41 protein-coding genes, 1 tRNA gene and 1 pseudogene are annotated in these 53,422 nt (G+C 41.2%); 6 read left to right on the plus strand and 37 right to left on the minus strand.

Annotated elements, in window-relative coordinates; genetic code table 11:
- The 3 genes from ACESNQ_RS07950 to rpoB form a co-directional block, all read right to left on the minus strand.
- The coding region (locus ACESNQ_RS07950) for a CshA/CshB family fibrillar adhesin-related protein (RefSeq protein WP_373076009.1) at positions 1 to 4,223 on the minus strand (4,223 nt) is incomplete at its 3' end.
- Positions 4,224 to 4,485: 262 nt separating this feature from the next.
- A complete protein-coding gene (gene rpoC, locus ACESNQ_RS07955; protein ID WP_373076011.1) occupies positions 4,486 to 8,136 on the minus strand; it encodes a DNA-directed RNA polymerase subunit beta' in 3,651 nt (1,216 codons plus the stop codon).
- Positions 8,137 to 8,168: 32 nt separating this feature from the next.
- Positions 8,169 to 11,771 (minus strand): DNA-directed RNA polymerase subunit beta, encoded by a 3,603-nt coding sequence (gene rpoB / locus ACESNQ_RS07960; protein ID WP_373076013.1) that lies wholly within the window; start codon positions 11,769 to 11,771, stop codon positions 8,169 to 8,171.
- Between the two features lie 567 nt (positions 11,772 to 12,338).
- Here rpoB and ACESNQ_RS07965 point away from each other — a divergent pair.
- From ACESNQ_RS07965 to ACESNQ_RS07975, 3 genes and pseudogenes are all read left to right on the plus strand, one after another.
- The gene (locus tag ACESNQ_RS07965; protein ID WP_368910663.1) at positions 12,339 to 12,644 is read left to right on the plus strand and encodes a rhodanese-like domain-containing protein; all 306 of its coding nucleotides are present in this window, start codon (positions 12,339 to 12,341) and stop codon (positions 12,642 to 12,644) included.
- Positions 12,645 to 12,736: 92 nt separating this feature from the next.
- Positions 12,737 to 13,520: pseudogene (locus ACESNQ_RS07970) on the plus strand (oxidoreductase dimerization domain-containing protein); the annotation flags it as partial.
- The gene (locus ACESNQ_RS07975) at positions 13,510 to 13,806 is read left to right on the plus strand and encodes a rhodanese-like domain-containing protein (RefSeq protein ID WP_368910664.1); all 297 of its coding nucleotides are present in this window, start codon (positions 13,510 to 13,512) and stop codon (positions 13,804 to 13,806) included. The pseudogene ACESNQ_RS07970 and the gene ACESNQ_RS07975, both read left to right, overlap by 11 nt.
- Positions 13,807 to 13,897: 91 nt before the next feature.
- Here the strand turns inward: ACESNQ_RS07975 and ACESNQ_RS07980 are convergent, their stop codons facing one another.
- From ACESNQ_RS07980 to ACESNQ_RS08060, 17 genes are all read right to left on the minus strand, one after another.
- A complete protein-coding gene (locus tag ACESNQ_RS07980; RefSeq protein WP_045613673.1) occupies positions 13,898 to 14,155 on the minus strand; it encodes a metal-sensitive transcriptional regulator in 258 nt (85 codons plus the stop codon).
- A gap of 203 nt (positions 14,156 to 14,358) precedes the next feature.
- Positions 14,359 to 15,861, minus strand: coding sequence for a zinc ABC transporter substrate-binding protein AdcA (locus ACESNQ_RS07985; RefSeq protein ID WP_373076016.1), 1,503 nt, complete (start codon positions 15,859 to 15,861; stop codon positions 14,359 to 14,361).
- Positions 15,862 to 15,870: 9 nt separating this feature from the next.
- Positions 15,871 to 16,677 (minus strand): metal ABC transporter permease, encoded by an 807-nt coding sequence (locus ACESNQ_RS07990; RefSeq protein ID WP_075564970.1) that lies wholly within the window; start codon positions 16,675 to 16,677, stop codon positions 15,871 to 15,873.
- A complete protein-coding gene (locus ACESNQ_RS07995; protein ID WP_006147770.1) occupies positions 16,670 to 17,374 on the minus strand; it encodes a metal ABC transporter ATP-binding protein in 705 nt (234 codons plus the stop codon). Before ACESNQ_RS07995 ends, ACESNQ_RS07990 begins: the two co-directional genes overlap by 8 nt.
- On the minus strand, positions 17,374 to 17,814 hold the full coding sequence (gene adcR / locus ACESNQ_RS08000; RefSeq protein ID WP_373076018.1) for a zinc-dependent transcriptional regulator AdcR: 441 nt from the start codon (positions 17,812 to 17,814) through the stop codon (positions 17,374 to 17,376). Before adcR ends, ACESNQ_RS07995 begins: the two co-directional genes overlap by 1 nt.
- Positions 17,815 to 17,952: 138 nt before the next feature.
- Positions 17,953 to 20,007, minus strand: a complete 2,055-nt coding sequence (gene nt5e / locus ACESNQ_RS08005; protein ID WP_373076020.1) for a cell surface ecto-5'-nucleotidase Nt5e — start codon at positions 20,005 to 20,007, stop codon at positions 17,953 to 17,955.
- A 142-nt stretch (positions 20,008 to 20,149) separates the two neighbouring features.
- On the minus strand, positions 20,150 to 21,418 hold the full coding sequence (dltD, locus tag ACESNQ_RS08010) for a D-alanyl-lipoteichoic acid biosynthesis protein DltD (protein WP_373076022.1): 1,269 nt from the start codon (positions 21,416 to 21,418) through the stop codon (positions 20,150 to 20,152).
- Positions 21,411 to 21,650: a D-alanine--poly(phosphoribitol) ligase subunit DltC gene (gene dltC, locus ACESNQ_RS08015; protein WP_000351968.1), complete on the minus strand. Its 240-nt coding sequence runs from the start codon at positions 21,648 to 21,650 to the stop codon at positions 21,411 to 21,413. Before dltC ends, dltD (ACESNQ_RS08010) begins: the two co-directional genes overlap by 8 nt.
- Positions 21,651 to 21,681: 31 nt before the next feature.
- Positions 21,682 to 22,926 carry a D-alanyl-lipoteichoic acid biosynthesis protein DltB gene (gene dltB, locus ACESNQ_RS08020; protein ID WP_368910675.1) on the minus strand — a complete coding sequence of 415 codons (1,245 nt, stop codon included), beginning with the start codon at positions 22,924 to 22,926 and terminating at the stop codon, positions 21,682 to 21,684.
- On the minus strand, positions 22,923 to 24,473 hold the full coding sequence (dltA, locus tag ACESNQ_RS08025) for a D-alanine--poly(phosphoribitol) ligase subunit DltA (RefSeq protein ID WP_373076024.1): 1,551 nt from the start codon (positions 24,471 to 24,473) through the stop codon (positions 22,923 to 22,925). Before dltA ends, dltB (ACESNQ_RS08020) begins: the two co-directional genes overlap by 4 nt.
- A 20-nt stretch (positions 24,474 to 24,493) precedes the next feature.
- On the minus strand, positions 24,494 to 24,625 hold the full coding sequence (locus ACESNQ_RS08030) for a teichoic acid D-Ala incorporation-associated protein DltX (RefSeq protein ID WP_261035223.1): 132 nt from the start codon (positions 24,623 to 24,625) through the stop codon (positions 24,494 to 24,496).
- A gap of 450 nt (positions 24,626 to 25,075) precedes the next feature.
- Positions 25,076 to 26,248, minus strand: coding sequence for a D-alanyl-lipoteichoic acid biosynthesis protein DltD (gene dltD / locus ACESNQ_RS08035; protein ID WP_373076026.1), 1,173 nt, complete (start codon positions 26,246 to 26,248; stop codon positions 25,076 to 25,078).
- Between the two features lie 37 nt (positions 26,249 to 26,285).
- The gene (gene dltB / locus ACESNQ_RS08040) at positions 26,286 to 27,440 is read right to left on the minus strand and encodes a D-alanyl-lipoteichoic acid biosynthesis protein DltB (RefSeq protein WP_373076028.1); all 1,155 of its coding nucleotides are present in this window, start codon (positions 27,438 to 27,440) and stop codon (positions 26,286 to 26,288) included.
- Between the two features lie 401 nt (positions 27,441 to 27,841).
- Positions 27,842 to 28,546: an MIP/aquaporin family protein gene (locus ACESNQ_RS08045; RefSeq protein ID WP_373076030.1), complete on the minus strand. Its 705-nt coding sequence runs from the start codon at positions 28,544 to 28,546 to the stop codon at positions 27,842 to 27,844.
- 69 nt (positions 28,547 to 28,615) lie between these two features.
- On the minus strand, positions 28,616 to 30,442 hold the full coding sequence (glpO, locus tag ACESNQ_RS08050) for a type 1 glycerol-3-phosphate oxidase (protein ID WP_373076032.1): 1,827 nt from the start codon (positions 30,440 to 30,442) through the stop codon (positions 28,616 to 28,618).
- 63 nt (positions 30,443 to 30,505) lie between these two features.
- The gene (gene glpK, locus ACESNQ_RS08055; protein ID WP_373076034.1) at positions 30,506 to 32,014 is read right to left on the minus strand and encodes a glycerol kinase GlpK; all 1,509 of its coding nucleotides are present in this window, start codon (positions 32,012 to 32,014) and stop codon (positions 30,506 to 30,508) included.
- Between the two features lie 156 nt (positions 32,015 to 32,170).
- A complete protein-coding gene (locus ACESNQ_RS08060) occupies positions 32,171 to 33,598 on the minus strand; it encodes an AcpB/EbpR/MafR family transcriptional regulator (RefSeq protein WP_373076036.1) in 1,428 nt (475 codons plus the stop codon).
- Positions 33,599 to 33,762: 164 nt separating this feature from the next.
- Here ACESNQ_RS08060 and hslO point away from each other — a divergent pair, with 164 nt between their 5' ends.
- Both hslO and dusB read left to right on the plus strand, forming a co-directional pair.
- Entirely contained in the window at positions 33,763 to 34,635 is an 873-nt protein-coding gene (hslO, locus tag ACESNQ_RS08065) for an Hsp33 family molecular chaperone HslO (protein WP_373076038.1), read from the plus strand.
- Positions 34,622 to 35,602: a tRNA dihydrouridine synthase DusB gene (gene dusB / locus ACESNQ_RS08070; RefSeq protein WP_373076040.1), complete on the plus strand. Its 981-nt coding sequence runs from the start codon at positions 34,622 to 34,624 to the stop codon at positions 35,600 to 35,602. Before hslO ends, dusB begins: the two co-directional genes overlap by 14 nt.
- 75 nt (positions 35,603 to 35,677) lie before the next feature.
- On the opposite strand, the gene ACESNQ_RS08075 is transcribed toward dusB, so the two are convergent.
- Entirely contained in the window at positions 35,678 to 36,373 is a 696-nt protein-coding gene (locus tag ACESNQ_RS08075; RefSeq protein ID WP_373076042.1) for a DUF6287 domain-containing protein, read from the minus strand.
- A gap of 281 nt (positions 36,374 to 36,654) precedes the next feature.
- Between ACESNQ_RS08075 and ACESNQ_RS08080 the strand changes: the two genes are divergently transcribed.
- Positions 36,655 to 36,885, plus strand: a complete 231-nt coding sequence (locus ACESNQ_RS08080) for a hypothetical protein (protein ID WP_373076044.1) — start codon at positions 36,655 to 36,657, stop codon at positions 36,883 to 36,885.
- Between the two features lie 201 nt (positions 36,886 to 37,086).
- Here the strand turns inward: ACESNQ_RS08080 and ACESNQ_RS08085 are convergent, their stop codons facing one another.
- The 16 genes from ACESNQ_RS08085 to ACESNQ_RS08160 form a co-directional block, all read right to left on the minus strand.
- A complete protein-coding gene (locus ACESNQ_RS08085) occupies positions 37,087 to 37,860 on the minus strand; it encodes an NUDIX domain-containing protein (RefSeq protein WP_373076046.1) in 774 nt (257 codons plus the stop codon).
- Between the two features lies 1 nt (position 37,861).
- The gene (pnuC, locus tag ACESNQ_RS08090) at positions 37,862 to 38,638 is read right to left on the minus strand and encodes a nicotinamide riboside transporter PnuC (protein ID WP_373076048.1); all 777 of its coding nucleotides are present in this window, start codon (positions 38,636 to 38,638) and stop codon (positions 37,862 to 37,864) included.
- Positions 38,639 to 38,647: 9 nt separating this feature from the next.
- The gene (locus tag ACESNQ_RS08095; RefSeq protein WP_373076050.1) at positions 38,648 to 39,706 is read right to left on the minus strand and encodes an AAA family ATPase; all 1,059 of its coding nucleotides are present in this window, start codon (positions 39,704 to 39,706) and stop codon (positions 38,648 to 38,650) included.
- Between the two features lie 248 nt (positions 39,707 to 39,954).
- The gene (locus ACESNQ_RS08100) at positions 39,955 to 42,387 is read right to left on the minus strand and encodes an ATP-dependent Clp protease ATP-binding subunit (protein WP_373076052.1); all 2,433 of its coding nucleotides are present in this window, start codon (positions 42,385 to 42,387) and stop codon (positions 39,955 to 39,957) included.
- Positions 42,388 to 42,393: 6 nt separating this feature from the next.
- On the minus strand, positions 42,394 to 42,852 hold the full coding sequence (locus ACESNQ_RS08105) for a CtsR family transcriptional regulator (RefSeq protein ID WP_320694019.1): 459 nt from the start codon (positions 42,850 to 42,852) through the stop codon (positions 42,394 to 42,396).
- Positions 42,853 to 43,166: 314 nt separating this feature from the next.
- Positions 43,167 to 43,895, minus strand: a complete 729-nt coding sequence (locus ACESNQ_RS08110) for an ABC transporter ATP-binding protein (RefSeq protein ID WP_373076054.1) — start codon at positions 43,893 to 43,895, stop codon at positions 43,167 to 43,169.
- A complete protein-coding gene (locus tag ACESNQ_RS08115; RefSeq protein WP_373076056.1) occupies positions 43,895 to 44,902 on the minus strand; it encodes an ABC transporter substrate-binding protein in 1,008 nt (335 codons plus the stop codon). Before ACESNQ_RS08115 ends, ACESNQ_RS08110 begins: the two co-directional genes overlap by 1 nt.
- A gap of 36 nt (positions 44,903 to 44,938) precedes the next feature.
- Positions 44,939 to 45,697 (minus strand): ABC transporter permease, encoded by a 759-nt coding sequence (locus ACESNQ_RS08120; protein WP_373076058.1) that lies wholly within the window; start codon positions 45,695 to 45,697, stop codon positions 44,939 to 44,941.
- The gene (locus ACESNQ_RS08125; protein ID WP_373076060.1) at positions 45,660 to 45,950 is read right to left on the minus strand and encodes a thiamine-binding protein; all 291 of its coding nucleotides are present in this window, start codon (positions 45,948 to 45,950) and stop codon (positions 45,660 to 45,662) included. The genes ACESNQ_RS08120 and ACESNQ_RS08125 overlap by 38 nt, the downstream gene beginning before the upstream one ends.
- 256 nt (positions 45,951 to 46,206) lie before the next feature.
- Entirely contained in the window at positions 46,207 to 47,739 is a 1,533-nt protein-coding gene (cls, locus tag ACESNQ_RS08130; protein ID WP_373076062.1) for a cardiolipin synthase, read from the minus strand.
- A gap of 171 nt (positions 47,740 to 47,910) precedes the next feature.
- Complete coding sequence (locus ACESNQ_RS08135) at positions 47,911 to 48,855, minus strand: 3-oxoacyl-[acyl-carrier-protein] synthase III C-terminal domain-containing protein (RefSeq protein ID WP_373076064.1); 945 nt, start codon at positions 48,853 to 48,855, stop codon at positions 47,911 to 47,913.
- Positions 48,856 to 48,869: 14 nt separating this feature from the next.
- The gene (locus ACESNQ_RS08140; RefSeq protein ID WP_373076066.1) at positions 48,870 to 50,132 is read right to left on the minus strand and encodes a F390 synthetase-related protein; all 1,263 of its coding nucleotides are present in this window, start codon (positions 50,130 to 50,132) and stop codon (positions 48,870 to 48,872) included.
- The gene (locus ACESNQ_RS08145) at positions 50,110 to 50,925 is read right to left on the minus strand and encodes an MBL fold metallo-hydrolase (RefSeq protein ID WP_373076068.1); all 816 of its coding nucleotides are present in this window, start codon (positions 50,923 to 50,925) and stop codon (positions 50,110 to 50,112) included. The genes ACESNQ_RS08140 and ACESNQ_RS08145 overlap by 23 nt, the downstream gene beginning before the upstream one ends.
- A complete protein-coding gene (locus ACESNQ_RS08150; protein ID WP_373076070.1) occupies positions 50,900 to 51,880 on the minus strand; it encodes an NAD-dependent epimerase/dehydratase family protein in 981 nt (326 codons plus the stop codon). Before ACESNQ_RS08150 ends, ACESNQ_RS08145 begins: the two co-directional genes overlap by 26 nt.
- On the minus strand, positions 51,877 to 53,151 hold the full coding sequence (locus tag ACESNQ_RS08155) for a glycosyltransferase (RefSeq protein ID WP_373076072.1): 1,275 nt from the start codon (positions 53,149 to 53,151) through the stop codon (positions 51,877 to 51,879). Before ACESNQ_RS08155 ends, ACESNQ_RS08150 begins: the two co-directional genes overlap by 4 nt.
- A 197-nt stretch (positions 53,152 to 53,348) precedes the next feature.
- Positions 53,349 to 53,422, minus strand: a tRNA-Pro gene (locus tag ACESNQ_RS08160).

Raw genomic sequence — 53,422 nt, forward strand, 5'->3', positions numbered from 1 at the left:
AATGTTACTGTTCCGTCTGGTGCTACTGTGTAAGTACCAACACCTTCAACTGTCTTAGTTGTTGAACCATCGTCAAATGTCGCTGGAACAGCATCATTCATTGGCACACGGCTGTCACCTGCAGTGAATTCAGGTTTACCTGTTTGAGTCGCACCTTGAATGTCTGTTGTTTCTACTGGTGTTGCTGTTGGTTTAACAGGTGTTACTGTTGGTGTGTATGTTGCAGAAGCTTTTGTTCCGTTCTTATCTTCACGCACAACTGTAACTGATGGAGCTTTACCAACAAATGATTTTTCTGGTACGAATGTTACTGTTCCGTCTGGTGCTACTGTGTAAGTACCAACACCTTCAACTGTCTTAGTTGTTGAACCATCGTCAAATGTTGCTGGAACATCTTCGTTGATTGGAACAGTTTTTTCTACTCCATCAACTGTAACAGTTCCACCCTTGAATTCAGGCTTACCTTTTTGAGTTGCACCTTGGATGTCTGTTGTTTCAGCTGGTGTTGCAGTTGGTGTCACCGGAACAATCTCAGGTGTGTAAGTTGTATCAACTTTAATACCATTTGAGCTTTCAGCTTGAACCTTAACAGGAGTTACTTTACCTGTGTAAGACTTATCAGTTGGTGTGAATGTTACAGTACCAGTTGCTGGGTTGATTGTGAATGTACCGATTGGTGTTGTTCCATCTTCAGCATAAGCTGTTGTAGTTGTAACTTCATTACCATCTTTATCCAAAAGTGTGTAGCTGTTATCTTTAATAGTGATTTCTTTGTCTTCACCGTTAACAGAAACAGTTGAACCTGCAAATTTTGGTGTACCTGTTTGAGTCGCACCTTGGATATCTTTAGATGTAGCTGGTTTAGCTGTTGGAGCAGCTGATTTTACAGTTGGCGTGTAGCTTGCTTCAGCAGTGATTGTTGAAGTTTCACCTTTGCCGTTTGTAATAGTTGCAGTTGCTTGAACCTTAACGCCTTTAGCTGGTCCGACAAAGTCTTTTTCAGGAGTAAATGTAACAGCTCCTGTAGAAGGATCGATTGTGTATGTTCCTTCGCCAGACACGGTGACAGTTTTTTCATCAGTAGGTTGACCTGTTGCTGGGTCTACCAATTTCTTACTTGTGATTTTCGCAGTCTTGTCGTTACTCAACTCAAATGTAGGTGTTTGAGTTTGTGGAACGTTTTGGATGTCCTCAGACACTTTATCTGATGGTGTAATTGTAATTGGAGTTACAGTTGGAGTGTACTTAGCTGTAGCAGTCTTAATGTACTCTTCTTGAATCTTACCATCTTTATTGCGTCCAACTGGCGCTGACAATATAACTTCCACACCTTTGGCTGTTCCGACAAAGTCTGGTTCTGGAGTGAAGGTTACTTCACCAGTTGTAGGATTAATAGTGTAAGCCCCTTCTCCTGCTACTGTTACAGATGTCGCATCAGTAGGTTGACCTGTTGCTGGATCTATCAACTTAGCAGGATATTCTGCGCTTGGAGCAATAGCAATCTTATCACCAGCTGAGTTAGAAGCTGTTGTATTAAAGGTAGGTGTTTCTTTTTGAGTTGCACCTTGAATATCTTTAGAAGTCTTGTCAACCCCTTCAATGTCAATCGGTGTTACAGTAGGAACATATTGACCATCCATAGTATTTAATTGGCCATTCACATTAGGCTCGCTGTCTGGGAATTTTGTTGACCAACCAGTATCATAGCCATTATTATCTGAACGACGGATAGAGATACCATCAGCTGTTCCTAGGAAGTTGTCCTCAGGAATAAACTCAACATTTACATCTTTACCTTTAGCAGTAATCTTGTACTTACCTTGTCCTTGAACGACGTAGTAACCGTCTGCGTCAAGGGTTGCTCGGTTGCCATCTTTGTCAACAATGTATGGTTCTACAGTTTCGTCGATGACAGCCTTAGAATCGCGTTCATACTTGTGTTCTCCACGTGCTGTAAAGGCAACAGTTGCTGATTGTTTCGTACCTTGAGGGCCAGTTGTTTCCTTGAATTCTCCTTTTGGTGGGTGGGTGATTTGAGTCTTGAAGTCTTCTACTTCACCTGAGAAGGCCATGCCAGTTGGGCTTTCGATCTCGTTCGCTTTCTTAGCGATACGAACACGAGCACCTAACTCTTTAACGCTTGGGTCGACGTAAGTCTTGCTGTTTGCAAAGGTCAACTCAACAGTGCCATCTTGTGTGATTGTAGCGAGATTTGAGCGTTCATCCTCATCAAATTTACCATTTTGGTTAAAGTCTACCCAACCATAGATATGTGCTTCTGAAGCTCCATCCGTATGAGCTTGAACTGACATCTTGTAGTTGCCTGGGCGTGTACGGTCCATCTTAATCATCTCATTGGTTGTACCTTTGAGTTCATCTGGAAGCAATTGGTCAACTCCTTCATCAGCCGTAGTTGACTTATCATCACCGAACCAGTCTTGAGTAGTGTTCTCATCCATATCTGGGCTAACGCTACCGATATAAGGTTGATTTACTTTAGCTCCAGTAACACCATCTACAGTTGCAATGGTATGAACTGCCTTACCATACGACTCAGGAGCATCCCCTTCATCAAGTGGGAAGAATCCTAGCATGGCAGACTGTTTACCACCAGAAGCTATATAGAGTCCAACTTCAGACGCCCCACGGGTCATCACGATTGGAACTGTACTAGTCCCTGCTGAAATGTTTGGTCCAAAGATACCAGTTCCTAGACCACCTGTAACTTTGTCAGGATTTCCAAAGTACTTCCAGGCCACTGGTTTCTTTTCTGGCCCAACTTGAGCAGATCTACGAAGTTGGTCCATGTTGACACTTGGGTATGAAAATCCATTAATTTTAGTTACAGGTGTTGCCCCGAAAAGATTATCCGTATCTTGTGGTGTAAAAGTTACAGAAGTAGTTGGTTTGGTAGACTTTTTCCATTCTCCAATATGCTGCCAACCTTGTCCGTTGGTAGTGAACATAACAAATTCACCAGGGTTAGCAGACTCACCATCAGCCATGACAACAGCTGGCTTAACTGTCTTGCCACGGAAGGTTGCAGAGATTTCAAACTGAACTCCAATATTTCCACCATTCATAGCTGAACCCATGGTAGTCTTTTTGGCTTTGGTATCAACGTTTTCATGTTTAATTTCAGTCCAATTATTTTGAGCATCAGCGACAACGTCGGCTTCCTGCCCATCATTAAAAGCTTTTTGAGCCCCTTTTGAAGTAACACCCTTTACATATCCATTTTTTGCATTTGGATCATAGGTTGCTTTTTCAGCTTCTGTAGCTCCTTGCTCTTCCATCCGTTTCTTATAGATTTCAGTCGCTTGGAAAGGTTTCAAGGATTTAACTTTTACAGTGACTACATAGCCAGGCATGATTTCTTTGGTATAAGTAGCCCCAACTTGAAGAGCTAGTTTTTCTTCTAAATTTTGATCAGGAAATTGGTCATTTTTAGGAACCATGACTTTTTTTGCCCCTGTCCAGTTGGCTACATCTCCAAAGTCCAACCAAGAAATTTGGCTAGTCAAAGATTTGGCATCAATATCTGTTGTAAAGCCTGGTTTTTCTACCTTTGGAGTTGAAGTTGCGTCTTCAACATCATCCGCGATCAAGCTTTCATCATTAGGATTCCCGATCGCACGACGAGAACGGCGTTTAGGAGCGTTTTCAGACGCTGGAGCTTCTTGACCTGCTGCAATCTTTTCTTCTGCAGCTGCAGGCTTAGTAGGTACTTCTTTTTCCTTAAGTTTATCATTTACAATCGTTGCAAGTGATTGGTAAGCTGCGTCAAGTTCAGCTTGGCTTGTAGCAGAAGTAAGTGCATTTTTAGCATTGGCAAGACCTACCTTAAGAATTTCAACGCTCTCGTCTGTCTTGTTGCTGTATTTACCATTTGCCACGTTTGCTTCAATTTCAGCAACGTAAGCTGCCAATTTGTCGCTATTTAGCTCAGGTTTTACTTCAGTAGAAACTGCAGGGGCTGCTTCTGCTTTATAAGTTACTTCTTTAGCAGGTGCTGCTTCTGTAGTTACAGGAGCTTCAGCTTTGTCTACTTCTGTTGTAGCTGCAACTCCGTCAACTTTTTTGTCCTCTACAGCTTCATCCGCACTAACGTTTGCAGCTGTTCCGAGCATTACCAACGTTCCGAGTAAGACCGAGCAAACTCCTACATGAAGCTTACGGATCGAGAATCGACTAATTCGGTCGTTAAACAGATCATTTTTCATGATTTACCTCCATTACCCTTTCGGGAGTGTATATATTGTTATATTTTTATGCGTTGTTTTTAACAATTCTCTAAACAAGTAACGTCTTATTTTAGCACTATTATACTTATTTTTAAAGCTTTTTGCTCACTATTTTGAAAATTAAAAGTAATGTTTTTTTTATTTCAATTTACTATCATTTTTCTAGAAAACATGCATAGAATTTTCAGTATTTATACGTACAAAAAGAGGGATGACCCTCTTTTTGTGCAGACTTATGTACTTATTCTCCAACTTCAACCGTTTCCGTAGAAGTATCTACTGGAGCTTCTTCTTGTGAATCTGCTAGGAGTGACTCTTCGTTGATTGCTTGTGGCTCAAGGTTACGGTAGCGAGCCATACCAGTACCAGCTGGGATGATCTTACCGATGATAACATTTTCCTTGAGACCAAGGAGATGGTCTTTCTTACCACGGATAGCCGCATCTGTAAGGACACGCGTTGTTTCCTGGAAGGAAGCAGCTGACAAGAAACTATTTGTTTCAAGTGAGGCTTTGGTAATTCCCATAAGAACTGGACGACCAGTCGCTGGAACACCGCCTGCGATAAGAACATCTTTGTTGGCATCTGTAAAGTCGTTGATATCCATGAGAGTACCCATGAGAAGGTCTGTATCTCCTGGATCCATGACGCGGACTTTACGGATCATTTGACGAACCATTACCTCGATGTGTTTGTCTCCAATTTCCACCCCTTGGCTACGGTAAACTTTTTGTACTTCACCAAGTAGGTAGGTTTCAACTGACAAGACATCACGAACAGCAAGGAGACGTTTTGGTTGGATAGAACCTTCTGTCAATGCTGCACCACGAGATACTTGATCGCCGACTTCAACACGCATACGGGCTGTGAATGGTACCACGTATTCGCCTTCGCCAGTTTCACCTTTAACGAAGACTTTCTTAGTACGAGTTGAAGCATCTTCTTCGATTGCTGTAACTTCCCCTTTGACTTCTGTGATGACCGCTTCCCCTTTAGGATTGCGGGCTTCAAAGATTTCTTGGACACGAGGAAGACCCTGAGTGATATCGGTATTTGAGGCAACCCCACCCGTGTGGAAGGTACGCATTGTAAGCTGTGTACCAGGTTCCCCGATAGATTGGGCAGCGATTGTACCAACTGCTTCACCAACTTCAACCGCATCACCAGTTGCCAAGTTGATACCGTAACAGTGACGGCAGACACCATGACGAGTGTTACATGTAAATACTGAGCGGATGGTTACTTCTTCGACACCGGCATTGACGATTTCACGAGCCTTGTCTTCTGTAATCAATTCATTTGGACCGATGATAACCGCACCAGTTTCTGGGTGTTTAACAGTTTTCTTAGTGTAACGACCATTGAGACGCTCTTCGAGAGACTCAATCATCTCTTTACCTTCAGTAATAGAACGGATCAAGAGACCACGGTCAGTTCCACAGTCGTCCTCACGGATGATAACGTCTTGGGCAACGTCAACCAAACGACGAGTCAAGTAACCTGAGTCGGCTGTCTTGAGGGCCGTATCGGTCATACCTTTACGAGCACCGTGAGTTGAGAAGAACATTTCAAGTACTGACAAACCTTCACGGAAGTTTGAGAGGATTGGCAATTCCATGATACGTCCGTTCGGAGCAGCCATTAGACCACGCATACCGGCAAGCTGTGAGAAGTTTGAGATGTTACCACGGGCTCCAGAATCCATCATCATAACGATTGGGTTCTTAGGATCTTGGTTGGCAACCAAACGTTTCTCCAATTTTTCACGGGCAGCACGCCATTCAGCTGTAACAGCATTGTAGCGTTCGTCATCTGTGATCATACCACGACGGAATTGTTTTGTGATTTGTTCTACACGTTTGTGTGATTCTTCGATGATTTCAGCCTTGTCTTCAACGACTGGAATATCAGCAATACCCACTGTCAAACCTGCAAGAGTTGAATGGTGGTAACCGAGGTTCTTCATACGGTCAAGTAGGGCAGATGTTTCTGTCGTACGGAAGCGTTTGAAGATTTCAGCGATGATATTTCCAAGGTTTTTTTTCTTGAATGGTGGGTTGAGTTCAAGGCCATCGATAGCTTCTTTGATATTTCCACCTAGTGGCAAGAAGTATTTATCCGGAACACCTTCTGTCAAGTTGGCGTTAGTTGGCTCTTGCAAGTAAGGTAGCCCTTCTGGCATGATATCGTTGAAGAGGATCTTACCTACAGTTGTAAGCAAGATTTTGTGTTTTTGCTCTTCTGTCCAAGGTTTATTTAGGCTATCTGTTGCAATACCGACACGTGAGTGAAGGTGAACATAACCATTGCGGTAAGCCATGACAGCTTCGTCACGGTCTTTGAAGACCATTCCTTCACCTTCACGACCAGCTTCTTCCATGGTCAAGTAGTAGTTCCCCAAAACCATGTCCTGAGATGGTGTAACAACTGGTTTACCATCTTTCGGATTCAAGATGTGCTCAGCCGCAAGCATGAGGATACGAGCTTCTGCTTGAGCTTCTTCAGAAAGCGGTACGTGGATGGCCATTTGGTCACCGTCAAAGTCGGCATTGTAGGCTTCACAGACAAGTGGGTGCAAGCGAAGGGCTTTACCGTCAATCAAGACAGGTTCAAAGGCTTGGATACCCAAACGGTGAAGGGTAGGCGCGCGGTTCAAAAGCACTGGGTGTTCTTTGATCACTTCTTCTAAGATATCCCAGATACGTTCATCTCCACGTTCTACCAAGCGTTTAGCCGCTTTAACGTTTTGAACGATATCGCGCGCAACGATTTCACGCATGACGAATGGTTTAAAGAGCTCGATTGCCATTTCACGTGGCACACCACATTGGTACATCTTAAGAGTTGGACCAACGGCGATAACGGAACGTCCTGAGAAGTCAACACGTTTACCGAGCAAGTTTTGACGGAAGCGTCCTTGTTTCCCTTTGAGCATGTGGCTCAATGATTTAAGTGGACGGCTACCTGGCCCTGTAATTGGACGACCACGACGACCATTGTCAATCAAAGCGTCAACCGCTTCTTGAAGCATACGCTTCTCATTTTGAACGATGATACCTGGCGCGTTCAACTCAAGCAAACGAGCCAAACGGTTGTTACGGTTGATAACACGACGGTATAGGTCGTTCAAGTCAGATGAGGCAAAACGGCCACCATCCAACTGCAACATTGGACGAAGGTCTGGTGGAATAACTGGAAGGATGTTAAGAACCATCCATTCAGGCTTGTTTCCAGACTTGTGGAAAGCATCCAAAACATCCAAACGACGGATAGCTTTGACACGTTTCTGTCCAGTAGCTGTCTTCAACTCTTCTTTGAGTTCAGCAATTTCTTTTTCAAGATCTACTTGCTTCAAGAGGTCTTGGATAGCTTCGGCACCCATCTTGGCAACGAATGATCCATAACCATACTCACGCAAGCGCTCACGGTATTCGCGCTCTGTCATGATAGACTTGTGCTCAAGTGGAGTATCCTTCGGATCAATCACCACATATGCCGCAAAGTAGATAACTTCCTCGAGGGCACGAGGACTCATGTCAAGGGTCAAGCCCATACGGCTTGGAATCCCCTTGAAATACCAGATATGAGATACAGGAGCTTTTAACTCGATGTGTCCCATACGTTCACGACGAACTTTTGTACGCGTTACTTCAACACCACAACGGTCACAAACAATCCCTCTGTAACGAATGCGTTTGTACTTACCACAAGCACATTCCCAGTCTTTTGTAGGACCAAAGATCACTTCGTCAAAGAGTCCTTCACGTTCTGGTTTCAACGTACGGTAATTGATTGTTTCAGGTTTTTTGACTTCTCCATAAGACCATGAACGGACTTTACTTGGAGAAGCTAGTGTGATTTGCATACTTTTAAAACGATTTACATCAACCACTATTTCTTCCCTTTCTATTATAAGTGAACTGCTTATTCTTGTTCAGCAGCTTCTTCTGTTGTTTCCGCTTTTGCATTTTCTTCTGCTTCAAAGGCTGCTTTAGCCTCTTGAGCCGCTCTTTCGCGGGCTTTTTCAAGGTCATCTACGTGGATGACATCTTCGTCCATTCCTTCATCAAGGTCACGAAGTTCCACTTCTTGATCGTCTTCGTCAAGGACACGCATGTCAAGACCAAGAGATTGCAATTCTTTTACAAGAACTCGGAATGATTCTGGAACACCTGGTTTTGGAATTGGTTTTCCTTTTGTAATAGCTTCATAAGCTTTCAAACGTCCGTTGATATCGTCAGACTTATAAGTCAAGATTTCTTGAAGGACATTTGACGCACCATAGGCTTCAAGCGCCCAAACCTCCATCTCACCGAAACGTTGTCCACCAAACTGAGCTTTACCTCCGAGTGGTTGTTGTGTAACGGTTGAGTATGGTCCGACTGAACGAGCGTGCAATTTATCATCAACCATGTGGTGAAGTTTGATCATGTACATGACCCCAACTGACACACGGTTATCAAATGGTTCACCAGTACGTCCATCGTATAGGATAGTCTTAGCGTCGCTATCCATGCCTGCTTCTTTGACAGTGTCCCAAAGATCTTCAGAACTTGCTCCGTCAAAGACTGGCGTTGCGATGTGGATACCAAGAGTACGAGCTGCCATACCAAGGTGAAGTTCCATAACCTGACCGATATTCATACGTGATGGTACCCCAAGTGGGTTCAACATGATATCGACTGGAGTTCCATCCGGAAGGTAAGGCATGTCTTCTACAGGAACGATACGAGAGACAACCCCTTTGTTCCCGTGACGTCCGGCCATCTTATCTCCGACCTTAATCTTACGTTTTTGAGCGATGTATACGCGAACCAGCATATTCACGCCGGATTGCAATTCATCACCGTTTGCACGTGTAAAGATTTTAACATCACGAACGACACCATCAGCACCGTGCGGTACACGAAGAGAAGTATCACGAACTTCACGAGATTTGTCTCCGAAGATAGCGTGCAAGAGACGTTCTTCAGCTGAAAGATCTTTTTCACCCTTAGGTGTTACTTTACCTACAAGGATATCGCCTTCTTTGACCTCAGCACCGATACGGATAATACCCATCTCGTCAAGGTCTTTAAGGGCATCTTCACCAACGTTTGGAATTTCACGAGTGATTTCTTCAGGCCCAAGCTTTGTATCGCGTGTTTCTGATTCGTATTCTTCGAGGTGAACAGATGTATAAACATCGTCTTTCACCAAGCGTTCGCTCATGATAACGGCATCCTCGAAGTTGTAACCTTCCCATGTCATGTAGGCAACGATTGGGTTTTGTCCAAGCGCCATTTCACCTTTTTCCATAGAAGGTCCATCAGCGATAAAGTCACCTTTTTCGATGACATCACCAACTCGAACAAGAGTACGTTGGTTATAAGCAGTACCTGAGTTTGAACGACGGAATTTTTGGATGTGGTAAACATCCAGAGAACCATCTTCACGGCGAACTTCTACCTTGTCAGCATCCGCATAAGTAACCTTACCGCCATGTTGCGCAATAACCGCAGCTCCAGAGTCGTGGGCTGCTTGGTATTCCATACCAGTACCAACGAAAGGCGCTTTAGGATCGATCAACGGAACAGCCTGACGTTGCATGTTGGCACCCATGAGGGCACGGTTGGAGTCATCGTTTTCCAAGAAAGGAATACATGCTGTCGCAACGGCAACTACCTGTTTAGGAGAAACGTCCATATAGTCAACGCTTGATGCTGGATATTCTTGGTTAACCCCTTGGTGACGTCCCATGACAACTTTTTCAGCAAAAGTTCCATCTGCGTTTAATTTAGAGTTAGCCTGAGCTACTGTGTATTCATCTTCTTCATCAGCAGTCAACCAAACAATTTCGTTGGTAACTTTACCAGTTGCACGGTCAACTTTACGGTATGGTGTTTGAATGAAACCATACTTGTTGAGGTGCCCGTATGAAGACAAGTTGTTGATCAAACCGATGTTTGGTCCTTCAGGTGTTTCGATTGGACACATACGACCATAGTGAGTGTAGTGCACGTCACGCACTTCATATCCAGCGCGGTCACGTGTCAAACCACCAGGCCCTAAGGCAGACAAACGACGTTTGTGAGACAACTCAGAAAGCGGGTTGTGTTGGTCCATGAACTGTGACAATTGTGAAGAACCAAAGAATTCTTTGATCGCTGCAGTCACTGGACGGATGTTAATGATTTGTTGAGGTGTCAATACTTCGTTATCTTGAACAGACATACGTTCACGAACATTACGTTCCATACGTGAAAGTCCAAGACGTACTTGGTTGGCAAGCAATTCACCAACGGCACGAATACGACGGTTTCCGAGGTGGTCGATATCATCGATACGACCGATGCCTTCAGCCAAGTTAAGGAAGTAGCTCATTTCAGCAAGGATATCTGCCGGAGTGATAGTGCGAACTTTATCATCTGGATTTGCATTTCCGATGATTGTTACAACACGGTCTGGATCAGTTGGTGCCACAACCTTGAATTTTTGAAGAACAACTGGTTCTGTCAAAACAGCTGAGTCATTTGGAGTGTAGACAATCTTGTTCAAATCGCCATCCAAGTGACTTTCGATACTTTCGATGACATCACGAGTCATAACAGTATCCTTTTCAACCAAGATTTCACCAGTTTCTGGGTCTACCAATGGTTCAGCAATTGTTTGGTTGAGCAAACGAGTTTTAATATTTAACTTCTTGTTAATCTTGTAGCGTCCAACAGCTGCCAAGTCATAACGACGTGGGTCGAAGAAACGAGCCACAAGCAAGGTACGTGAACTCTCAGCAGTTTTTGGTTCACCTGGACGAAGACGCTCATAAATTTCTTTCAAAGCTTCGTCTGTACGAGAGTCCATTGGGTTTTTATGGATATCTTTTTCAACAGTGTTGCGAACCAACTCGCTGTCCCCAAAGATATCAAAGATTTCATCATCGCCTGAGAAACCAAGTGCACGAACCAAAGTCGTAAATGGAATTTTACGTGTACGGTCGATACGAGTGTAGGCGATGTCTTTTGAGTCACTTTCAAGTTCCAACCAAGCTCCACGGTTAGGGATAACAGTTGAACCGTAGCCCACTTTACCGTTTTTGTCTACTTTATCATTAAAGTAAACACCTGGAGAACGCACCAACTGTGATACGATAATACGTTCACCACCGTTGATGATGAAAGTACCCATCTCAGTCATGATTGGGAAATCTCCAAAGAAGACTTCTTGAGTTTTGATTTCGCCAGTTTCTTTGTTAATCAAGCGGAAAGTTACAAAGATTGGTGCTGAATAACTTGCATCATGGATGCGAGCTTCTTCAAGCGTATATTTAGGTTCTTTGATTTCGTAGCCAACAAATTCCAACTCCATTGTTTCTGTGAAGTTTGAAATTGGCAATACATCTTCAAACACTTCCTTTAGACCATGGTCTAGGAAATCTTTAAATGAATCAGTTTGAATTTCAATCAAATTTGGTAAGTCAAGAACTTCTTTGATTCTTGAAAAACTACGACGGGTACGATGTTTCCCGTATTGAACGTCATGTCCTGCCAAGATGATTCTCCTTTGTAAATAAAGTTCCAAGCTTAGTCGCCTAAGCTAATAATTATCGTTTAATGGTTCTAAAACCCCTATCAACTTATCCCCCTTGACTAATTTTTCAGAATCTTTAAATCTCTGTTACAGATGCAAAAAATACCGAAAAAAAGCACAAAAAGAGCAGTTAAATCCGACTTTTTTCAGGAGATTTAACTGCTGTGAGCCTTGTCCGGACAATATTTCAGACAAAACCTACGACAAATGATTACTCATATTATACCCGATTTTCTCTAATTTTTCAAGTCCTTTGAAGGATTTTTCTTGCTTTAGTATAGATGGTCTTCGTTTTCTGAAAAGAATGTTTTCAGAGGTTCGTTCTTGAATAATTAGAATCACTTGTATGATATATCTTGCCAACCAACTGAAAAAACGCTTCTCCCTTGTTTGTAGGGTATCATCTAACATACTGGAAAAGCACAAAATTTTTCTAAGTAAGAAAGAATGCTGATCAATTCAACTTGCTTGACAAAAGCACTTCTTAGTTGTTTAATATACCCTATAGAGGTATATTTGGAGGTGCCTATGTTTTACTTATTTACAAAAATTGATAGTATTTCTACCAGCGAATTAGAAGCTAAACTCAAGGAACCGATTCAGCTATTGGACGTTCGGACGCCTACGGAATTCCGTAGAGGTCATATCAAAAATGCAAAGAATATTCCTCTAACCGAAATCGGATCTTACACACCTGCGACAAAAGAAACTCTCTATGTCATCTGTCATTCTGGTGTCCGAAGTAAGATGGCTGCTAAAAAGCTCAAGAAAAAAGGCTATGATGTTATCAACGTCCGAGGCGGTATGATCGCTTGGACAGGCGAAACTATATAGAACTAAAAGGAAGAAACTCAATGAAGATTATCGTTGTTGCATGAGTTGCAGGTGGTATGTCAGTGGCGACTCGTCTCAGACGCCTCATGGAAGATACTATCATCTCACTAGCTTCTCCTGTAAACTGTCAAGGACGTCAAGTGGCAGACATAATTGCTGGAATGGAGCGCAAAAACAAGGGTAGTATCGGTACTGCTATCGTTCGTGCTTTTGGTATTCCGCTGCTTCGACAGGTCTTAGCGAGCGCACTCTTCGTGACAATCAACTCCCATACAAGGCAATTCATGTCAGCGGGAAAGACCACGCTGGTTATTATCCAGGTGCTACTGATATGACCTTAAAGCTCCTCTTTGACCCAACCAGTGGCAAAATTTATGGCACCCAAGGAGTCGGAGCTAAAGGAGTCGACAAGCGAATTGACATCCTCGCAACAGCTATAAAGGCAAATCTCGCTGTCTTTGATTTACCAGAATTAGAGTTTACTTATGCACCGCCATTTGGATCTGCCAAAGATCCAGTAAATATGCTGGGATACGCAGCCTTGAACCTTATCGAAGGTCTGAGCGACAATATACAGTGGTACCAGCTAGAAGATGAAATAGCTACTGGCAAGAAATTCCTGGATGTACGGACCAGTAGCGAATTCCAAAGTGGTCGACTTAAGGTTGACACCATCCACATCCCCTAAACGAACTACGGGAACGCTTGGATGAACTAGACAAGAACCAAGCCTACATCGTTAGCTGCCACAGTGGTTTGCGCAGCTATATCGTAGAGCGTATCCTCAAGCAAGCAGGATTTACCGTCCAAAATCTTGACGGCGCTTATTCACTATACAAAATGGCTAATCCAGAAGGAGTAGAATATGCTAACTAATATCAGCATGGCTGACTTTTATGAAAAATATCAAAATGAAAATCTAGATCTTATCGATGTCCGTGAAGTACATGAATTCCAAGCAGGACATGCACCAGGTGCCAAAAATCTTCCGTTAAGTACCTTGGAGCAAGGCTACAAAGAACTCAAACCTGACCATGAATACCATGTCATCTGTCAAGGAGGAGTACGTTCTGCCTCTGCCTGTCAATTTCTCAGCGCCCAAGGCCTCACCGTTACCAATGTAGAAGGTGGCATGAATGCCTGGCCCGGTGATGTAGAATAAATCAAATACAAAAAGAGCAGTTGGTTTTCTTTAGAGTAAACCAACTGCTCTTTTACTGTTATATCAACTTTTCAAGTAAGCCTTTATTCTGTTACTTCCGTTTAATCAAGTATTTAACCGCCTTTTCCAATCTTTCCTTCTGTGCTTGAGGATCCTCTAAAGGGTCATTAATACAAGCTGTTAAATTCTCGGTTATCATCAACTCAATAATACGATCAACGCTTGAACGAACTGCTGTTAATTGGGTGATGATATCGACACAATCCCGCTCTTCCTCCATCATTTTTTGGATACCCCGCAATTGACCTTCTGAGCGTTTGAGGCGTGTAATGTACTTTGATTTTGTCATGTCTTTATCCTTAAACGATTTTTCTACATTATATCTCTAATAAAGACCTTTGTCAAAAGTATCACTTATCTTAAAGATAAAACCTCCTAGTTCTCCACTCTGACTCTCGTAACAATATCGTCTTTATCAACCAATGTCAATCCAGATGCTCAACGCCGATAAAACAAGAAAAATCCTCCCCATGTAGGAAGGATTGTTTGGATTTAATGAGCTAACATTTCTTGAGCAATCTCTTGACCTGATAAGCCATCTGGATAGTAGGTTGGCCAGTTGTCCATCTCTTCAAAGAGGGCTTCTTGGCTAGTGCCTCCAAAGAAGATATGGAAATGTTCTGCCTTGACCGGAGCGATATTGTGGTCGCTAAACTGAACATACTTGAATTGCCCAGCGTCTGCATCAATCGCTTCAAAGAGGAAGCGTACTCCACGATTCCCTTTCTTATAAGTCAAGATTTTCTTGCCGACATACTTGTAAGTATATTTCTTACTTTGACCACCTTGGATGAATTCCATAGTATTATCCGTGATGTTAATCTTGGTCACATCTGTTTGGTAGCCCTTTTGATAGTAAGCCTTATACTCATCCTTGGTCATCTTACCAGTCAATTTAGCCTTGTAGTCAAATACTTGGTCAAGAGTCCCATCCTCAAGGAAAGGATAGACAGACTGCCAGTTGCCAGCATAATCACTTAGGGTACGGTCCTTAACATCTGCATCCTCAAAGTAGCCATTTTGAACGGTTTTAGTTTCCTCTGCCTTTTCTGGTTCAATCTCTGCTCCTGCCTGATCAGTTGTCTGCTTGAGTGCCTTGAGGTTTTTCTCCATGACAGAGACATAGTTTTCTCCAGCCTTCATGTCCTCTTCGGTCAAGCTTTCAAGAGGATTCATAACATCTAACTTCACTCCTGTTTCTTTTGAGAGGGTATTCGCTAGGGCTTGAGAAGCATTTTCTTCAAAGTAGATATAAGAGATTTTGTTTTTCTTGATGTACTCGGTCAATTCTGCCAAACGGCTTGCTGAAGGCTCCGCATCTGGTGAAAGACCTGAGATAGAGACTTGATTGAGTCCGTAGTCCAAGGCTAGATAACGGAAGGCTGCGTGTTGAGTCACAAAACTCTTTTGTTTTGCACTAGAAAGTCCTTCAGTATAGGCCTTGTCCAAGGCTTGCAGTTTTTCGATATAGGCTGCTGCATTTTGTTCAAAAGTCGCCTTCTTATCCGGATAGTCAGCTGAAAGACTATCACGGATATGTTCTACAAGTTTGATTGCACGCGCAGGAGACAACCATACATGAGGGTCATACTCGTGATGATGACCTTCTTCACCATGGTCATGGTCTTCCTCTTCTTCACTTCCTGGAAGGAGCAGCATATCTCCAGTCGCCTTGATTGTTTTTACTTTTTTCGCATCTAGGGATTCTAATAACTTAGGAACCCAAGTTTCCATGTTCTCATTCTCATAAACGAAAGCATCAGCATCTTGGATTTTAGCGACTGCCTTAGGCGATGGTTCATAGTCATGTGGTTCTGTTCCAGCCCCGATTAAAAGTTCGACATTGGCTGTGTCCCCTGCTACTTGCTTGGTAAATTCGTAGACAGGATAGAAAGTTGTGACGATATTTAATTTCCCATCTGCTTGTTTTTGATTAGAACAAGCGACTAAGAACAAGGTCACAAGACTTGCCAAAAGTAGGCCTAGTTTTTTCATTTACTTCTCCTATTTGATAAAACGTTTGAGTAAGCTGACTAACAAAAAGACAACTACAAAGATAATGGTAATACTTGCACTTGGTGGTGTCTCTGCATAATAGGAAATATAAAGCCCTGCCACCATGCCTAGAAAACCAATGGCACTTGCAAGAATCATCACCGAACTAAAGTTCTTCCCTAAACGCAAAGCGATACTAGCTGGCAAGACCATGATAGTTGATACCAAAAGTGCTCCTGCAGCTGGAATCATAAGAGCAATAGCCACACCCGTTACCATGTTAAAGAGGATAGACATGGTACGTACTGGAAGACCATCGACAAAAGCTGTATCCTCGTCAAAAGTTAGAATATACATGGGTCTTAAAAAGAGGAAGGTCAGGATTAAAACAACCGCTGCAATAACAAAGAGACCAATGACCTGCTCTTGACTAATGGTCACGATAGAACCAAAAAGGTACTGATCCAGACTCATAGAACTAGAGCTCTTACCCTTACTCATGACAATAAGTGAAACTGCAAGTCCTGTAGACATGAGAATGGCTGTCCCAATCTCCATAAAGCTTTTATAAACCGTACGTAGGTATTCAAGGAAGACCGCTGCAATCAAGACAATCACAATGGTTGAAATGGTCGGGGAAATTCCTAAAACCAAGCCAAAGGCAACCCCCGAAAGCGAGACGTGACTTAGAGTATCACTCATAAGACTCTGACGACGCAGAATTAGGAAGGTCCCAAGAACTGGTGAGAAGAGACTCATGGCAATAACAGCCAAAAAGGCTCGCTGCATAAAATCATAAGACAATAGATTAAGCATGCTCCACCTCCTGGTCACTTTCATGGACATTGAAGCAACGCCACGGGGAATCTTGGTCTCGGACCAGGTGAATATTGCGATCTGCATAGTCCTTAACTTCTTCAGGATCGTGAGTAATCATCAAAACAGCCTTGCCATGATGATGGGCACTGTGGTGCATGAGTTCGTAAAACTCATCCTTGGTTCCCGCATCCATCCCTGTCGTCGGCTCATCCAAGATAAAGATATCTGGATCTGAAGCAAACATACGTGCGATAACAGCCCTCTGCTTTTGCCCGCCAGAAAGGGAACCAATCCTTTTGTCTCGATGTTCCCACATTCCAACAGAGTTTAAACTAGCCTTGATATGTTCCTCATCGTGAGCATTTAGACGACGGAACCAACCTTTTCTTGGATAACGACCTGATTTGACAAATTCATAAACGGTACTCGGAAAGCCTGCATTGAAACTTGCAATCTGTTGGGGAAGGTAGGCGATTCTTAGTTTTGTCCCACGAGTGTTGGTCTTTGAAATGGTAACTTTGCCAAATCTTGGTTGTAGAATACCAAGACTGGCCTTGATAAGAGTCGTCTTGGCAGCTCCATTTTCTCCAGTAAGGGTGACAAATTCCCCACTATCAACACTGTAATTGATATGCTCAAGCACAGGTTCCTTGTCATAATAGAAGGACAAATCCTCTACTGTGATGTATCTCATTACTTGATTTCTCCTACTAAAGCAGTTAAAAACCGCTGAATAATTTGTTGCTCTTCATCTGAGAATTGACTGGCAACTTGTTCATAAGTCGAGAGGGTGTGCTCATGATGATGGTGATGCTCCTCAGCAATAGGTCGAGCTAGATCTGTCAATTGATAGAAAATCACTCGAGCATCCTTTGGATCCTTAGAAGCTTCCAGCATCCCTTCTTTAATCAAGGACTTAATGGCCTTGGTGACGGCTGCTTGACTGACATTGAGACGGCGAGCCAACTCAGAATTCGTTAAGGACTCCTCTGATAAGAGCATAAGAATATGCTCCTGGGTATTGGTCAAAGCCACATTACTGGTACAATGGCCAATCAAAATTTCATGCTGATTTTCAGCTTTCAGGATCACTTCATTTAAAAAATGATCAATTTCTGTTGCTAATTGTCTCATGAACTTCTCCTTTCCTAGCTATCTTTTTCCTAAAACAATATAAATCATCACATATCCTTTACTGGTTAATTATATCATAAACCAAAAAAGAATCAAGAAAAAAGATGAAAACACCTGAGATGTTTTCATCCTTTAGAATTATTTTTCTTGTTTACGGCTAGTCCAGAGAGCTGTCGCTCCAAGAATCACACCAAGTAGCATCATGAAAATAGATTGCTCACTACCTGTATTTGGAAGTAGTTTCTCTGAGACTACTGTTTTCTTAGCAAACTTATCTGCAACCTTATAATCAACTTTTACAGTAGAAGGTTGAGTCGGTTTTGTTGCTTGGTCTTCTACTGGTTTAGCTGGATCTTGCTCTTTACCTTCTTCAGGAAGTTTAAATGTTTTTGAGTCCACAGAAATCGTGCGTGAATTTGGATTTACCTTTTCATACTGAGTCAAATCAGCTGTTTTGAGATAGTCTTCAAAGGCAGCATCCATTGAAGGACCTTCTTCTCTAGCACCACCAAGCATGGTATAACCGTCACCACCTGCTGCAAGGAAGTCATTGGTTGCTAGGTAGTAGATTTTCGCCAAATCTAGTTTTTCATAAAGACCAGTTGCACGATTCTTCACTTGAATAGCCAAGACGCGTTTACCTGCGACTAGGTTTGTATCGTAGTAGACCTTGGCTCCTGAAATCTGTAAGAATCCACCACTTGGTTCGAGCAATGGTTGACCATTTTCATCCAAGACAGTTTTTCCTGTCTTATCAACCTGCAAGATAGAGCCGAGTGATTTTTCAAACATATCCAGAACTTGCTGACCAGTTACTTGAATTTGTGAGATTGTGTTTCCAAATGGTAAGACTGCAATGACATTTCCTTTTGTAATTGGTTTATCTTTGGAAATCGTTTCACGCAAGCCACCACCATTTGTCACAGCGATATCTGTTGGATGACTAAATCCTGTTTGACCATACTGGTAGAGAGAATCTGCGACGAGATTTCCAAGGTTTGTCTCGCGGACACGGACATTTTCACGATCACCGTTTAGTTCAACAGGACTGTTAGACACAACCTCAACTGCATTTTCTGCATCATACTTTGCCTTAATATCTTTAACTAAACTAGCAACTTTTGGATTTGCTTCTAATTTTTTGGCTTCAGCAGCAGTAATCTGAGTTGGATTGCCCAAAAGCTGACGAGATTTATAAGTAATTTTACCAACATTATGGAGATAACTTCCAGTTTGGTTGTAAGTCACATTATCTCCGTAAGTAGTTGATTCTACTGTATGAGAGTGACCATCAATGACTGTTACACGTTTCCCTTTCAAAAGAGGGTTCTTAGACAGGGCTTCTGCTAGTGTTGAGCCACGCCAAGCTACTGGCGTTGTTGTATCAACACCCAAGTGGGCTAAGACTACATAATGCTTATAATCCTTACCTTCCGCCTTAGCCTTGGCTTGAACTTCTTCAACGACCTTATTAACCTCTTCGATTGGCTCAGTAAAGGTTACTCCTTTAACATTTTTAGGGTGAGTTTTCGTTGCTGTTTCCGGCGTTGTCACACCTATCACTACAAACTCATCGCCTTCAACATCCTTATTCTTGTCAACAATAGTAGAAGCTTGGAAGAGACGAGCTCCATCTACATAAGTATTTGAACTTAACAAGGGGAATTTCAAAATTTCTTTGTATTTTTTTGCTTCATCAAGTCCGAAATCAAACTCGTGATTTCCTACAGCCATGGCATCATAATCCATCTCGTTAAGAATCTTAGCACGTGCCTCACCTTTTGATGAGTTTGAGATAGGAAGACCCTGGAAAGCATCACCAGCATCCACTACCAAGGTGGTCTGGTTGGTTTTTGCACGCTCTTGTTCAATGACAGTCGCCAACTTAGCGTCTCCAATGACTCCTTTTTCCTCTACAATACGACCATGGACATCATTGGTGTGTAAGATAACCGTGTCCTTTTCTTCGCTTTTAGGAGATTCAGCAGGAGCTGACGGAGCTTCTGCAGGTGCAATCGCTTCTGAAGTTGTCGAAGTTTCCGGTACCGCAGGGCTCTCAACAGGAGCTGGAGTTGCTGCGACAGCTGAACTTTCTGCAGGAGTTGTTGCTTCTTCAGCGTATACTTGTCCAGCTAAGAAGGCTGGAGCTAATAAAGCTGTAGATAGGATGGGTAATAAGAACTGTTTCTTCATTTTGAAATCCCTTTCTTTTCTTTTTCTCTTTTATATTATACGCTATTTCTAAAAATTTTGAAACTTTTGACCTATTTGCATCTTAAATATTCGCCATTTAAACAAAAAAGCTAGGATTAAAATCCCAAACTTTTAGCTCATTTTATTGAAAATCTTTGATGTTACCATCGTAATCCGCCCAATCTTGGCTAAAGAAGCGGTCATTCATTTGGTAACTAGGTGCTGTTGTTGGATTACTTAAAAAAGGATTTACAACCTTGTCAAACGCCAACCAGCCTAACCAACCGATATGAATCGTATCCTTGACAAAGTATGGATCTCCTCCGTTTTTTGAAAAGTCAGCAATATTGGTAAAACCTTGACTCTCCAACTGGTAACGAATTTTTTCAACTGTGTGTTGATACATCTCCTCACTTAGCCCGGTATAATCCATCCATTTTTTATTGACAGGTTGAAAGACAAAGAGTACATTGACCTTAGATTTGGCAAATTGATCGAGCACTAACTGCAAATCATTGTACTCAGGTGATTTGAGAAAGTTAAAATTCTTTTGAGACCCTTCCCATTTTTTCCAATCTTTCTTTAACTTAGTATTGTAAAAATGATTATCTACTCCCAAATCATTATTGGTTGTATTTTCTTCACCCTCTTTTCGAGCGATATTTTCCAATTCTTCATAAGAAAATTGATCTGGGAGGCTACTCAAATATTTTTCAATATGATCTCTATACTTTAATCGACCCCGAATCGAGAATCTACCAAAAAGGGCAGCTTGTCTTTCATTGAACTCAGCAGAGAAATTAACCATCGTTTGATCAAAATTTGACAATTGTTCATTCTTAGCCAGTTTTTCAACAATCCCCTTCATCGGTACGCTTGGATTCTGCTTCAAGAGTCTATTAGCCGCATATTGAGTGGCCACATCTCCAGATTGATTTTCCAAGAAGGCAGTCAACTGGTCATTGTTAAAATAAGTTTGAAAAATAGTCGGGTCATGATCCTCTTTTGTAAACCACTGTAGAGAGATTACAAATACCGCTTGTTTATTTTCAAGTTCAGATGTGATTTGTTGCATCCCAAAATACTGACTAAGAGAAGCGGCTCCTGCCTGCCCCATAAAATAAGGACGGTAGGAGCGGTTATACTTTTCAGCCAACACTCCTGGATGCATACTATCAAAACGAATCCATTCACTCGACCCAAAGAAAGGGACAAAACGCATATTAGAATCCGTGAGAGCTCTCACTTTTTGGCTTCTCTCCTTAAAGCTCTCCGTACTAACAGAAGCCGCAGAGTATTTTTCCTCCATGAGATTATGGCTTGTTGTACCTGGATAAAAAAAGATGAGTAGAAGAACCAAAAATCCAGCAATGAAGATAGGCCCAAAGATCAGCCACAAGCGTTTAAGCATTCTTTAACTCCGTAATCCCTGCTACGATTTTATTAGCCGTATTCCAATCGTCACGACCAAATTCTGTAACCGGGACACGAATATCAAAGCGGTTTTCGATTTCCACAATCAATTCAACCGTTCCCATACTGTCTAAGACACCTGCATCGAAAAGATCTTCATCCATCATGTCAGAAACATCTTCCATAAATAATTCATCGATAATTTCAATAACTTCTGATTTGATATCCATTTTTAAATTTCCTTCTATTTTTTAATTCCATTTATTTTTTAAACCATAAATCATTCAAAAATCCCGAAAAGATTAAGAATGAAACCATTACGACATGGAAAGTTATAACCATGCCAAGCAACTGAATCCAACGGTTCTCAGGAAAAGGTGGTTGCCCTGCTTTTTTCCGTTCTTTATTGAGCATTTTTTTCTTTCTGACCCAGGCATCATTCATCACTAAGCCTATCCCATGAAAGAGTCCGTAAGCAATATAAAACCATGTTATCCCATGCCAGAACCCCATAAGGAGCATGTTCAGGACATAGGCAACACTTGAAGTCACATTTCGATTCTTAAAAAGCTTCTTTCTCGTTATCACCATGACCATGCGCATAAAGACAAAATCACGGAACCAGAAGGATAAACTCATGTGCCAACGATTCCAAAACTCTTTCAAATCTCTTGACAGGAAAGGTTTGTTGAAGTTAATCGGACTACGAATTCCCATCAGATTTGAAATAGCTATAGCAAACATAGAGTAACCTGCAAAATCAAAGAAGAGTTCCAAACCAAATGTGTACATGATGGCCACTACATAATAGTTAAAGACGCCACCTGTTTGTAAAGCTAAATTCTTTAGCGGTGGTAATAAAATCTCGCCTAAAATATGAGCTAGGATAAATTTATACAGAAATCCCCACATGATATATCGAACGGACTCGGCTAGCATATCTAGCAACTCATCGCGCTCTGGTATCGTCTGATAATTTTCATTAAAACGTTTGAAACGATCAATAGGACCACTTGAAAATGTCGGCATAAAGAGAAGAAAACGCAAATACTCCCATATTTTCAAATCCTTAATGACTCCATCTCTGAGTTCGATGATAATCCCCACCGAACGAAAGGTCAAATAAGAAATTCCCAAGAACCCAAGCAAAGACTGCGTTCCATTGATAGCTGGCTGCACCTTGACAAAGATAATCGGAAGGAGGGACAGAAAACTAACGAGGTAGAATACCCACTTGCCATCCTTACTTTTTCGATAGTGCCTGTAGAAAAGCAGGAGCAATATTTCCCAGCACAGATAAATACCCAAGGCAGCTAATTGATTGGTCTTGCCTCCCGTCAGCATAGTGACTATAAAGAACAGACTAACCAATATTTCATACCAGCCAAAACGTTTTTTGAAAAAAAGACCGATAAAGATTGGCAAAATAGCAGTAATCACATACAAAAAGTACTGCGGATTCCCATAAGGCTCAATATGAGGAAGCTGTTTAAGAAGCTCCATCATCTATTGTTTACCTCACTAATCAACCCTTTGATGTCGATTTTCCCATTTGGAGTTAGCGGCAAGCTGTCACGGTAGAGAAATTTCGAAGGCATCATATAAGACATCATAATATCTTCCAAGTCTTCCTTGATCGCTTTGGTAATATCAATCTCGCGCTCAAATTGTTCTTTGACCCCATCTTTTAAGATAACATAGGCCAAGAGATTTTGAACCTTGTGATCTTTATTATAGCGCGGTACCGCAACAGCCGAGTCAATGTACTGAGATTTGTTCAAGTTTTGAGAAACATCCTCTAGCTCAATACGGTAGCCGTTAAACTTGATTTGGAAATCCATCCGTCCACCGTAGAGAAGAAGGCCTTCATCCGTCATGGTTCCAACATCTCCTGTATGGTAGGCTGGCAGACCTTCAAATTCGAAGAAAGCTTCTGCTGTTTTCTCAGGATTATTCATATAACCTTTTGAAACAGCCGGTCCAGACACGATGATCTCACCTTGTTCACCATTTGGCAATTTATTTCCTACCTCATCAATGATGAAGGTTGGAGAATCTTCTTTGGTATAACCAATTGGCAAGCGTTTAAGTGTCGCTAACATCTCATCTGTAATAGCAACTGCCGACAAAGCAACTGTTGCTTCTGTTGGCCCATAGGCATTGATGATGCGCGCATTTGGGAAACGTTCGCGTAATTTCTGAGCAGTTTTAACAGTCAACTCTTCCCCATCAAAGTAGAAATGGGTAATGCCTGGCATCTTTTCAGCATTGAAATCTTCAGACAGCATGGCCATATCTGCAAAAGATGGTGTTGAAGTCCAGATAGCAATCGGGAGAGAAAAGATGGTCGCAAAGAGTTGTTTAAAGTCTTGAGTGATGGTTGATGGAAGGGCAAAAAGCGTTCCTCCAAGAGCCAAGGTTGGTGCCCAATACATGACAGACAAGTCAAAGGAATAGGGTGGTTGCGCCAACATTTGCGGACGCTCTGGCGTCGCAAATTCCTTGTCCGTAATCATCCAGTTGGTGAAGCTGAGCAAGTTATCATGCGAAATTTGTACCCCTTTTGGTTTCCCAGTTGTCCCCGAAGTAAAGATGATGTAGTAGTTATCATCCCCTTTGACCGGATGTTGCAAATCATAGGCTTGCTGAGCAGCATAAGCTTGACGCACTTGCTCCAAGGACATGATTGGAGCAGCTGGGTTTTCAATTGGAAACTCATTGATGGCGATGATTAAGCTTGGCTCTGCTACTTCAACAATCGCAGACACGCGCTCCAAGGCAGAATGGCTGTCAATTGGGATATAGGCATGGCCAGATTTAGTCAAGGCCACAAAGGTTGCTAACATTTCATATTCTTGACCACCAAACACCACAACAGGTGACTTTTCAGGAAGTCCCATTTGGTCAATATGGGCTGCTAAGCTATCTGAATCAGCCTTCAATTGGCCATAGGTATGCTCTTCTCCAAGGACATTGTAAACCGGAAAATTAGGCTGCTTTTGAGCATAATGCTCAATGGTTTCAATCATATCTACTATTGGTTTATTTGACACAATAGGGGTTCTCCTTTAAGTTAAAATTCATTATAGATAAAGCTACCTTGAGCCTGACCGAGATAACTAAAAAAGTAAAGTAGGCCCAAGAAAATGATAAAATACAAGGCTGTCCGACCAAGAAAGAGATAGAGTTCATTTCTCTGTTTCATCAAGAAAAACCTTTCATTCCTGTAATATTCAACTAAAATAAAATAATTTCTTACTAACTTATTTTTCTGCTATTATACCACTTTATAAACTATTTTTTCAATTGTTTTCCGTCCATTTCCACTACATTTCAACATCATTAAATTGTTCCATATGATACCTTCTACTGATAGCTTTAATGTTTTCCAGTATAGATTATATTGGGAGCTACAACAAGGTAGGCTCTATACTACCTATAGAGGACTTCCCCGCTATAAATATTATAGAGCCTTATCTTATGTCTCACTTTATCGGTAGAATTCCCTTTATCTAGAGATTTTTATAATATGTAATCTTAAAATTCACTATAGATGAAATCTTGAATGTTCGAAAAATCAGTCACAAAACAGTAGATTACGATGCTTAAAATAACTGTGTAGAAAAACAAGGTCCACAATAGTAAACGATGTGTGTCAGTTAGTTTCGTTTGCAAATTTGTAAAGTTCTTTTTCAACTTCCATCCATCCTTTCACCCCAACGTGCATCACGTCAAATAAAAAGTAATCTTCATACTCTTTATTTCCATAGTTTAACACCGTAGCACCGTGGTTTTTGGCAATATTTTCTATTTTTTTGTAAGTTTCTTCACGCATTTCTCGTGAAACACCTGTGTAATCATTCCATTTACCATTTACAGGAAAGATAATGACTTCAACTTCAATGCCCAATTCCTTAGCAACTGTCAAGAAGAGTTCCATATCTGAATACTCTGGTGACTCTATGTAGCTCAAGTCTTTGTTAGAATCTTTCAACGAAGCATAGCGGTCTCTCAAGTAGGTATTGTAGTAGTTATTATCCACAGCATAATCATTGTTATCTGTTTTCTTTTCAACTTCTTCTACAAATTTCTTGGTCATCTTCTCCCAATTATAGTCGGGCGTTTTATCTCCGAGTATAGGGTAGTCTGATTTCCCTTGTTTCTGATAGAATTTATTTTTTAGTTTAAAGGAATAAACGTCATTGTCAAGCTCCAACAGTTTTTTATCAATGATTGTTCCTTTTCCTTCTATGAAATAGCTTTTATACTTTTTATAGATATCATTTTGTTGTTTGTTTCCTTTGGTAATCTCAATAATGCGATTAATCAGTTTTTCTTTCGTTTCCTTACTGATTTTCTCGTTATCTAGCATGTGAAAAATATGTTCCTGAGAGGCCTTGTTTAAGAAGGCGTCTTGATGAGTCCCATCCTTTTCGAACCATTGAACAGACTCTACGATGGCTACTTTTCGCTTACTCATAGCCCCCTCAATCGAACTCAAGGTTGTAGCTTGAATGATATTTTGAGAGTAACTGGTTCCTATCTGCATAATGTTAAAATCATTGTAGTTAAAAATTTTATTGGGATGGTAATCTTCATTTATCGTCGCAACTAACTCTGAGGAACCCATTAGAACTAGTGTATTGGGAGTGATATTATTTGTTAGAATATCCCTACTTTTATACTTTTCATAAGAAGTGCTGTAGCGAATACTATTGTCCTTGACTTTATAATAGTCGTCAATCTTCTTGACATATGTCACATTTAAAAGAGCAAGAGTCGCAATTACGAGCAAAAGCGATAGTAAAAATGCTTTTAACTTAATCATCTTGTTTTGTCCAATCTCCTTGTTTTAGCAGATCTCTTTATCTACTTAGAATTGCCATAATTATCTTATAAGGTTCACCTGAAAAGATAAAGAAGCCAACCATAACTAAATTCATGGTCACAAACCAACTTATTAGCTTGTACCAAGTTTTATTTTTATGTTTCTTATAAAAAGTGCTTTTCTTTTGATAAATTTCAAATCCAGACATCAAGATTCCATGGTAAAAACCATAAGCAATGTAGCTGACACTAATTCCATGCCAAAATCCCATAACCAACATGTTGACCATATAGGCATAGGCTGCATTGTGTAATCTATTCTTAAACCATTTCTTTCTGATAACCTGCATCAAAACTCTTGAAAATACGAAATCTCTCAACCATGTTGACAAGGTGATGTGCCATCTGGTCCAGAAATCCTTGATATCAATACTCAAGAAAGGTTTATTGAAATTCATCGGTGTCTGAATACCCAAAACATTACTGCTTCCAACAGCCATCAAACTATACCCCGCAAAGTCAAAGAACAGATAGAGAGTATACAGGTACATATATTTGATTGAGTAGACAACTGAACCAGTATTGCTTAGAGCAAGTAGTATCTGGTAAACATAGGTTGATAAAACAACCTTGTAGAGAAGGCCTAAAACGATGCGATAAATACCATCACCTGCTAACTCTAGGTAGTCTTTTCTAGGCATGACTTCATTGATCTCTTTTAGAAATCTTCTGCTACGATCGATTGGCCCAGAACTAACTGTAGGGAAAAAGAGTAGAAACTGCAGATAATCTTTTACACTGATTTTTTCTTTGATTAAACCATCCGATATTTCTAGCATGATCTGAATGGTCTTAAAGGACATGTAGGAAATCCCAATAAAAGCCAACAAATGTAGCTGGGTTATTGCAAAGACTTTATTGACCACTAAAGGTAAAATAGATAACATAACTAGAGGTTTTAACCGTTTTGAATCCATTCTTTGTGCTATGAAAACTAGGACATATTGGTAGATGATGAAAGCCAATAGATAAACAACCATGGATTTACTCTTACCATAGATGGCTCCTGCAAATAAAATTGACAGACTTAAAATATAATAATCCTTACGCTTGCCAAAATAGTTTAAAACAAAGCCAATCAGTAAAACCACAAACAATAGAAGGAAAAACTCATTCCCCTCAAAATAATTCATACCAGATGGACTCCTTTTCTCTTTTTCTCATCTCCTGATTTGTCATTTTAGGATTAGTCCCTATCATATTATCAAGGATAATTAACTTTATTCATTATATCATAATTTAAAAACTATATACTTCTATTATCCAATTTCCTAAAATAAAAAAACAAATGACTCTTACTACTAAACCCCAATAACGAGACAAAATTATTTACACAACAAATATAATTCAAGACCTAAAAGATTGATGAATGAACTAGTGAAGTACTCTGTTTTTTAGCTGAAATAATAATTAACACCAGTATATAAACTTAAAAAAATCAAAACGACCAAAATGAAGTGAGGCAGCGCTCCTTATTTTGGTCATTTTTGGTAAGTTATGTTTATTGAGATATAAATATTTGGGTTTTATTATCTTAGAAAAGTGAAAATACGAGAACTGCTAGGGCTGCACCGATAACAGGTCCTACAACAGGAATCCAAGCATAAGACCAGCCCCCATCTCCCTTGTTTGGAATTGGAAGAAGGCTATGCATAATGCGAGGACCGAGGTCACGAGCTGGGTTCAAGGCATAACCAGTTGTCCCACCTAGTGAAAGACCGATACCGACAATCAAGGTTCCCACTGCAAAGGTTCCTAGCCCTGCTTGAAGGTCATAGAGACCCAAAGCAAAGATTGTCAATACCAAGACAAAAGTCCCAAGGATTTCACTAATCAAGTTTGACACAGTATCTTTGATAGCTGGTCCAGTGCTGAAAGTTGCTAGAATATTTCCTGCATTTTCTTCTGCTTCATAGTGCGGTTTGAATTGCAACCAAACTAAAATTTGAGCAAGCATAGCTCCAGCGAACTGAGCTAGGATATATGGGAATACTGAAGCCCAAGGCAAGTCACCTTTTAAGGCTACACCAAACGTCACAGCTGGGTTTAAGTGTGCAGGACTAAGTTTGCCAGATACAAAGACGGCAACCGCAACGGCGATCCCCCATCCCATCGTGATGACGATCCACCCTGAATTGTTACTCTTGGTTTTGGGAAGAACCACACCTGCTACAACACCATTTCCTAGGAGGATAAGGATTAAAGTCCCCAAAAATTCTCCAAATAATTCTTTCATCATATCGTTGTCTCCATTTTAAAGAAGGAGAGGGAAGGCAAGGAAGGCTTGTTCCCTCTCTTCTAGTTTTTCTTAATTTTTCAATGCCGCTAGATCGTTGTTAGCAAGGGCTGCTTCAACATCCGCACGGTAGGCTGCCTTTTCTTCTTCTGACCAATCATAGAATCGTCCCATTTCATCCAGAACTGGCTCCACAATGCTATCCAAACTATCACGCATAAAGAGCATGTGGTTGGTACGGCGAAGGAGGAAGTCAACTGGGCTCAGAGCCAACTCATTGCGCATTGCATAGTGAAGGGACAAGGTATCTGCCAAGCTGAGTCCTGGCGCTTGTTCCAAGCTGTGAGCAAGGGCAAAGACTTTCGGTGCATTTGAACCGTAGAGATTTGCTAGGTAATGAGCTTCCTTGCTATCCAAGCCACGTGACACTCCAAGTTGAGCAAAGGCTTCAATTTCTGAGTCCACATTTGCTGGGTTCAATTCTCCACCTGAAACAGGATAAGTCTTCGAGTTGATGAGTTTAAAGCTGCGGTCAAATTCTGCTTTGAGAATGTCAACCACGCGCTCCATAGCCCCTTCAGCCATCTTACGGTAGTCTGTGATTTTACCACCAGCAAGGGTCAACAGGCCATTGTCATCACGGTCCAAGCTCGAACCACGTGAAACTGCAGATGGGTCCAAATGTTTCTCAGATGTGCTACTTTCAAGCTTGCTGACAGCATACTCAACATCTTCACGCGATTTTTCTTTCGATAGATAAGCCTCGACAGTCGCAATCAAGCTATTGAAGCTTTCATCGCTAATGGTTCCGTTATTTCCACCATTGTAGTCAGAAGCGCTATTGCCTGCGATCAATGGACGAAGACCAGCCCAGCTGCTTTCAATATCAGCAACGGTAATGTTTGCTTCTGGGAAGCGGTTGTTGACAATGCCAAGTAGATAATCTACATCTTCCTGCGTCACTTTTGGATGTTCCAAATCACCTGTGTAGTCTGTATCGGTTGTACCAAAGTAAGTCTTGTTTTCACGTGGGAGAACAAAGACCATACGACCATCTCCCAAACCTGTGTCAAAGTAAACTGGCTGTGAAACCTTGATCTTGCTTGAGTCCACCACCAAGTGAACTCCCTTGGTTGGACGCATTTGTGAGAATTGCGTTCCCTTATTAGACAGATTGCGTACCTTGTCGCTCCAAGGACCTGTCGTGTTGATAACCAGACGAGCCTTGATCTCAAAGACTTGGTCTGTCAACAAATCACGAGCTACGACACCTGTAATCTTACCACTTTCGTCAAAGAGGAAGCCTTCTGCCTTCACGTGGTTGGCAATGAGGGCACCATCTTGGTTGGCACGTTTGATGTTTTCGATCACGAGACGGGCATCGTTGTTACGGAAGTCAAGATAAACTCCACCTCCTACCAAACCTTCTTTCTTCAAGTTTGGCTGGCGTTCCAAGACTTCTTCTTTGCTCAAAACCTTGTTTGCAGCAGGCGTATTGTTAACCCCTGCCAATAGGTCGTACAAGTCCATGGCTACTTTGAGACGGAAAAGGTTAAATGTTGCTCCATCCTCGTCGTAAACTGGCAAGAGCATTGGATCTGGTTTTGGAATATGTGGAGCGACTTGTTGAACCACCGCACGCTCAGAAACTGTATCTGATACCACTTCCACGTCGAATTGTTTGAGATAACGCAGACCTCCGTGGACCAATTTTGTTGAACGGCTAGATGTTCCTTCTGCGAAGTCCTGCATTTCAATCAAACCAGTGTCAAGACCACTGGCTGCTGCCTGCAAAGCTACACCAGCTCCTGTAATCCCTCCACCAATAATCAAGAGATCCAAGGTGCGTTCCTGCATTTTTTTAATTGACAATTCACGTGTTTTCTTTGAAAATTCCATATTTACACACTTTCTAACTGAGTTGTTTCATTCTTAAACTGATAATTGCATCAAGAAACAGTATTAGTCATCGATTTCCGCAAAGACTTGAGTTGCTTTCACAGCTTTCTTCCAGCCCTTATAGAGTTGTTCCTTATGAGATTCGTTCATCGATGGTTCGAAAAGTTCTCCTGTCTCGTTCAAGAGTTTCAACTCATCCAAGTCCTTCCAGTAGCCCACTGACAATCCTGCCAGGAAGGCTGCCCCTAGGGCAGTTGTTTCCAAGTTTTTAGCGCGTGCGATATCAATTCCCAAGATGTCAGCTTGGAACTGCATGAGGAAGTTGTTCATGGCTGCACCACCATCTACCTTCAAGACTTGGATAGCTGTCTGAGCATCCACTTGCATGGTGTCAATGATGTCACGTACTTGATAAGCGATAGATTGCAAAGTCGCCTTGATAAAGTCTTCTTTAGTTGTTCCACGAGTCAAGCCAAAGACAGATCCTCGAGCGTTTTGGTTCCAGTATGGTGCCCCTAGACCTGTAAAGGCAGGTACGACATAGACTTCGTCATTATTGTGAGAATTAAGAGCATATTTTTCAGACTCTGGTGAGTTTTCCACCATGCGAAGACCGTCACGAAGCCATTGAATGGCACTTCCTGCGATGAAGATAGAACCTTCCAAAGCATAGTAAACCTTGCCGTTAATACCATAACCAATCGTTGTCAAAAGGTTGTTTTCAGACAACTGCATTTCTTCACCAGTGTTCATGATGATGAAGGAACCAGTTCCGTAGGTATTTTTAACCATACCAGGATCAAAAGCCAACTGACCAAAGAGGGCTGCTTGTTGGTCACCCGCCATACCAGAGATTGGCACTTCTCCACCGTAGAAATGGAATGGAGCTGTCTTGCCATAGATTTCAGAGTTAGAACGAACTTCTGGAAGCATAGCCTTAGGAATATTGAGGATTTCCAAAATCTCATCATCCCACTTAAGATCCTTGATGTTATAGAGCATGGTACGAGCTGCGTTTGAGTAGTCGGTCACGTGAGTTGCTCCGTCAGTCAATTTCCAAACCAGCCAAGTATCAATGGTACCAAAGAGCAATTCACCCTTTTCAGCTCGCTCTTGAGCGCCTTCTACATGGTCCAAAATCCAACGAACCTTAGTCGCTGAGAAGTAAGCATCGATGATCAAACCAGTCTTTTCATGGAATTTTTCCACATAACCTTGGCTTTTCAGTTGTTCAGCCAGAGGAGCAGTCTGGCGTGATTGCCAAACGATAGCATTGTAGATAGGGAGCCCTGTTTTCTTATCCCAGACGACAGTTGTTTCACGTTGGTTGGTAATCCCGATTGCCTCGATTTGACTTGGTTTCACACCACTTTCGATGAAAGCACCCGCAATAACTGACTGAACAGAGTTCCAAATTTCATTGGCATTGTGCTCTACCCAACCTGCTTGAGGGAAAATCTGAGTGAACTCTTTTTGACTAGAGCTGACCTTTTCTCCTTTTTTGTTAAAAATGATGGCACGAGAACTAGTAGTTCCTTGGTCAATAGCCATGATGTATTTTTCTTGTGACATGTGCTGTCCTCCTGATAAAATCTTGAGGGGGTTCCTCTTTACAGTAACTAGTATACAAAATAAAGCGCTTTCTTGTTTATCAATTTTTTTAAAATTTTTAAAAAAAGTGAGGAGATTGTGCGAATTTCACAAAAAAGACCTGAAAAATCAGGTCTTTTAGGCAAATAGCATCTGACGGATCGTAGCTAAATCTTCCATGTCCAAATCATTTTTCAAATAGTAGATAGGTGTTTGTTCTTTCTTATGGATAGGGTTATTGGTAACCAGCAAATCATAATGACGAGTACGGTCATAGGCTTCGATAGTAATGAAGCGATTGTACTCCAAATATCGTTTTAAAAGGGCTGACATTCTCGAAAAAACAAGGAAGCCTGCTGTTAGATCTAGCCCTATTCTCAGATGTTTGCCTATATTTTCTGCCATATACTCCATCAACTGAAGCCATTCCCAAAGGATTTTTTTATCCAGATCCGTCCCCTGATGAAAGGCTGGCAAGGAGGCGAAAATTTTCTGAGCAATATCTCGAAAGTCATGCTCCATCAGCAAATAAGGGTGCCGATGCTCTATCTGATACTTGTATCGATCTTGCAAGATATAGCCCTTGTAGAGATAAACTTGGCTACAAAGTTGACTCAGTTCATAAGTGATATGGTCCTCTATATAGTCCCCTAATAGCTTCTCCTTCTTCATTTCCTGGATCATTTGTGTCAGTAAAGCCGCAAGTTCTCCCCCAAAACCAAGGATGTACTCCATGGTATGAAGGGGCAAGATACGATGGGAAAGAAGGAAAGAGAAGAAAATCATCATCTCCCCATCCTCAGTTCCTAGAGGAATGTGCTGGCCACCAAAAAAAGAAGGAGCCTTGCCAAGTAGACGAAGGTAGAAAATATTGTCAAAATACCCTCGCATTTTTTCTTCTATAACCTGAAATTGACAGGCGTTAACCCGAAGGCGCTGTTGACTGATATGAGTCCAGAGAACCAAGTCCAATTTCTGGCCCGAAGACAAGCTAGAACCGCAGATTTCTTCTAGGGTAGCAATATCCTGCTTTCTCTCCGCTTTCTGCATATGACTTTCCCACTCCTGACTGGACCAGACCTTGCGGAAAAGGCAGAAATAAAAGTAACGAATCTGATGCTCTGGACCTCGCCAACGACCATTTTGGATGGATAAGTCAAACTCTGACAAAATATGATTCAAGCTAGACAAATGGCGACCAAGCGTGGCCTCGCTAATCATTAATTCTTGAGCCAATTGATGGGCTAGGAACTGTTGGTGATAGAGAAGGTAAACCAAAATTTGGTATTTAATGGCATTGTCTAGAAATAAGCTCCGAATCTCTCTCCCCTTTGTGGCAGTACCGACAGACAGACGCAGGCTTTCATCATCCAAGTGGATGGTCAGCTCTAACCCTCTTTCTAAAGCATTTTCGTTAATTAGAGAGATATACTTGGTTAAGGTCGCCTTTGAAAAACCTGTTTCTTCCATGGCTTCCTTGACTGTTGTCTGCGAATCTTGTAATAAAAAGGAAAGGACTAAAAATTGACCAGATTCGGCTTTTTCCATCAAATCACCTAAATACATTTGTTACCCCTTTCATTTTCTCCTACAAGCATAGCATAAATCTTTCAAATGCTGAAATAATCTGTTTCTCATTTTATTTTAAAGCTGATTTCCTCGTCATTATTCCTCAGAAACAGCAAACACACGGCTCCCTCTTTGGGCATTTTTATGCTAAAATAGTAGCTATGGATAAAATTATTAAAACAATATCAGAAAGCGGAGCCTTTCGTGCTTTTGTCCTTGACAGCACGGAAACCGTCCGCACTGCTCAAGAAAAACATCAAACCCAAGCTAGTTCAACCGTAGCGCTTGGTCGTACCCTTATCGCCAGCCAAATTCTCGCTGCCAACGAAAAAGGAAATACCAAGCTAACCGTCAAGGTTCTTGGAACTAGCTCCCTCGGTGCCATTATCACAGTTGCAGATACCAAGGGTAACGTCAAAGGCTACGTTCAAAACCCTGGAGTTGACATTAAAAAGACTGCAACAGGAGAAGTCCTCGTTGGACCTTTTGTCGGAAACGGTCAATTTCTAGTGATTACAGACTATGGCACTGGAAATCCCTATAATTCCATGACGCCTCTTATCTCTGGAGAAATCGGTGAAGACCTAGCTTTCTATCTTACAGAAAGTCAACAAACGCCTTCAGCAGTTGGCCTCAATGTTCTTTTAGACAAAGACGACAAGGTCGAAGTTGCAGGTGGTTTCTTGCTCCAAGTATTGCCAAATGCCAAAGAGGAAGAAATCGCACGTTTTGAAAAACGAATCCAAGAAATGCCTGCTATCTCTACACTTCTGGAAAGCGATGACCATATTGAAGCCCTTCTCAAAGCAATCTATGGTGACGAGCCCTACAAACGTCTGTCCGAAGAAGAAATTCGTTTCCAATGTGACTGTAGCAAAGAACGCTTTATGGATGCTCTTGCCAGCCTTCCAAGTTCAGACCTTGGGGAAATGAAAGAGGAAGACCATGGGGCAGAAATCACTTGTCAATTCTGCCAAACAACTTATAACTTTGATGAAAACGACCTGGAGGAACTCATTCGTGACAAATCTTAATACACCTTTTATGATTGGGAACGTCGAGATCCCAAACCGGACGGTCCTCGCACCCATGGCTGGTGTGACCAACTCAGCCTTTCGTACTATCGCAAAAGAACTTGGTGCAGGCCTCGTTGTTATGGAAATGGTCTCTGATAAGGGTATCCAATACAACAACGAAAAAACCTTACACATGCTTCATATCGACGAGGGTGAAAACCCTGTTTCCATCCAACTTTTTGGTAGCGATGAAGATAGCTTAGCTCGCGCAGCAGAATTCATCCAAGAAAACACCAAGACCGATATCGTCGATATCAACATGGGCTGCCCAGTTAACAAAATCGTGAAAAATGAAGCTGGGGCTATGTGGCTCAAGAACCCAGATAAGATTTACTCTATCATCAACAAGGTCCAAGCTGTCCTTGATATCCCCCTCACTGTTAAAATGCGGACAGGTTGGTCGGACCCATCCCTAGCAGTTGAGAATGCCCTAGCCGCTGAAGCTGCTGGTGTTTCTGCCCTTGCTATGCACGGTCGTACACGTGAACAGATGTACACTGGCCATGCGGACCTTGAGACTCTTCATAAGGTTGCACAAGCTCTGACCAAGATTCCATTCATCGCTAACGGAGACATCCGTACGGTTCAAGAAGCTAAACAACGCATCGAGGAAGTCGGTGCCGACGCCGTTATGATTGGACGCGCAGCTATGGGAAATCCTTACCTCTTTAATCAAATCAATCATTACTTTGAAACTGGAGAAATCCTGCCTGATCTGACCTTCGAAGACAAGATGAAGATTGCTTATGAGCATCTGAAACGCTTGATTGACCTTAAAGGTGAGAATATCGCTGTCCGTGAATTCCGTGGGCTGGCTCCTCACTACCTTCGAGGCACATCTGGTGCTGCTAAACTCCGTGGAGCCATTTCACAAGCCAGCACTCTGGCTGAGATTGAAGCCCTCTTGCAGTTAGAGAAAGTATAAAAGACTACAAAAACCCGTAACTTCAACTGAGTTACGGGTTTGCATTTGTTTTGAGAAAAGTTTTACCGCCAGATTCTATGGTTGAATCAAGACAACACTAGAAACTGTACCATCTGCTCCTGTTGTAATTTGGATGATTTTTCCACCACCAATTTTGGCATTATATTTACCATCATCAAGAGTATAGGCATAGCCTTGGATAGAGTAGTTTGCTTTCTTACCATCAGCAGATTCTACTGTAAATTGACCTCCTGATGAGACAGTGATAGTCTCGCCATTGGCACCTTTCCAGCTTCCTGCTGCTGCTGAAAAATCACCATCGACCATGGTTAAAACGCCTTTATAACGTTTATTATGTTCCGCCTGCTGGTCTTGTAATTTGCGGTCAGTCGTTGGGTCATAAGTTGACTGGCTTGCTTGATTAGATTGACTTTGTGAAGCTTGCTGATTAGAAGATGGTTGAGATGGAGTTTCCTGTTGCTGAGGAGCTTGGGGAGTTGGTGCAGCTTGGTTTGATTCTTGACCCTGAGTTGTAGGACTTGAAGCTTGTTCAGAGGAAGCTTTAGCTTTTTCTGAAGTAGTGGTGCTTGTTGAAGCTTGAGTTTTACTTTCTTTGTTTGAAGAACTTGCCTTTGAACTTGACGTGGTTTGTGTTGTTTTATTTGCATTGTCGTTTTTAGCTTCTTCTTTTTTATTACCACATGCTCCTAAAAGCAAAGTTGAAGCCAATACTGCTACTGCTAGTAAACGAATTGAATGTTTTGTTTTCATGATGCGCCTCCTGTGTAATCTTTTTGAAATGTTATGAAATACTTCTGTAACATTATTGTAATGTTTGTTTTTGAATCTGTCAAATATTTATCTAAAATTTTTTAGAATTATTTTTTAGTACGTTTATTTTCTTACTCCTCCTATATCTTTTATTCGTAAAGAATTTAAAAAAACAGGAAAATTTTTCCTATGAGAATACTATATTTTATACGTGTAATCGTTTGCATTTTTTTCTTAAAGTGCTATAATAAAATTGAAATAGATATTGGAGGTGTAGACTTATGTTAAGCAAATATTACAAGTATCTTCCTTGGGTGATTTTAGCTGCTTTCGTTTCTTATGGGGCAGCTACTCATTACGCTCAAACAACATTTGATTTGTTCTACCTAACTGCCATTTTCATGATTGTCTACGTGGCTTTATTGTATTTACACGAAACCTATTTAAAATATAAATACAAGGATTTATTCATTCGAATCATGAGCAATTCAAAGAAAGATAAACATCCTTAGTAGTCAAAAAGAGGTCGGGAAAAATCCCGACCTCGCTTTTTTATGACTAATAAGTCTTTGACACGATGGCTGAATTGACTTTTGATACAAACTGTATTTTCTCTATTCTCAAGCCCAACCAGCCATCGGATTTGTTGAAACTTCTCAGGACTGAAACTAGGAAACCAAGACTTGGTCTATCGATTTCTGTCCCCAATCTTTTTATTTTAATCGATAGGTTTTTCTTGGTTTCTTTTTAGGAACTCGTTTGAGTCCGACTTCTTCTACATATTCTCCGTATTTTACGAGAAAGTTATTGCTGACGATTGGTCGTCCTGGGTTGATGAGATTGACCAGTTCGGTTCCTTCATAGACAGTGAACTCCTCCTCCAGCAAATAGAGGAAGGTCGGATTCCAGTCAAGACGCCCTTGGATTCGTTTAATAGACTCTTGGATAATGGCATAATGGTCAAAGGCGAAGGCGTGCTCCTCCAACTCTACCCCCTCTAGGAAGCACTTGCCTGTCTGAAAATCAACATCGACAAAAACCACATCCTTGGCATCATCACCAGCTTGAACGAGTTCAAGTACGCGGCTAGGTAGATACACCAAGTGGGCGATAGTAACCGTCCAGCCCCGCGGATCACGACCTGGAGTAGATACTGTCATCAACTGTTCGATTTTTTCCAAAGGAAGGTCAAGGTTAACCTCCTCTCTCACTTCACGCTGACAAGCATGGGCAGCATCTTCCCCTTTATCCATAAAACCACCGACCAAGGCCAAACAGTTCTGATAAGGATGGGCCTTACGGCGGATTAGTAAGAGTTTGATTTTCCCTTCCACAAAGCAATAAGCTACCATATCCACCGTCACGCTCGGTTTTTCATACTGAGGAAGTTCCTGTTTGCAGTACCAGTCTAAAAATTCCTTCTCAGTCGTATGAATCTCAAAATATTCTCTCTCTGTCATTCCATCCGGGATTACCGTTTCAGCCATCTTATCCCTCCTTGACAGCCTTAGTCCATTGGTACCAACCGACTAGACTATTGAGGGTGTAGACCCAGTACATCCCTTGGATATGGATGTTTTCACCCCACCAGAGGTAGATACTAAAGAGATTGGTTGCAATCCAGAAAATCCATTGCTCACGATAAAGACGTGTCATCAAGAGCTGACCAACACCATTGGTCGCATCGGTAACACTGTCACGGAAAGGACGAGCACTGCTGATACTTTGGTAGGCTAATCCCATGCCAATCCAGATGATAGCAGTCAAGGCCAAGTACTTGAGCCAATCAATCAGACCGAGTTTCTTAGCTTCAAAGTGAGATTCCTCTGGTCTTCCCTGCTCATTGATCCGATTAGACAACCAAGCATAGAGACCAATAGGTTGCATGACAAAGAAATAAACTGTTGTCAAAACTTCACCGTAGAAAGTCGCATTCATAGCTAGGACCAAATAGATTGCAGAGTTAATAGCTCCAAAAAGGTAGTTACTAGCTCGACCTTCAGCTACTAAGATAACGCAGACAATCCCTGTCCAAGAGGCCAAGAGACCGATCCAGTCATGACTTTCTGTGTTTTGTGTAAACTCCAGAATAAGAGGAACACTTGATAAAGCAATCAAATAGAGCCACTGGAAAAGACTACGGCCCACAAAGAGGTCTTTCCAAATCAAACGCATAACTCCTGCAAAACCAATTTTACGAGCTTCTGCGTGAACATTTTTAAAGTTTTCAATAAATCGTGTGATTTTTTCAGTTATTTTTTTCATTTTCTTCTCCTAATCTGCTTGGTAAATGGCATCAATAGCTACTTTTGCTGCTTCATAATTTTCTAGATAGTCATCAGCTAGATAAACATGAGGGATATTTCCTAGATATTGCTCCCTCATCATATCCAAATGCTGAGAAAAACTGTGACGGATATGGTCTTCTGCCATGGTCATGTCGCGAAAACCATCATTGACATAAGAGCCAATAGGTTGCACAAAGAGGATTAAATCCCACTTTTCCTTGGCTACGATGGAAACAAAGAGATTATCAAAGGTCTCTACGGACAAGTCCTCCTGCTCTTCGCTTTCCATGTAGTAATCGTAGTAGCCCTTGGTTACTAGTGAGTTGGTATCTGCAATGACTAGGCCTCGATTGGCATGGCTATCGATTAACTTGGAAGTTTGATCATATTGGCCCAAAAGAAGGTAATAATAATCTTTGGGGGTAAGCTCATCATCTCGGACATTATTTTTTATCTGATACTCACGAGCATACTCCAGACTGACCGGCGCATCATAAAAGCGAGCTAAATCCTTGGCTAGAGTTGTTTTCCCATTACTAGCACTTCCCATAATCAACACTTTTTTCGTAAACTGACGACGGAAAGGTTGAGCGATATATTTCCAATATTTGCTTGGATTTTCACGAATCATGCTAGCCGAAATTCCAAATTTTCTTTCCTGTAGAACAGTCTCGAAACCACGTTCTGACAATTCTTGTTGGTATTCGGACTCTCCTACAAAAAAGATTAGTTCCTCACCAGTCTGGTCATAGGAAATGGCCTGCAACATCTGATCCAACCACTCCTGCCAGCCCATTGGATAGCGAGGGATATTGGTTTCGTCAAGTTTACAAACAGAGGTCAACTCATCATCTCGAAATGCTTCACGAATATAGCGAAACCTCTTTTGTAGTGTAAGTCCAACCTGTTCACCACGATCTCCCTTATAACCTGAAACTACCACCCATACAGCATCGCATTGTCGTTTTGCTCTTTGGATTAAATCAATATGCCCCTGATGCAAGGGAGCAAAGGTTCCAAAAACCACTGCTATCCTTTTTTTCATGTCTTTTTAACCTTTTTATAACTTTTTATATTTTATATCATACTACTCCTTCTATTATTTGTCAACACTTTTTTATTAATTTTTATAAAAATATTTTCTACATGATCGGATTTTTTCTTGATATACAAAACATGATCAGTAGAAATTCGTTTTTGAATTCCTTAAACTAAATGCACAATTCAAATGCTTATTTGAGTAACAACTTCCCAAAAAAAGAGGCGGAAACAATCTGTTCCAACCTCACAATTTTAAACAATCTCAAATTTCAATTGACCAGCTTTGACGCCAATCTTAAGTGTCTTACCTTCTTTCAATTCACCTGTAAGAAGGAGTTCTGCTAGTTTGTCTTCTACTTCTGTTTGCAGAGTTCTGCGCAGTGGGCGAGCTCCCATTTCTGGATCATATCCCTTCTGAGCTAGAAGCTTAAGGGCAGATGCTTGGAGTTTCAAGTCAATGCATTTTTCTGCGAGACTTGCAATCAATGGTTTGACCATAATTTTAACCACTTCTTGCATATCTTGACTTGACAAGCTATGGAAGACCACCTTTTCGTCAATACGGTTGATGAACTCTGGACGATAAGCCTTTTTCAATTCTTCGAACATCCGTTTTTCCATATTTTCCTGATCAAAACGAATATCTTTAGCTCCAAAACCGACTGTCTTATCATCACGAAGAGCTGTCGCACCAAGGTTTGAAGTCATGATAATAATGGTATTAGAGAAATCAACCTTGCGACCCTTACTGTCTGTTAAGACACCATCATCCAAGACCTGCAAGAGCACATTAAAGATATCTGGGTGGGCCTTCTCTACCTCGTCAAAGAGCAAGACTGAGTACGGTTTGTTACGAACCTTCTCGGTCAACTCTCCGCCCTCTTCGTAGCCTACATAACCTGGAGGAGCTCCATTGAGACGACTAGCTGCGAATTTCTCCATATATTCACTCATGTCAAAACGAATGAGGGCTGACTCGTCATCAAAGAGAACTTCTGCCAAGGCTTTGGCCAATTCTGTCTTACCAACACCTGTTGGTCCTAGGAACATAAAGGAACCAATTGGACGTTTGTTATTACGAATACCAGATTGATTTCGGCGAATGGCATGACTGATACTAGACACTGCTTGTTCCTGACCGATAACACGTTTATGTAGTTCAGCTTCTAGATTGAGATATTTCTTGGCGTCCGTTTGTGTCAATTTTTGAACTGGAATACCTGACAAGCGACTCAAGGTGGTCAAAATATCAGACTCTTTTACTAGATCTTTATAGACTGGAACTTCCTGTTCTTTTGAAATGAGCTGAGCTGCTTGTTTCCATTTGCCATCCATCAAGGCCTTGTCCGCTGCTGTTAAACCTGACTCATCTTTTTTAGCGTGCTTCGATTTATTTTGGACAGTTGCTGCCGCTTCATCCAAAAGATCAATCGCTGAGTCTGGCAAGTGACGACTAGTCAAATAGCGATGTGCCATTTTGACAGCTGTTTCGACTGCATCATCTGTAATTTGGACATGGTGGTGTTTCTCATAAGTTGCCTTCAAGCCCTGTAAGATAGCCATACTATCAGCCACACTTGGTTCCTCAATCATCACTTTAGCAAAGCGGCGAGAAAGGGCTGCGTCTTTTTCGATGTGTTTTTGGTATTCTTCCTGAGTGGTTGCCCCAACAGTTCTCAGAGTTCCACGCGCTAGGGCAGGTTTCAGGATATTGGCCGCATCCAAGGTCGAGTCAATCCCACTTCCAGATCCCATAATAGTATGAAGCTCATCGATAAAGAGGATAACCTTACCGTCTTCCTCAATATCTTTGATGATATTGTTCATACGTTCTTCAAAGTCTCCACGGAAACGGGTTCCCGCAACCACATTCATCAAATCGAGTTCTAGTACTCGCATCTTAGCCATCTCATCAGGCACATTTCCGTTGGCAATTCGCTGTGCAAGGCCAAGTGCCAGAGCTGTTTTACCCACACCTGCATCTCCAACTAGAACTGGATTGTTTTTTGTTTTTCGACTCAAGATTTGGATCATACGAGAGATTTCTTGATCACGTCCAATAACTGGTTCCAATTTGCCTGAACGAGCTTGCTCTGTAAGATCGTGAGTGTAATCTTCCAAACCACCACTTGGAGTTTGAGGCATGCCCATCATATTGGCCATCGAATTTTGCTTATCTGCTACTGAGCGATGGCGCTGACGCAGAGCCTTCAAATCTTCCTTTGTCCAACCAGCACGCGCTTCAAGACTACGACGAAGTCCAGCAATCTTGACTTGATCTTTCTGGTCTTCATAAGAAAATCCTGCTTTTTCCAAAATGCGAGTAGCTAGGGCATTGCCATCATGCAAGATAGCGTAGAGAAGATGCTCTGTCCCCAATGCTTTGGCATGTACCACCGAAGCAACATGTTCCGCCTCCAACATCAAGACGTTCAAACGATAGGAAAATGGGAGTTTCTTGTAATCTTCCTTGTGGTTATAGTTGGCTTCTGTCAACTCTACAGCTACTTCCTCTAAACGATCAATCTCATACGGGAATTCATTTAAAGTTGCTCCAGCAACACTGTAGCTATGATTGCCCATGGCAATCAGTAGGTGCCATGATTCTAGGTAGTCTGCACCAAAGCGACTCGCTACCAGAAAGGCGCTATCGATGCATTCTCTCAATGCTTTTGAATATTTCATGTCGTTTTATTTTCCTTTTCTATCTACTTCATGCAACAACTGACGAAGCATATTGGCACGAATATAATTAGCTTCCTCACCTAGAATTCGGTCTGTCCCCATAGCTAATAATAGACTCATCTCTTGGCGGGTCATGAGTTCTTGTTCGACTAAGAGTCTTAAGACATCTTCAAAGATGACTTGGTTCACCTCATCACCCACTGAATACAACAAATCGCGGAGCATATCATGATGGTTAGAGAATTCGATTCGACCAATGCGAATATAGCCTCCACCACCACGTTTACTCTCAACTAGATATCCTCTACTCTCTGTAAAACGAGTCTTAATCACATAGTTGATCTGGCTAGGTACGACTTGAAAGGTATCCGCTAGCTGACTTCGTTGCAATTCTACGATACCAGATTGTTCTAAAATCGCCTTGATATAAGCTTCAATATGGTCCGATGTATTTTTAAATTTCATAGCTTGCTACCTCCTTCTTAAACTTTGACTATCTTTGACTATACTATCATTTAAGACTCTATAAGTCAAATTTTAAAGGCTAAGTCCTTGAAAATACTGAGTTTTAAAAATAGCCACCGTTAGCAAACTATGCTTTATTTTCTATTCTACATTTATGTTATAATAAAGAAGTTACAGCTAGCTTTCAAATCCTTTGAAAGTATGTTATTTATCATCAAGTCTAAGAAATATTTCGTAAAGTCTAGAAAAAAACTTCGGTATCATTAATAGTGTACAGAAGTTTTTTGTAGTTTAAGTTGTTTTCAGTTCTTTATCTATAGTTCCAAGCCCAATTCTTCTAAAATCTGGCGTTTATAGGCAATTTTTTGAACTTCCTTGTCTTCGCCTTCAGACCAGTCTAGTTTGATTTCAGAGACAATCTGCCCAGGACGATTTTTCAAGATATAGATGCGGTCGCTGAGATTGAGGGCTTCCTCAATACTATGCGTAATGATGAGTGTTGTCAGGCCTAGCTGTTTATGAATCTCCAAATACCAGGCATGAAGTTCCATCTTGGTCATCTCATCCAAGGCGCTGAAAGCCTCATCTAAGAGAAAGAGCTTGTGCCCGAAAAGGTAGGTACGCAGCAAGGCCACACGTTGCCGCATCCCTCCACTCAATTCATGAGGATACTTGTCCCTTACGGCTGTCAACTGGAAGGTCGCAAGGATTTCATCCGCTCGAGCAATGGCTTCTGTCTTGTCAACCTTTTGGATCAAAAGGGGCAAAATGATATTGCCAAGAACGGTCTTATGTTCTAGGAGTAAATCCTTTTGGAGCATATAACTCACGCGCCCCTTGGGATTTTCCTCGCCATCAAGCACAATTCTACCTGACTGGACTTCTAAAATCCCTGCAATCAGGTTAAAGAGAGTGGTCTTGCCTACACCACTGGGCCCTAGGATAGAGACCACTTCACCTGAAGTTACCTGTAGGTTAATATCCTCTAAAATCTTTTCATCATCGTAGGCATAACTTACGTGTTCTAGTCTAATTTCTGTCATTATTTTACAAATTCGTTGGTAAATCCTTTATCAGTCAAGTCTTCCTTGAGGATACCATTTTCTTTATCCCATTTGTAGAAGGCATTCCAGCGGTCAGCATCAAACTGTCCCCATTTTTCCTTGTCACTTGCATATTCTTTTGACAAGTATTTTTGAGATTCGATGACAAAATCACGTTTATCCTTTAACTCAGGTGCATTTTTGATGAGGATATCAGCCGCTTCTTCTGGGTGATCCATAGCGTATTGGTAACCTTTTTTAATAGCTTGGATGACTTTACGAGCTTCTTCTTTGTTGTCTTTTAGATAGTCGTTGTTTGCGATGATAACTGGTGAGTAGTAGTCAAATTCTTTAACGTAGTCTTTCAAATACATAAAGTTAGCATCTACACCTTGAGATTTAGCAAGAATACCGTCCCAACCATAGTAAATCCAGGCAGCATCAAAAACGCCATTGGCAATCGGTGTAATCGAGTTTGAGTCGTTATTTGGTACTTTTTCAACCTTGTCAAAGTCTCCACCTTGAGATTCTACTAAGGTTTTCAACATAGCAAGCTCAGTTGGGTCATTCCAAGTTCCGTATTTCTTACCTACCAAATCTTTAGGACTATTGATATTGTCAGACTTACGAGAGATGATCCCTGATGTATTGTGCTCAACGATCGCTGCAACGGCAGTAATACCTGCCCCTTTTTCCAATTTCTTAGCCATGTAATCTTGGAAATAAATAGCAAGCGGTGCTTTGCCATTGATTACCAAGTCAGATGAACTTTCTTCTGGTGGCAATTTCAAATCAACATCCACTCCAACTTCTTTGAAATAACCTTTTTCTTTGGCTACATAAAGCCCTGTATGGTTGGTATTGGGTGTCCAGTCTAGGATAAAGTCAATTTTTTTGAGTTCTGCTTCTTTGTTATCCTTAGAAGCTGTTCCTTGACCACAAGCCACAAGCACGACAGTTAGAAGAGCTGTTACAATCGTTAAAAACACTTTCCATGTTTTCTTCATTTATATTTCCTCTTTTCTTTTTACAAAACGCTTCTTTTAAGCACGTTTCCATTTAATCACATATTTTTCACTGATATCAACTAGCTTCATACCCAGAAGACTGATCAGTGATACCAGAATAATAATCGCGAACATGGTATCATACTGAAACAGTTTTTTGGACTGAATCATGTAGACACCTAGTCCTTCAAAGCCTCCCAACCACTCAGATACCACTGTTGTGATAAAGGCGTAGGAGACGCTAACCCTAAGTCCTGCATAAAAGTAAGGCAGGCTGACAGGGATTTTAAAATGCCACAGAATTTGCCAAGGATTGGCTCGCATCAGACTAAACAAGGTCAGCATATCCTTATCACAATGCCTAAATCCATCTAGAATACTGACGATAATAGGGAAGGTTGTCGTCAAGATAATCAAGACAATCTTGGGCAAGATTCCATACCCCAACCATAAAACTAGGATAGGGGCTATGGCAATTGTCGGTATGGTCTGGACAACTACCATCATGGGGTAAATCAAGTCATTGAGCCAACTCAAGCTATCCATAAGGACGGCCATAATACAGGCTATCAAGACACCCAAGACCAAACCTAATAAGGCTACTCTCAAGGTTGCCCAACTATGGTACCAGAGAAATTCTCTGTCACGAACAAAAGACTGGAGAATCTCAAGTGGTGTCGGCAGGATGAACTTTGGTAAGAGTTTCAAGAATCCCGCCATCTGCCAAACGGATAAGACACCTAAAAATCCTAACAGACTAATATGCCGTCTCATTATACTTTTCAAGTTTCTCATCGATGCTTAAAATCTCTCCTACATTTATTTTCACATTGGCAAAAACATTGTCTGCTCCTTGCCCCGCCACTTCTAACGTTTCTTTGAGAATGCGCATAAGCTCATCAAACTCTCCCTCTAAAACTGTTTCAAATGGTGTCACCACCATGGTCACTTCTTGAGCTTGCAGATAAGCAATGACCTTATCAATTACAGCTATGCGGTCAATCCCCTGTGACAGTGGCAGGACTTGTAAAGCAATGCTTGCTTTCATTCAAACCTCCTTTTAATTTACAGTTTTTCTTTATGGAAAAAGAAAAACCTCTTTCATATATGAAAAAGGTGCAATATTAGGCCAAGTATTCGTTCCCTACGCTGGCATTACCCAGATCAGGTGCGGTCGAAGTTTAACACTTCCTCTCAGACTGTAAACAGACTCCCATATATTATATGGACATATGATAACGAAAAATAAATAAGATGTCAAGGAAACTGCTTACAGAAACAGAGACGAAAAACGTCTCTTTCAATTAAAGCATAGGTGCAAATAACTGTGTTATTTCTTTAATCATCATTTGATACCAGGTAGGATTTATAGTATCCGAGAAGATTTCTTGTGACACTTCAAAAATCCCTTCAAAATCTTTGCGAATATCTGCTATTGACTCTGTTTTGTAGAGTAGTACTGCATTTTCATAGTGGTGAACCAAGCTACGATAATCCAAGTTAATAGTGCCGACAGCCGCGAATCGATCATCAACAATCATTTGCTTACTATGGATAAAACCAGGTGTGTATTCAAAAATGCGAACACCCGCAGATAAAAGATCTGGATAAGCTCCCCGTGTTACAAGTTGAATGAGTTTTTTATCCGGTATATGGGGCGTGACTATTCTCACATCTACGCCTCGCATCGCCGCATTTTTTATATCCTCTGTCAAATCATAATCGATAATGAGATAAGGCGTTGTGATATAGACAAAATCTTCTGCTTGGTTAATCAGATTTTGATAAACAATCTTCCCTACCTTAGTCTTATAGATCGGCTTAGGTCCACTGCCGTATGGGATACAAAGACCGCTACCAAATCGTGTCTGATTTTCCAAATGATACTGATCAAAGTCAGTGATTTCCCCACGGTTGATGTACCAGTTCATGAGAAATAGTCTGGTAAATGCTTGAGTCGCCGGACCATCAATCCGAATCCCACTATCTTTCCAGTGTCCAAAACGTTCAATATGATTGATATATTCGTCTGCAAGGTTGATTCCTCCAGTATAGGAAATTTGTCCATCAATCACTAATATTTTCCGGTGGTCACGGTTATTATAGGCCACTGTCATACGAGGAATCACCTTATTAAATTTATGAGCATCAATCCCTTTAGAACGCAAATGAACAGTATAATCCCCAGGCAAAGTCACCATACAACCGATATCGTCATAGAGCATCTTGACTTCGACTCCCTGAGCTGCCTTTTCTTCCAGAACTTCGAGTATGCTATCCCACATCAAACCTTCGTCGACAATGTAGTATTCTAGAAAAATAAATTTTTCTGCTCTTTTAAGATCCTCCAGCATCTGTTGCCACATTTCCTCACCACTTGCGAAAAATTGTGAATCTGTCTGGTCATAGACTTCTGCATTACTATCCATATGTAGCAAGGCATTGATAATTCCGTAAGCTGGTTTGTCTGTCTCTTGTAGTTGCAAATGGAGTTGGCGCCCATTATTCTCATGAAATGCAATAGAATTCAATTCCTGGAGTTGTTTCAGTTCTTTTTTTGATAGTCTTCTCTCACCGAACATGAGATAAAGCAGTGGACCAAACACCGGTACAAAGGTCACAATCAACCAAGTCACTTTGCTTTCAGGTGACATCGAACGATTGACAATCGCTATAACGGTTGCTACGCTAATCAAAAATACAAGAGTCACCCAAATAATCGGAGCAATCTGGCTCATGTAAAGAATAATTCCGAAAACAAGAACTAATTCTATAAGGATAATCGCAATACTAAAACCATACTTGGACATTAATAAGCGAAATTTTCTGATTCCCATATCTCCCTCTCAATTTCTAAGTAAACTCCCTAATATACTGTCTGAAAATGCTTGTTACCTACTAGTATACTTAGTTTCGTAAAAGTTATCAAGCTTTTTCTGTATAGGCCGATAGTTTTACGTTTGAAATTAATTTAAAAAGCAGGCCACTTATAGGTGCCTGCTATTATTTTACAATTTCAAAACCAACATATTGACCGTCATACCAGCTGCAGTTCCCATCAAGAAGATGGTATCTCCTTCTTTCACATATCCGTGATCGAGTGCATAGGCTAAACCAAAAGGTACCGCAACGGAGACCATATTTCCATAATCCGTAACGAGATTAAGGTACTTGTCTTCATCTACACCCAGTTTTCCCATGACCAAAGGAAGAGCGCGACTAGCTTGGTGGGGAATAATATAGTCTACAGCATCTTTAGAAATACCAGATTTCTCTTGGAATTCTTGGAACATTTCTGGGATGACACGAGCAGAAAGTAAGAGAATTTTCTTGCCTTTCATATCAAACATAAAATTTGTCTTGGTCTCTTCAGAGTACTCTTTTGGCTGATAAGAAGTTAAGCCTCCACGAATCTCTGTATCGTGAGCCCCCTCTGACCAAGTACGTTGAAGACTAGCGATAACTCCTTTGTCCTTATCACTTGATTGGAAAATAAAGGCAGCCGCTCCATCACTAAAGAGTTCATAACTTTCTTTTTGCTTTGGATTAAGACCCAAGCTACCAACTTCACTGGATACAATCAAAACACGACGGTATTCTCCAGCTTCAATCAAATGTGACATGGTTGATAAAGCTGAAATAAAACTTGTACAAGTCGTATTAATATCCATAGCTGGGATAGAGAGCCCTTTTGCCACACGTTCATGAATCAAAGCTGCCGTACAAGGAATCGGCTGAACACCAACCGCACTAGCTGATACCAGGCAATCAATATCTTTCATACTCAAATTTGCATTTTTAAGTGCAGCTTGGATAGCTGCTTCTGCCAAATCTAGTTGCGTTTCCTCATTTTCAACCACACGATGACGGGTCTGGTCTTTAAATTGTACCGTATTTTTTGGAAGGCAGACTCCATAACCTGCAATTTCTACATGTCTTTTTACTTCTGTCATAATTTTTTGTCCTTTCATAAACGTTGGATACGTTTGAGCTTACGACTTGTATCCCAGTGATAATCTGAAAATTGTATTTCAGGTTCTTTAAACTCTTTTTGTTGCGCCAAAAGTCGAAACTGCTCTGTAATCGCTGTTTCTACTTGCTCATCTCTTCGACTCAAACAAACTTCCACTAGCTTCTCAGAATGTTGTTTAACTTGGTAATCTCCAACATTCTCCACAAAGAGAATGCAACGTCTGATAAAGTCAGGATAAATCGTTACCTGACCTCCATCTTGGCCATCGAAATAGAAGATGTCGTCAGAACGCCCTTCGACCTTGTCAATCCTTGTGTAATGAGACCCGCATGGACAAGGTTCAGGATTCTCAACCAAGATATCGTTGAGCTGGTAGCGATAAACAGGCTGACTGCTCCGCTTAAAATCAGTAATGACTGGATAAAAACGTCGGTCATCCAAGTAGTGTTTTTCCACAAAAATGATGTCTTCATTGAGATGAAGATTCCCAGCAGAGCAAGTACAAGCTAGGAAACCTTCTGTTGCTTGATATACTTGGTCAATAATTGGCAACTCAAAAGCGCTCAAAATTCGCTCTTTATCACTATCTTCTAATATTTCTGCCACTGAGACGATTTTTTGCGGCTGAATCTTAAGCTCTCCTGCTTTTAGACGCTTGCTCAATTCAATCAACATAGAAGCAGGTGCCACTACAATAGTCGGTTGATAATTGTTGAGACGCTCGATATGATCATCTGTATTCTTGAAAATATCAAAGTACTCTAAACGAATAAGTGCCGTATTGATGGTCTGATAGAGTTCATTATCCGCTCTGAGGAAAAAGGCTATGCGGTGCCCAAAAAGTTGGCCTTTGGGCAACATCTTTGCCAAGATAGCTGCTGCCCACATACTTCTCTCTTTTTCAGTTGTGATAAAGAGTCCCCGGTGTCCAGATGTTCCAGAAGACAACCCAACAGCTATTTCTCCCTTAAGCTCTGTAAAATTCCTGGTCTTTTCACTTTCGATAGCCAAAGCCAAGGCCTCGTCTCGATCCACTCCTTGGGTGTTGAGCTCATTGAAATGCGTCATCATAAAAGCCTTATCCATATGGTCAAAGTCACTAGGTACACCATTTTTAAAATAAGGCGACTCACGTTCGAGAAAGTCCATATAGGCAGCCAGCTGTTTTTTCTGATAGTTTTCTAATGCTTCTCGAGATCTAAAGTTATGAAGCCAGCGAGTTTGGATAAAAGTTTTAAGAAAGGTTACTTTTTTCATACAAAATCTGCTCAATCCTTTCTACAGGGTCATGGCTAACTAGCACTTCTATTCCATCCTTTAAAACCTCTTCCAAGAGCTCCGTTCCTTTGATATAGTCATCCTTACTATCTTGCACCAAGGAAGGAATCAGATGCATCTGTTTGGTGTAAGGTAAGAGGTCTATTCCCCAACAAAGATCTGCTGCGATAAAGAGATCATAGTCTGGAATAAAGAGACAGGCTTGGCCCTTAGCATGCCCATCTATCGAAGCTACAAGGATACTTCCATCTCCAAAAAGATCGATGGTAGGGCGATACTTAAAGTTAGCATTTTGCTGATTTGCCTTGATGATAGTCAATCTTTCCTCGAAGTCACTCGGCAAAAATTCTTTAAAAATTAAATCCTTTAGTTTTGGTTTCTTGTAAACATCATAGACTTCCTGGGTCAGGATAAAGTTTGCATTCGGAAAGAAGCTTGCTCCTCCCAAATGATCTGGATGTAGATGAGACAACAAGACATCGTTAATTTCTTCTGGCTTGATCCCTATAGCTTTCAGCAAGTGCAAAATCTGATCTTTCTCCGTCATTTGAACTGGCGTCCCCAAACGGTAAAAAGCATAACGAAGTTTCGTCTTAATATCATAGTGATAGCCAGTATCATAGAGCAAATATCCTTTATCCCTGTGTTTGATCAAAAAGACACCTGCAGGGAAAGTCATCTTTCTATTCTTGACACCCTTAAAAAGCAAACCGGCATAACTCGTACAATATCCCGCTGGGAAATACTCAATGCTTTCGATAATCTTGGACATATTGTTCAATCCCTTCTGAAATACTAATTTTCGGATGATACCCCAATTCCCTCTCAGCCTTGCTAATATCCAGCGTTTGACTATAGCGAAGCAGATAATAGGTATATCGAGTTAGAGGTGGCTCCCCTTTAAGGTTCAAGGTCTTGTATATAAATTCTAAACTGCTTGCAATTCCTGATAAGAGAGATGCTGGAATTTTTCTATATTTGATTGGATAACCCAGACCTGTCAAACTTTCCTCTAGCAAATCTCTAAAAGACCTCGGTTCACCATTAGTAATGTTATAAACTTCACCTTTAGCTTCTGGAGCTTCTATGGCCAAACGGATTGCCAGAGCAACATTTTCCACACAAGTCATGTCCATGAGCTGACGCCCATCTCCAATCAAAGGAATTCCAAGTTTTTGACTCAGATTGATAACCCGTGGCAAGATGCTAGTGTCCCCAATCCCAAACAGCCCCCGAGGTCTCAAGATGATACTCGGAACATCTGGATAATCTTTAAAAAGTTTCTCTGAAGCCAATTTGCTACGGATATAGTTATTAAGATTATTTTCCTCTGGAGCATCACTTTCTTTGATAGCCAACTGATCCTTAGGAGCAGCATAGATGCTTGGTGAGGATACATAGACTAAACGTTGAATACCTGTTTGACGACATACCTCGAGAACATATTTAGTTCCTAAAACATTAGCCTGATAAAAATCTTCCCAAGGGCCCCAAACTGTTGACAGTGCTCCCGCATGAACGACCAGATCCATCCCCTTGCAAGCCTCTAGCACATCATCAGCTTTGGTCAAATCACCCTGAAAAAAACTAACCGAAGAATTCTCTAAAGAGCGACCAATCTTACTGTTTCTACCAAAAGCTCGAACCTGATAGCCATGCTGGACTAATTCTTCTACGACATATTTACCCAAGAAACCTGTCGCTCCAGTTATTAAAACTGTTTTCATTTTCCCCTCTCCTTATCTTCTAGCAGACGATGGATTTCTCTCTCTAACATTTCCGTCGGATGATAAGACTGTGCTGCTTGGCGCAAAGTCTCTAATTCTGGCCAATTTTCTTTAGCTAACAGCTCCTCAAAGGCTTGTCCAATGGCCTTACTGCTATCTCTTTTAGCTGAGAAAGCAACACCGGCTTCAACCCCACGAATGGCATAATCAAATTGGTCATAATCATGAGGCAGAATCAAAGCTGGTTTACCATAAATGATACATTGATAAAAAATCCCAGCTCCCCCGTGATGAATCACGTAATCCATCTGGGGAATGTACTCCTTATAAGGTAGATAAGAAACTACGGAAAGGTTCTCCATGAGATTTTCACATTGGAAGGCCTCTCCACCTACACCACGAGTTACAAAAAAGTGACAATCAGGATGAGCTTTTGCAAGTTGCGTAGCTTGATAAATAAGATTTTCTTTTGCCCAAGCTAGTTGTGTCCCACAAGTCATCAAAACTTTCTTTCGCTCCATAAAAGGAGACAAATCTAAAGGATAATCCTCTCCTGCCTCAACTGACGCACCAGAAGGGCCAACCCACTTGTAGTGTTTTGGAAATCCCTTTTTTAATTCTACTTCTTTCATACCAATACCAAGAATTGAATATGGAGAATATATGGTCTCATGACCGAGTTGATTATACAATTTAAAATGATATCTTTTTAAGCGATCACGAAGCAGAAAAGATACAATTCGTTTCACTAAACGAGTTGCTTTTCTGCCTAAAAATTGTACTGAAACTTGCCAGCCATTCTTGGGACTTCCCATTCCACCAATTAGACAAGGCGGGCCATCAGTAGTCTCTAAAACAAATTGTGTAGCCATGGTGGTTATCCAAGGAATTCCAAGTTGATTAGCTACTAAACCTCCAGACAAGGTTATAAAATCAGCAATGACGATATCAGGGCGATCCTTTTGCCACTCTTCCAATAATTGATCTGAAACTAGATTAATTAAATCAATACTAGAAGAAAGTTGTTGATAAGCTGACAATATCCCTAATTGCTGATCATTATTAGCAGCCCGTTCAAAATTCTCAATGTGATTTTCTAGTATTGGAACTACATGAAAACCTACAAACTCAGCAACGGCTTTTCTTTGAGGACCAGTGAATAAGCGAATATCATACCGAGGGTTATTAAGTAAGGGTATTAATAAATTCATTGTTGGGTACAAATGACCACTTAAAGGAACAACTACAACATCAATTTTGATTCTTTTCATATGCCTAGGATATCAAATTTTAAAAAAAAGAACTATCGATAAGATAATTCTTTACACATTTATTAGTTTTGACATAAAAAGGTAACAAAACATTTAAGAAAATGCAATGTGAAATTTCAGATAGTAATAATCATAATCAAAATCAAATATAAAAATAAAAAAAAAAAGGCAATTGCCTCAATTTAAGTATTGACCAATCGGGAAGACAGGATTCGAACCTGCGACACCTTGGTCCCAAACCAAGTACTCTACCAAGCTGAGCTACTTCCCG

This window comes from Streptococcus infantis (genome assembly GCF_964243025.1).
In the GTDB taxonomy this organism is placed as follows: domain Bacteria; phylum Bacillota; class Bacilli; order Lactobacillales; family Streptococcaceae; genus Streptococcus; species Streptococcus infantis_N.

Coding starts and splice junctions, on each gene's coding strand:
- ACESNQ_RS08115 (WP_373076056.1), bottom strand. CDS start 44,902: ATGAAGAAAACATGGAAAGTGTTTTTAACGATTGTAACAGCTCTTCTA.
- ACESNQ_RS08135 (WP_373076064.1), bottom strand. CDS start 48,855: ATGACAGAAGTAAAAAGACATGTAGAAATTGCAGGTTATGGAGTCTGC.
- ACESNQ_RS08080 (WP_373076044.1), top strand. CDS start 36,655: ATGTTAAGCAAATATTACAAGTATCTTCCTTGGGTGATTTTAGCTGCT.
- ACESNQ_RS08145 (WP_373076068.1), bottom strand. CDS start 50,925: ATGTCCAAGATTATCGAAAGCATTGAGTATTTCCCAGCGGGATATTGT.
- ACESNQ_RS08105 (WP_320694019.1), bottom strand. CDS start 42,852: ATGAAATTTAAAAATACATCGGACCATATTGAAGCTTATATCAAGGCG.
- ACESNQ_RS08125 (WP_373076060.1), bottom strand. CDS start 45,950: ATGAAAGCAAGCATTGCTTTACAAGTCCTGCCACTGTCACAGGGGATT.
- cls (WP_373076062.1), bottom strand. CDS start 47,739: ATGGGAATCAGAAAATTTCGCTTATTAATGTCCAAGTATGGTTTTAGT.
- ACESNQ_RS08100 (WP_373076052.1), bottom strand. CDS start 42,387: ATGAAATATTCAAAAGCATTGAGAGAATGCATCGATAGCGCCTTTCTG.
- ACESNQ_RS08060 (WP_373076036.1), bottom strand. CDS start 33,598: ATGTATTTAGGTGATTTGATGGAAAAAGCCGAATCTGGTCAATTTTTA.
- ACESNQ_RS08030 (WP_261035223.1), bottom strand. CDS start 24,625: ATGAAACAGAGAAATGAACTCTATCTCTTTCTTGGTCGGACAGCCTTG.
- ACESNQ_RS07985 (WP_373076016.1), bottom strand. CDS start 15,861: ATGAAAAAACTAGGCCTACTTTTGGCAAGTCTTGTGACCTTGTTCTTA.
- ACESNQ_RS07975 (WP_368910664.1), top strand. CDS start 13,510: ATGCTAACTAATATCAGCATGGCTGACTTTTATGAAAAATATCAAAAT.
- dltD (WP_373076026.1), bottom strand. CDS start 26,248: ATGATTAAGTTAAAAGCATTTTTACTATCGCTTTTGCTCGTAATTGCG.
- ACESNQ_RS08110 (WP_373076054.1), bottom strand. CDS start 43,895: ATGACAGAAATTAGACTAGAACACGTAAGTTATGCCTACGATGATGAA.
- ACESNQ_RS07990 (WP_075564970.1), bottom strand. CDS start 16,677: ATGCTTAATCTATTGTCTTATGATTTTATGCAGCGAGCCTTTTTGGCT.
- ACESNQ_RS08150 (WP_373076070.1), bottom strand. CDS start 51,880: ATGAAAACAGTTTTAATAACTGGAGCGACAGGTTTCTTGGGTAAATAT.
- ACESNQ_RS08120 (WP_373076058.1), bottom strand. CDS start 45,697: ATGAGAAACTTGAAAAGTATAATGAGACGGCATATTAGTCTGTTAGGA.
- ACESNQ_RS07980 (WP_045613673.1), bottom strand. CDS start 14,155: ATGACAAAATCAAAGTACATTACACGCCTCAAACGCTCAGAAGGTCAA.
- ACESNQ_RS08085 (WP_373076046.1), bottom strand. CDS start 37,860: ATGGCTGAAACGGTAATCCCGGATGGAATGACAGAGAGAGAATATTTT.
- dltC (WP_000351968.1), bottom strand. CDS start 21,650: ATGGATATCAAATCAGAAGTTATTGAAATTATCGATGAATTATTTATG.
- ACESNQ_RS08045 (WP_373076030.1), bottom strand. CDS start 28,546: ATGATGAAAGAATTATTTGGAGAATTTTTGGGGACTTTAATCCTTATC.
- ACESNQ_RS07995 (WP_006147770.1), bottom strand. CDS start 17,374: ATGAGATACATCACAGTAGAGGATTTGTCCTTCTATTATGACAAGGAA.
- glpK (WP_373076034.1), bottom strand. CDS start 32,014: ATGTCACAAGAAAAATACATCATGGCTATTGACCAAGGAACTACTAGT.
- ACESNQ_RS08140 (WP_373076066.1), bottom strand. CDS start 50,132: ATGAAAAAAGTAACCTTTCTTAAAACTTTTATCCAAACTCGCTGGCTT.
- glpO (WP_373076032.1), bottom strand. CDS start 30,442: ATGGAATTTTCAAAGAAAACACGTGAATTGTCAATTAAAAAAATGCAG.
- ACESNQ_RS08075 (WP_373076042.1), bottom strand. CDS start 36,373: ATGAAAACAAAACATTCAATTCGTTTACTAGCAGTAGCAGTATTGGCT.
- hslO (WP_373076038.1), top strand. CDS start 33,763: ATGGATAAAATTATTAAAACAATATCAGAAAGCGGAGCCTTTCGTGCT.
- dltD (WP_373076022.1), bottom strand. CDS start 21,418: ATGCTTAAACGCTTGTGGCTGATCTTTGGGCCTATCTTCATTGCTGGA.
- ACESNQ_RS08155 (WP_373076072.1), bottom strand. CDS start 53,151: ATGAAAAGAATCAAAATTGATGTTGTAGTTGTTCCTTTAAGTGGTCAT.
- nt5e (WP_373076020.1), bottom strand. CDS start 20,007: ATGAAGAAACAGTTCTTATTACCCATCCTATCTACAGCTTTATTAGCT.
- ACESNQ_RS08095 (WP_373076050.1), bottom strand. CDS start 39,706: ATGAAAAAAAGGATAGCAGTGGTTTTTGGAACCTTTGCTCCCTTGCAT.
- dltB (WP_373076028.1), bottom strand. CDS start 27,440: ATGAATTATTTTGAGGGGAATGAGTTTTTCCTTCTATTGTTTGTGGTT.
- adcR (WP_373076018.1), bottom strand. CDS start 17,814: ATGAGACAATTAGCAACAGAAATTGATCATTTTTTAAATGAAGTGATC.
- dltB (WP_368910675.1), bottom strand. CDS start 22,926: ATGATGGAGCTTCTTAAACAGCTTCCTCATATTGAGCCTTATGGGAAT.
- pnuC (WP_373076048.1), bottom strand. CDS start 38,638: ATGAAAAAAATAACTGAAAAAATCACACGATTTATTGAAAACTTTAAA.
- ACESNQ_RS07965 (WP_368910663.1), top strand. CDS start 12,339: ATGTTTTACTTATTTACAAAAATTGATAGTATTTCTACCAGCGAATTA.